The organism is Glycomyces endophyticus (genome assembly GCF_039531525.1).
Lineage (GTDB): Bacteria > Actinomycetota > Actinomycetes > Mycobacteriales > Micromonosporaceae > Glycomyces > Glycomyces endophyticus.
The window spans coordinates 169,933-220,428 of record NZ_BAAAQF010000022.1 but is presented as its reverse complement, the minus strand read 5'-3'; the positions used below and the strand labels follow the sequence as shown (position 1 = coordinate 220,428).

General features: G+C 73.6%; 59 protein-coding genes and 1 pseudogene (1 of these 60 only partly in view). 30 read left to right on the top strand and 30 right to left on the bottom strand.

Annotation, left to right across the window (positions count from 1 at the left end; translation table 11 throughout):
- Nucleotides 1–356: helix-turn-helix domain-containing protein (locus ABD419_RS21745; protein ID WP_344491079.1), on the top strand; the 356-nt coding region annotated here is incomplete at its 5' end.
- Between the two features lie 275 nt (nt 357–631).
- On the opposite strand, the gene ABD419_RS21740 is transcribed toward ABD419_RS21745, so the two are convergent.
- The gene (locus tag ABD419_RS21740; RefSeq protein ID WP_344491076.1) at nt 632–1,537 is read right to left on the bottom strand and encodes a hypothetical protein; all 906 of its coding nucleotides are present in this window, start codon (nt 1,535–1,537) and stop codon (nt 632–634) included.
- Between the two features lie 141 nt (nt 1,538–1,678).
- Between ABD419_RS21740 and ABD419_RS21735 the strand changes: the two genes are divergently transcribed.
- A complete protein-coding gene (locus ABD419_RS21735; RefSeq protein WP_344491073.1) occupies nt 1,679–2,821 on the top strand; it encodes a glycosyltransferase in 1,143 nt (380 codons plus the stop codon).
- Here ABD419_RS21735 and ABD419_RS21730 read toward each other — a convergent pair.
- Both ABD419_RS21730 and ABD419_RS21725 read right to left on the bottom strand, forming a co-directional pair.
- Complete coding sequence (locus tag ABD419_RS21730; RefSeq protein ID WP_344491070.1) at nt 2,748–3,266, bottom strand: DUF2269 domain-containing protein; 519 nt, start codon at nt 3,264–3,266, stop codon at nt 2,748–2,750. The genes ABD419_RS21735 and ABD419_RS21730 overlap by 74 nt on opposite strands.
- A gap of 83 nt (nt 3,267–3,349) precedes the next feature.
- Nucleotides 3,350–4,540 (bottom strand): cation:proton antiporter, encoded by a 1,191-nt coding sequence (locus ABD419_RS21725; protein ID WP_344491100.1) that lies wholly within the window; start codon nt 4,538–4,540, stop codon nt 3,350–3,352.
- Between the two features lie 123 nt (nt 4,541–4,663).
- Between ABD419_RS21725 and trhA the strand changes: the two genes are divergently transcribed.
- The 3 genes from trhA (at nt 4,664) to ABD419_RS21710 (ending at nt 6,288) form a co-directional block, all read left to right on the top strand.
- Nucleotides 4,664–5,320 (top strand): PAQR family membrane homeostasis protein TrhA, encoded by a 657-nt coding sequence (gene trhA, locus ABD419_RS21720; RefSeq protein WP_344491068.1) that lies wholly within the window; start codon nt 4,664–4,666, stop codon nt 5,318–5,320.
- 44 nt (nt 5,321–5,364) lie between these two features.
- Entirely contained in the window at nt 5,365–5,748 is a 384-nt protein-coding gene (locus ABD419_RS21715) for a DnaJ family domain-containing protein (protein ID WP_344491065.1), read from the top strand.
- 99 nt (nt 5,749–5,847) lie between these two features.
- Complete coding sequence (locus tag ABD419_RS21710; RefSeq protein ID WP_344491063.1) at nt 5,848–6,288, top strand: DoxX family protein; 441 nt, start codon at nt 5,848–5,850, stop codon at nt 6,286–6,288.
- Nucleotides 6,289–6,350: 62 nt separating this feature from the next.
- Here ABD419_RS21710 and ABD419_RS21705 read toward each other — a convergent pair whose 3' ends face one another.
- Nucleotides 6,351–7,100, bottom strand: a complete 750-nt coding sequence (locus tag ABD419_RS21705) for an SAM-dependent methyltransferase (protein WP_344491060.1) — start codon at nt 7,098–7,100, stop codon at nt 6,351–6,353.
- A 54-nt stretch (nt 7,101–7,154) separates the two neighbouring features.
- Here ABD419_RS21705 and ABD419_RS21700 point away from each other — a divergent pair, with 54 nt between their 5' ends.
- Nucleotides 7,155–7,454 (top strand): putative quinol monooxygenase, encoded by a 300-nt coding sequence (locus tag ABD419_RS21700; protein ID WP_344491057.1) that lies wholly within the window; start codon nt 7,155–7,157, stop codon nt 7,452–7,454.
- A 29-nt stretch (nt 7,455–7,483) separates the two neighbouring features.
- Nucleotides 7,484–8,071 carry a DinB family protein gene (locus tag ABD419_RS21695; protein ID WP_344491054.1) on the top strand — a complete coding sequence of 196 codons (588 nt, stop codon included), beginning with the start codon at nt 7,484–7,486 and terminating at the stop codon, nt 8,069–8,071.
- A 97-nt stretch (nt 8,072–8,168) separates the two neighbouring features.
- Here ABD419_RS21695 and ABD419_RS21690 read toward each other — a convergent pair whose 3' ends face one another.
- Nucleotides 8,169–8,792: a TetR/AcrR family transcriptional regulator gene (locus ABD419_RS21690; RefSeq protein WP_344491051.1), complete on the bottom strand. Its 624-nt coding sequence runs from the start codon at nt 8,790–8,792 to the stop codon at nt 8,169–8,171.
- 95 nt (nt 8,793–8,887) lie between these two features.
- On the opposite strand from ABD419_RS21690, the gene ABD419_RS21685 reads away from it, so the two are divergent.
- Nucleotides 8,888–11,062, top strand: coding sequence for an MMPL family transporter (locus tag ABD419_RS21685; RefSeq protein ID WP_344491048.1), 2,175 nt, complete (start codon nt 8,888–8,890; stop codon nt 11,060–11,062).
- A 75-nt stretch (nt 11,063–11,137) separates the two neighbouring features.
- Here the strand turns inward: ABD419_RS21685 and ABD419_RS21680 are convergent, their stop codons facing one another.
- Nucleotides 11,138–12,274, bottom strand: coding sequence for a coiled-coil domain-containing protein (locus ABD419_RS21680; RefSeq protein ID WP_344491045.1), 1,137 nt, complete (start codon nt 12,272–12,274; stop codon nt 11,138–11,140).
- 267 nt (nt 12,275–12,541) lie between these two features.
- Here ABD419_RS21680 and ABD419_RS21675 point away from each other — a divergent pair, with 267 nt between their 5' ends.
- The gene (locus ABD419_RS21675) at nt 12,542–13,486 is read left to right on the top strand and encodes an NADP-dependent oxidoreductase (RefSeq protein WP_344491042.1); all 945 of its coding nucleotides are present in this window, start codon (nt 12,542–12,544) and stop codon (nt 13,484–13,486) included.
- 89 nt (nt 13,487–13,575) lie between these two features.
- A complete protein-coding gene (locus tag ABD419_RS21670; RefSeq protein ID WP_344491039.1) occupies nt 13,576–13,992 on the top strand; it encodes a VOC family protein in 417 nt (138 codons plus the stop codon).
- 61 nt (nt 13,993–14,053) lie between these two features.
- Here the strand turns inward: ABD419_RS21670 and ABD419_RS21665 are convergent, their stop codons facing one another.
- The 5 genes from ABD419_RS21665 to ABD419_RS21645 form a co-directional block, all read right to left on the bottom strand.
- The gene (locus tag ABD419_RS21665) at nt 14,054–15,046 is read right to left on the bottom strand and encodes an ABC transporter permease (RefSeq protein ID WP_344491036.1); all 993 of its coding nucleotides are present in this window, start codon (nt 15,044–15,046) and stop codon (nt 14,054–14,056) included.
- The gene (locus tag ABD419_RS21660; protein WP_344491033.1) at nt 15,043–15,936 is read right to left on the bottom strand and encodes an ABC transporter ATP-binding protein; all 894 of its coding nucleotides are present in this window, start codon (nt 15,934–15,936) and stop codon (nt 15,043–15,045) included. The genes ABD419_RS21665 and ABD419_RS21660 overlap by 4 nt, the downstream gene beginning before the upstream one ends.
- Before the next feature lie 15 nt (nt 15,937–15,951).
- Nucleotides 15,952–16,326, bottom strand: coding sequence for a GntR family transcriptional regulator (locus tag ABD419_RS21655; RefSeq protein WP_344491030.1), 375 nt, complete (start codon nt 16,324–16,326; stop codon nt 15,952–15,954).
- A 79-nt stretch (nt 16,327–16,405) separates the two neighbouring features.
- Nucleotides 16,406–16,630 carry a hypothetical protein gene (locus ABD419_RS21650; protein WP_344491027.1) on the bottom strand — a complete coding sequence of 75 codons (225 nt, stop codon included), beginning with the start codon at nt 16,628–16,630 and terminating at the stop codon, nt 16,406–16,408.
- Nucleotides 16,627–17,232 carry a rhomboid family intramembrane serine protease gene (locus tag ABD419_RS21645; protein ID WP_344491024.1) on the bottom strand — a complete coding sequence of 202 codons (606 nt, stop codon included), beginning with the start codon at nt 17,230–17,232 and terminating at the stop codon, nt 16,627–16,629. Before ABD419_RS21645 ends, ABD419_RS21650 begins: the two co-directional genes overlap by 4 nt.
- A gap of 123 nt (nt 17,233–17,355) precedes the next feature.
- On the opposite strand from ABD419_RS21645, the gene ABD419_RS21640 reads away from it, so the two are divergent.
- The gene (locus tag ABD419_RS21640) at nt 17,356–18,012 is read left to right on the top strand and encodes an NAD(P)-dependent oxidoreductase (RefSeq protein ID WP_344491021.1); all 657 of its coding nucleotides are present in this window, start codon (nt 17,356–17,358) and stop codon (nt 18,010–18,012) included.
- On the opposite strand, the gene ABD419_RS21635 is transcribed toward ABD419_RS21640, so the two are convergent.
- Nucleotides 18,006–18,467: a MarR family transcriptional regulator gene (locus ABD419_RS21635; protein WP_344491018.1), complete on the bottom strand. Its 462-nt coding sequence runs from the start codon at nt 18,465–18,467 to the stop codon at nt 18,006–18,008. The two genes, ABD419_RS21640 and ABD419_RS21635, sit on opposite strands and share 7 nt — an antisense overlap.
- 83 nt (nt 18,468–18,550) lie before the next feature.
- Here ABD419_RS21635 and ABD419_RS21630 point away from each other — a divergent pair, with 83 nt between their 5' ends.
- Complete coding sequence (locus ABD419_RS21630; protein ID WP_344491016.1) at nt 18,551–19,093, top strand: FKBP-type peptidyl-prolyl cis-trans isomerase; 543 nt, start codon at nt 18,551–18,553, stop codon at nt 19,091–19,093.
- Nucleotides 19,094–19,147: 54 nt separating this feature from the next.
- Here the strand turns inward: ABD419_RS21630 and ABD419_RS21625 are convergent, their stop codons facing one another.
- The 3 genes from ABD419_RS21625 to ABD419_RS21615 all read right to left on the bottom strand — a co-directional run bounded on the left by ABD419_RS21625 (nt 19,148) and on the right by ABD419_RS21615 (nt 21,163).
- Entirely contained in the window at nt 19,148–19,429 is a 282-nt protein-coding gene (locus tag ABD419_RS21625; RefSeq protein ID WP_344491013.1) for a MoaD/ThiS family protein, read from the bottom strand.
- On the bottom strand, nt 19,426–20,568 hold the full coding sequence (locus tag ABD419_RS21620; RefSeq protein ID WP_344491010.1) for a WD40/YVTN/BNR-like repeat-containing protein: 1,143 nt from the start codon (nt 20,566–20,568) through the stop codon (nt 19,426–19,428). Before ABD419_RS21620 ends, ABD419_RS21625 begins: the two co-directional genes overlap by 4 nt.
- A gap of 64 nt (nt 20,569–20,632) precedes the next feature.
- Nucleotides 20,633–21,163 carry an AAA family ATPase gene (locus ABD419_RS21615; protein ID WP_344491007.1) on the bottom strand — a complete coding sequence of 177 codons (531 nt, stop codon included), beginning with the start codon at nt 21,161–21,163 and terminating at the stop codon, nt 20,633–20,635.
- 120 nt (nt 21,164–21,283) lie between these two features.
- Here ABD419_RS21615 and ABD419_RS21610 point away from each other — a divergent pair, with 120 nt between their 5' ends.
- From ABD419_RS21610 to ABD419_RS21595, 4 genes are all read left to right on the top strand, one after another.
- A complete protein-coding gene (locus ABD419_RS21610) occupies nt 21,284–21,982 on the top strand; it encodes an HNH endonuclease family protein (RefSeq protein ID WP_344491004.1) in 699 nt (232 codons plus the stop codon).
- A gap of 122 nt (nt 21,983–22,104) precedes the next feature.
- Entirely contained in the window at nt 22,105–22,836 is a 732-nt protein-coding gene (locus ABD419_RS21605) for a hypothetical protein (RefSeq protein ID WP_344491002.1), read from the top strand.
- A gap of 10 nt (nt 22,837–22,846) precedes the next feature.
- Nucleotides 22,847–23,344, top strand: coding sequence for a tetratricopeptide repeat protein (locus tag ABD419_RS21600; protein ID WP_344490999.1), 498 nt, complete (start codon nt 22,847–22,849; stop codon nt 23,342–23,344).
- Nucleotides 23,344–23,841, top strand: a complete 498-nt coding sequence (locus ABD419_RS21595) for an RBBP9/YdeN family alpha/beta hydrolase (RefSeq protein WP_344490996.1) — start codon at nt 23,344–23,346, stop codon at nt 23,839–23,841. The genes ABD419_RS21600 and ABD419_RS21595 overlap by 1 nt, the downstream gene beginning before the upstream one ends.
- On the opposite strand, the gene ABD419_RS21590 is transcribed toward ABD419_RS21595, so the two are convergent.
- The 3 genes from ABD419_RS21590 to ABD419_RS21580 are packed head-to-tail and all read right to left on the bottom strand — an operon-like array spanning nt 23,831 to nt 25,517.
- Nucleotides 23,831–24,361 (bottom strand): AAA family ATPase, encoded by a 531-nt coding sequence (locus tag ABD419_RS21590; protein ID WP_344490993.1) that lies wholly within the window; start codon nt 24,359–24,361, stop codon nt 23,831–23,833. The two genes, ABD419_RS21595 and ABD419_RS21590, sit on opposite strands and share 11 nt — an antisense overlap.
- A gap of 9 nt (nt 24,362–24,370) precedes the next feature.
- Nucleotides 24,371–25,102 (bottom strand): nucleotidyltransferase domain-containing protein, encoded by a 732-nt coding sequence (locus ABD419_RS21585; protein ID WP_344490990.1) that lies wholly within the window; start codon nt 25,100–25,102, stop codon nt 24,371–24,373.
- Between the two features lie 40 nt (nt 25,103–25,142).
- Nucleotides 25,143–25,517: a MerR family transcriptional regulator gene (locus ABD419_RS21580; protein WP_344490987.1), complete on the bottom strand. Its 375-nt coding sequence runs from the start codon at nt 25,515–25,517 to the stop codon at nt 25,143–25,145.
- Nucleotides 25,518–25,640: 123 nt separating this feature from the next.
- Here ABD419_RS21580 and ABD419_RS21575 point away from each other — a divergent pair, with 123 nt between their 5' ends.
- Nucleotides 25,641–26,600 (top strand): aldo/keto reductase, encoded by a 960-nt coding sequence (locus ABD419_RS21575; protein WP_344490984.1) that lies wholly within the window; start codon nt 25,641–25,643, stop codon nt 26,598–26,600.
- 44 nt (nt 26,601–26,644) lie between these two features.
- On the opposite strand, the gene ABD419_RS21570 is transcribed toward ABD419_RS21575, so the two are convergent.
- On the bottom strand, nt 26,645–27,064 hold the full coding sequence (locus tag ABD419_RS21570) for a secondary thiamine-phosphate synthase enzyme YjbQ (RefSeq protein WP_344490981.1): 420 nt from the start codon (nt 27,062–27,064) through the stop codon (nt 26,645–26,647).
- Nucleotides 27,065–27,181: 117 nt separating this feature from the next.
- Between ABD419_RS21570 and ABD419_RS21565 the strand changes: the two genes are divergently transcribed.
- From ABD419_RS21565 to ABD419_RS21555, 3 genes are read left to right on the top strand one after another with little or no spacing between them, the layout of a single operon-like run.
- Nucleotides 27,182–28,174, top strand: a complete 993-nt coding sequence (locus ABD419_RS21565; protein WP_344490978.1) for a tyrosine-type recombinase/integrase — start codon at nt 27,182–27,184, stop codon at nt 28,172–28,174.
- A 49-nt stretch (nt 28,175–28,223) separates the two neighbouring features.
- Nucleotides 28,224–29,735: a DNA-3-methyladenine glycosylase 2 family protein gene (locus ABD419_RS21560; protein WP_344490975.1), complete on the top strand. Its 1,512-nt coding sequence runs from the start codon at nt 28,224–28,226 to the stop codon at nt 29,733–29,735.
- Nucleotides 29,732–30,226, top strand: coding sequence for a methylated-DNA--[protein]-cysteine S-methyltransferase (locus ABD419_RS21555; protein ID WP_344490972.1), 495 nt, complete (start codon nt 29,732–29,734; stop codon nt 30,224–30,226). Before ABD419_RS21560 ends, ABD419_RS21555 begins: the two co-directional genes overlap by 4 nt.
- 80 nt (nt 30,227–30,306) lie before the next feature.
- Here the strand turns inward: ABD419_RS21555 and ABD419_RS21550 are convergent, their stop codons facing one another.
- The 5 genes from ABD419_RS21550 to ABD419_RS21530 all read right to left on the bottom strand — a co-directional run bounded on the left by ABD419_RS21550 (nt 30,307) and on the right by ABD419_RS21530 (nt 35,616).
- Complete coding sequence (locus tag ABD419_RS21550; RefSeq protein WP_344490969.1) at nt 30,307–30,750, bottom strand: hypothetical protein; 444 nt, start codon at nt 30,748–30,750, stop codon at nt 30,307–30,309.
- 56 nt (nt 30,751–30,806) lie between these two features.
- Nucleotides 30,807–31,445 (bottom strand): maleylpyruvate isomerase N-terminal domain-containing protein, encoded by a 639-nt coding sequence (locus ABD419_RS21545; protein ID WP_344490966.1) that lies wholly within the window; start codon nt 31,443–31,445, stop codon nt 30,807–30,809.
- A gap of 12 nt (nt 31,446–31,457) precedes the next feature.
- Complete coding sequence (locus tag ABD419_RS21540) at nt 31,458–32,420, bottom strand: coiled-coil domain-containing protein (protein WP_344490963.1); 963 nt, start codon at nt 32,418–32,420, stop codon at nt 31,458–31,460.
- 67 nt (nt 32,421–32,487) lie between these two features.
- Nucleotides 32,488–33,267, bottom strand: a complete 780-nt coding sequence (locus tag ABD419_RS21535) for an exodeoxyribonuclease III (protein ID WP_344490960.1) — start codon at nt 33,265–33,267, stop codon at nt 32,488–32,490.
- A gap of 75 nt (nt 33,268–33,342) precedes the next feature.
- Nucleotides 33,343–35,616 carry a hypothetical protein gene (locus tag ABD419_RS21530; RefSeq protein ID WP_344490957.1) on the bottom strand — a complete coding sequence of 758 codons (2,274 nt, stop codon included), beginning with the start codon at nt 35,614–35,616 and terminating at the stop codon, nt 33,343–33,345.
- A 102-nt stretch (nt 35,617–35,718) separates the two neighbouring features.
- Here ABD419_RS21530 and ABD419_RS21525 point away from each other — a divergent pair, with 102 nt between their 5' ends.
- From ABD419_RS21525 to ABD419_RS21500, 6 genes are all read left to right on the top strand, one after another.
- Nucleotides 35,719–36,519: an exodeoxyribonuclease III gene (locus ABD419_RS21525; protein ID WP_344490955.1), complete on the top strand. Its 801-nt coding sequence runs from the start codon at nt 35,719–35,721 to the stop codon at nt 36,517–36,519.
- A gap of 47 nt (nt 36,520–36,566) precedes the next feature.
- Complete coding sequence (locus ABD419_RS21520) at nt 36,567–39,059, top strand: DEAD/DEAH box helicase (RefSeq protein ID WP_344490952.1); 2,493 nt, start codon at nt 36,567–36,569, stop codon at nt 39,057–39,059.
- 176 nt (nt 39,060–39,235) lie between these two features.
- Entirely contained in the window at nt 39,236–40,321 is a 1,086-nt protein-coding gene (locus tag ABD419_RS21515; RefSeq protein ID WP_344490949.1) for a hypothetical protein, read from the top strand.
- A 26-nt stretch (nt 40,322–40,347) separates the two neighbouring features.
- Nucleotides 40,348–41,385: an aminoglycoside phosphotransferase gene (locus ABD419_RS21510; RefSeq protein ID WP_344490946.1), complete on the top strand. Its 1,038-nt coding sequence runs from the start codon at nt 40,348–40,350 to the stop codon at nt 41,383–41,385.
- Between the two features lie 12 nt (nt 41,386–41,397).
- Entirely contained in the window at nt 41,398–41,817 is a 420-nt protein-coding gene (arfB, locus tag ABD419_RS21505) for an alternative ribosome rescue aminoacyl-tRNA hydrolase ArfB (protein ID WP_344490943.1), read from the top strand.
- A gap of 36 nt (nt 41,818–41,853) precedes the next feature.
- Nucleotides 41,854–42,345, top strand: coding sequence for a helix-hairpin-helix domain-containing protein (locus tag ABD419_RS21500; protein ID WP_344490940.1), 492 nt, complete (start codon nt 41,854–41,856; stop codon nt 42,343–42,345).
- Here ABD419_RS21500 and ABD419_RS21495 read toward each other — a convergent pair.
- The 6 genes from ABD419_RS21495 to ABD419_RS21470 all read right to left on the bottom strand — a co-directional run bounded on the left by ABD419_RS21495 (nt 42,342) and on the right by ABD419_RS21470 (nt 46,398).
- A complete protein-coding gene (locus ABD419_RS21495; protein ID WP_344490937.1) occupies nt 42,342–43,331 on the bottom strand; it encodes an NAD(P)-dependent alcohol dehydrogenase in 990 nt (329 codons plus the stop codon). The genes ABD419_RS21500 and ABD419_RS21495 overlap by 4 nt on opposite strands.
- Nucleotides 43,332–43,405: 74 nt before the next feature.
- Nucleotides 43,406–44,362 (bottom strand): glycoside hydrolase family 43 protein, encoded by a 957-nt coding sequence (locus tag ABD419_RS21490; protein WP_344490934.1) that lies wholly within the window; start codon nt 44,360–44,362, stop codon nt 43,406–43,408.
- A 10-nt stretch (nt 44,363–44,372) separates the two neighbouring features.
- Entirely contained in the window at nt 44,373–44,984 is a 612-nt protein-coding gene (locus ABD419_RS21485; protein ID WP_344490931.1) for an IMPACT family protein, read from the bottom strand.
- Between the two features lie 27 nt (nt 44,985–45,011).
- A complete protein-coding gene (locus ABD419_RS21480; protein WP_344490928.1) occupies nt 45,012–45,659 on the bottom strand; it encodes a response regulator in 648 nt (215 codons plus the stop codon).
- A 20-nt stretch (nt 45,660–45,679) separates the two neighbouring features.
- Entirely contained in the window at nt 45,680–46,060 is a 381-nt protein-coding gene (locus ABD419_RS21475; RefSeq protein ID WP_344490926.1) for a CBU_0592 family membrane protein, read from the bottom strand.
- Between the two features lie 92 nt (nt 46,061–46,152).
- On the bottom strand, nt 46,153–46,398 hold the full coding sequence (locus tag ABD419_RS21470) for a hypothetical protein (RefSeq protein ID WP_425556154.1): 246 nt from the start codon (nt 46,396–46,398) through the stop codon (nt 46,153–46,155).
- Between the two features lie 132 nt (nt 46,399–46,530).
- On the opposite strand from ABD419_RS21470, the gene ABD419_RS21465 reads away from it, so the two are divergent.
- The 4 genes and pseudogenes from ABD419_RS21465 to ABD419_RS21450 all read left to right on the top strand — a co-directional run.
- Complete coding sequence (locus ABD419_RS21465; RefSeq protein WP_344490923.1) at nt 46,531–47,457, top strand: LysR family transcriptional regulator; 927 nt, start codon at nt 46,531–46,533, stop codon at nt 47,455–47,457.
- A gap of 93 nt (nt 47,458–47,550) precedes the next feature.
- Nucleotides 47,551–48,864, top strand: a pseudogene (locus ABD419_RS21460) (UDP-N-acetylglucosamine 1-carboxyvinyltransferase); the annotation flags it as partial.
- Nucleotides 48,865–48,919: 55 nt separating this feature from the next.
- The gene (locus ABD419_RS21455; RefSeq protein ID WP_344490920.1) at nt 48,920–49,483 is read left to right on the top strand and encodes a hypothetical protein; all 564 of its coding nucleotides are present in this window, start codon (nt 48,920–48,922) and stop codon (nt 49,481–49,483) included.
- A 193-nt stretch (nt 49,484–49,676) separates the two neighbouring features.
- On the top strand, nt 49,677–50,496 hold the 5' portion of the coding sequence (locus ABD419_RS21450) for a type I restriction endonuclease (protein WP_344490918.1). Its footprint extends 284 nt past the window's final position; 820 of the gene's 1,104 nt are visible here — the first part of the coding sequence; the start codon lies at nt 49,677–49,679; its stop codon lies beyond the right edge, outside the window.

Genomic DNA, 50,496 nt, shown 5'->3' with positions numbered 1-50,496 from the left:
CGTGGCGCCGCGCCGCGCTCCTCGCCGGGGCCCTGACCGTGCGGGCCGGGGCCGGGCACGGGCCCGACCCGGTCGCGCTGGCGGTCGCCGCCGCACTGGACGCGCCGCGGCCTCCGCGGCTGCCGGTCCTGGCCCGCGATCTCGGGTGCTCCGAGCGGCACCTGCGCCGGCGTGTGGCGGACGCGGCCGGGTACGGGCCCAAGACGCTGGAGCAGATCCTGCGCTACCGCCGCGCCGTCGACGCGGCGGGGGAGCGGCCGGTGTGGGCGCGGGTCGCGGCCGAGGCCGGGTACGCCGACCAGGCGCACCTGTCCCGCGAGGTGCGCCGCTGGTCCGGCCGGCCCCCGACCGGCTGAGCAGCGGACCCGCCGGCCCGGCACGACCGGCGCCGGTCCCGGGCATACGAGGCGCGGGACCGGCGCCGGTCGTCGAGTGTGCCGGTGAGCGGTCGCGGGTGGAATCGCCGCCGCCGGCGCGGCGGGCCGCTCGCAAGGGCCTGGTTCGCCGCGGGCCGGACACGGACTCCCCAGGCCGCCGCTCGTCAGGCCCGGCCCTCCCATGCCCGCAGCGGGCCGCTCGCAAGGGCCTGGTTCGCCGCGGGCCGGACACGGACTCCCCAGGCCGCCGCTCGTCAGGCCCGGCCCTCCCATGCCCGCAGCGTCCGCAGCGCCGCGACCGTGAACCCGGGCCGGGCCTGCTGCTCGATGCCGGGGTGCCAGCGCCGGTAGTGGATCGGCCAGCCGCCGTCCTCGGCCTGCTCGGCCGCCCGCGCGTCCAGGGCCGCCCGCATCTCCGCGCCCGTGAACCACGCCGCGCCCGGGCTGTCCGGGCGCGGCGCGAAGTCGCACGCCAGGTGGTGCTCGCCCGGTGCGTACCCCGGCGGCACCGCGGCGGCGGTGTCGGCGGGGTCCAGGAGCACCAGGCCCGCGCGCACGATCGCCCCGATGCGCTCGGCCGAGCGGTCCGCCCACATCCGGTCCGGCTCGGACTCCAGGAACGCACTCACACTGAACACCTCGTACGGGTGCGTCGCCTCCAACGCGTCGATGCGGCCGCGGCACCACGCCGTCGCGGCCTCCAGCCACGGGTGCGCGACGCCGGCGCCGCGCAGGAGCCCGACCGTGCGGGCGGTCGTCAGCAGGCCCCCCTGGTCCTGCGGCGTGGGCGCCACCCACGGCGGGCGCGGGTACGCCGCGATCGACGCCAGCAGGTCCGGCACGCCCCCGCCCGGCGCCGCGTGCCGCGCCATCCACTCGCACACCGCGACCCCCGTCGACTCGTCGAGCGCCCCGGCCTCGGCGAGGATCTCGACCGCGCCCATCGCCGACAGCGGCTGCGCGGCCGGGCCCTTCACGTCCGGTTCGATCCCGTACGCGAACCCGCCCTCCGGCGTCCGGTGCGCCAGGACCGCCGCCCGCACCGCTCCCGCACTGCCCGCGCCCGTCACCGCCTCCAGGCGCCGCTGGTCGAGTACGCCGCCGGTGCGCCACACGAACTCGGCCGCCCGGCGCTCCATGTCTTCACTGATCCGTTCCATGCCCGCCACGCTACGGCCGCCGACCCCGCCCGCGCTTGAACGAATCGGCCACGCATGGACGGCCCCGAATATCGGCTGCGGTTCAGGCCCGCGACACGTTCAATTCCCTCCACCGCCCACCTGCGCCTTTACGCTCCCCTCATGAGAGTCGCACTGGTCACCGAGTCCTTCCCGCCGCAGATCAACGGCGTCGCCCGCTCCGTCGCGCGGGCCGCGGCCCACCTCGCCTCCCGCGGCATCGAACCGGTCGTCATCGCCCCCGCCCCCGGGCCCGGGCCCCGCCCCGTCTTCGACTGGCCCGTGCACCACGTGCCCTCGGTGCGCCTGCCCGCCTACCGGCACTTCCGCGCCGGGCTCGCCACCCGTGCGCTCGACGACGCGCTCGACGCCCACCGCCCCGACGTCGTCCACCTCGCCAGCCCCTTCGGGTACACCGCGCGTGCCGCCGCCTGGGCCGAGCGCCGCGGCGTCCCCGCCGTCGCCGTCTGGCAGACCGACCTGCCCGCCTACACCCGCGCCTACCACCTCACCGCGTTCGAGCAGCTGGTGTGGAAGCGCCTCAAGTCCATCCACTCCCGCGCCGCGGTCAACCTCGCCCTCTCCGAGTGCACCGCCCGCAACCTCACCGACCAGGGCATCGGCAACGTCGCCGTCCTCCCGCACGGCGTCGACACCGCCCGCTTCCACCCCGACTTTCGCGACCGCACCCTCCACGACGCCCTCACCCCCGACGGCGAACTCCTCGTCGGCTACGTCGGCCGCCTCGCCCGCGAGAAGCAGCTCCACTGGCTCGCCGACGTCGCCGCCCTCCCCGGCGTCCGCCTCGTCATCGCCGGCGACGGCCCCCGCCGCCGCGCCCTCGAACGCCTCCTGCCCCAGGCCTCGTTCCTCGGCGCCCTCCACGGCGAAGACCTCTCCCGCCTCTACGCCTCCCTCGACCTGTTCGTCCACACCGGACCGTTCGAGACGTTCGGCCAGACCATCCAGGAAGCCCACGCCTCCGGCGTCGCCGTCCTCGCCGTCGACGCCGGCGGCGCCCCCGAACTCGTCGACCCCGGCGTCGACGGCACCCACTTCCCGCCCGCCGACCCCGCCGCGCTGGCCGCCCTCGTCGCCTCCCTCGCCGGCCGCCGCGACGTCCTGCGCCAATGGGGCCGCCGCGGTCGCCTCAAGGTCCGCGGCCGCACCTGGGAAGCCGAAGGCGACGCCCTCATCGAGCACTACGGACGGGCACTCGCGCTGGGGCCGGCGCGCGCCTCCCGCCAAGCCGTCCCCACGGCTTGACGTACGACAGGACCGTCGCCCCCAGGTAGATCGACGACGACACGATCGGACCCGCGACCACCCCCGAGTCCACCGCCTGCACCCGGTCCGGGTCCACCAGCGCGGCGAGCTCGCCCAGCCCCGGCAGGAGCGCGAACACCGTCGCCGCATACGCCCCGACCGTCAGCACGAGCTTGGTGAGCACCCACTTGTGCGAGGGCCCCCACCGCGTCCCGAACATCAGGACCAGACCGGTCGCGATCGCGACCGCCCCGATCGGCAGCGCCATGGTCGACGCCAGCGCGTCCATCGCGGTCCCGGCCGCGAACTGCTCGCCCGCGTCCGACGCGGTCAGCGCCCGCACCGCCAGCACCAGCAGGCACAGGCTCAACCCCAGCCAGGCGACCGACGAGGCGACATGGGCGACGATGAAGAACCGGTAGGCCGGTCGGCGCAGCTTTCTCATACGCTCCACCATCGCCGCCCCCGCCCGGGCCGCACATCCACGCGCGAACGTATCCGCCCCTACGCCCCCGCGCTGAGACCCGCCTAGATCGGCTCCACCGACACCGCCCGCGTGTCCCGCCGCGCCCACCGCAACCCCACCAGCGGGAACACCAGCACCGACACCATCGCCGCCCCCACCATCGCCGCGGCCACCGCCGCCGACACCAGACCCCGCTCCGCCGCCGTCGACGACGCGATCACCACGATCGGCAGCTGCGTCGCCGCGAACGCCGCCAGCGCCCCCCGCTCACCACCCGACAGCGCACCGCGCACCGCCACCCACGTCACCACGCCCCGCACCACCGCGAACGCCCCCAAGAACACCGGGATCAACGCCAACGCCACCGGCGACCCCAGCAACTCGTCCAGATCGAACGTCACCCCCGTGTACACGAAGAACACCGGCACCACCGCCCCGAACCCGATCCCGTCCAGCTTCGACTGCACCAGCTTCTCCTCACGCTCGTCCAGCGCCGACAGCAGCACCTGCATGCACACCCCCGCCGCGAACGCCCCCAACGCGATGTCCACCCCGACCTCCGCCGCCAGCAGCACCGCCGCCAGCAGCACCAGCACCGACAACCGCACCGCCAACTGCGCACTCGTGCCCAGCGTCGCCGACAACAGCCGCCCCACCCGCTCCGACCGCCGCAGCGACCCCAGCGCCGCCGCCGCGACCGCCAACCCGACCAAAGCGATCACCAGCGTCGTCTTCCCCGAATGCACCCCCTCCGAGAAGAACAGCGCCAGCAGCGCGATCGGCGCGAACTCGCCCACCGCCCCCACCGCCATCAGATGCGGCCCCACCGGACCCGCCAGCAGCCCCGAATCCCGCGCGATCGGCAGAATCGTCCCCAACGCCGTCGAACACAGCCCGATCGCCAGGATCAGCACCGCCGCACCCGCACCCGCCGCCCACAACGCCCCGGCCGCCAACCCGAACGACACCAGCCACCCCGCCGACGCCGACACGATCGGCCGCCCCCGCACCGCCCGGAAGTCCACCTCGTACCCCGCCAGGAAGAACAGCATCGCCAACCCCAACTGCGACACCGTCTCCAGCAGCACCCCCGTCTGCACCAGCCCCAGCACCTGCGGCCCGATCACCACCCCCAGCACGATCTCCACGACCACACTCGGCAACCGCACCCACCGCTCCACCCGGTCCACCAGCAGCGGCGCCGCCACCGCGGCCACCGCCAGCACCACCAGCTGCACCGACAACCCGTCCATGTCCACGACCGGCAGCCTAAGCCCCGAAACCCCCCACCACCCCCCGATCGGGGCCTAACCCCACCACCGATCGGGGGAGCAGCGACACTACCGACCGGTAACCACCGGACGTAGCCTCGAACCATGGCACTGGCACCCGCGTACACCGACCCCAAACCCCGCCTCCGCGGCTGGCTCCACCTCGCCGCCTTCCCCATCGCACTCCTCGCCGGACTCACCCTCATCGCCACCGCCCCCACCCTCCCCGGCCGCCTCACCACCGCCGTCTACGTCGCCGCCTCAGCCGCCCTCTTCGGCATCTCCGCCCTCTACCACCGCACCGACCTCTCCCAACGCGCCACCGCCGTCCTCAAACGACTCGACCACGCCAACATCTACCTCATCATCGCCGGCACCTACACACCCATCGCCGTCCTCGCCCTCCACGGCACCCCCCGCACCGCCCTCCTCACCGTCATCTGGACCGGCGCCGCACTCGGCGTCGCCTTCCGCATCCTCTGGCACGGCGCCCCCCGCTGGCTCTACACCGTCCTCTACATCGTCCTCGGCTGGTCCGCCGCCTTCGTCATCCCCCAACTCGCCACCGGCGCCGGCACCACCGCCACCACCCTCATATTCACCGGCGGCATCCTCTACACCATCGGCGGCATCGTCTACGCCGCCAAACGACCCAACCCCTCCACCCGCTGGTTCGGCTTCCACGAGGTCTTCCACGCCCTCACCATCGCCGCCTACACCGCCCAGTTCACCGCCGTCGCGCTCATCGTCCAAGCCGCCTGACCGATACCATTGCGGCACACCCCCTCCACGAAGGGAACGCCGCCATGAGCGACCGCCAGCCCAGAGGCATCGACCGCGCCATCCAGGAAGCCGAAGCCCGCGGCGACTTCACCGACCTCCCCGGCGCCGGCAAACCCCTCCCCGGCATCGGCGCCCCCCTCCACGACGACTGGTGGCTCCGCCAGCAGGCCACCCGCGAGCACATCGGCCTCGACGCCCTCCCGCCCGCCCTCCGCCTCGCCAAAGAACGCGAAGACCTCCCCGCCCGCCTCGACGCGCTGGCGGACGAGGCCGCGGTGCGGGCGGCGGTGGAGGAGCTGAACGTGCGCATCCGCAAGGCGCTGATCGGCCCGGTGGACGGGCCGCCGCTGCGGTTCGGGCTCATCGACGCCGACGAGGCGGTCGCGGCCTGGCGCTCGCGCCGGTAGCGGCGCGCACCACACCCGCTTGACAGTGTCTAGTTCTCGGCGCATCCTTAACTTGACACTGTCAAGACCGGCTCGCGCCGCCCCACCGAAGGCACGCCCATGGCACCCATCATCACGCTCACCGCCGCCACGCTCCTGGCCCGCCTCACCGGGCTCCTCGGCTTCGACGCCCTCGACGACTGGCAGCTGTGCCTGCGCATCGGCCTCGCCGCGATGTTCGCCCTCACCGGCGCGGTGCACTTTGTGCCGAAGTTCCGCGACGACATGGTTCGCATGATCCCCGAGCGCCTGCCCGCGCCCGCCCTCCTCGTCGCCGCCACCGGCGTCCTCGAGCTCGCCGGCGCCGCCGGGCTCCTCGTCCCCGCGACCGCGACCGCCGCCGCGGTCTGCCTCGCGCTCCTGCTCGTGGCCATGTTCCCGGCGAACTACTCCGCCGCCCGGCGCGGCGTCCCCCTCGCCGGCAAGCCCGCCACGCCGCTCGGCATCCGCACCGCCGAGCAGGTCCTCTTCATCGGCCTGTGCGTGCTCGCGGCCCTCTGACGGGCCCGGGCGAGGAGACGACGAAGGCCCGGACCCCCACCGGGTCCGGGCCGTGCCCACACCTATAACGCTACCGCGCGCCCCAGCGTCAGATACGCGAACCCGAGCACACCGCGGTGACCCCGCAGCCACCAGGCACGATGCGCGTCAGCGGCCGCTCGGATCTCCGCGGCCCGCGGATCGCCGGGGTGCTGCTGCAACCAGACCTCCTTGTCCGCCAGGAACTCGGACTCGAAGTCGTCCCATTCGGACTGCTCGATGGACTCGACGCGCAAGGGCCGCAACCCGACCTCCACGGCGGCGTCCACCAGGTCCGGCAGGAGCGGGAAGTCCCCGGCCCCGGTGCCCGGCCACATCGCCGCCAGCTGCGCCTCCGTCGGCACCCGCTCCCACACGCCGTCGCCGAACACCAGGCGCCCGCCCGGCTTCACCAGGGGGTACAGGGCCGCGATCGCCTCCGGGCCGGTCCCGAACGCGTGCGCCGCCCCGATGCAGATCACCAGGTCGGCCGGTTCGGTCCAGTCCGACCCCTGGTACTCCACGAACTCGACCCGGTCGGCGATCCCGCGCCGGGCCGCCCCGGCGCGGCCCCGCTCCAGCAGCTCCACGTCCGAGTCGATCCCCACCGCCCGCGCGCCGGGGACCCGCTCGGTCACCCGCTGGAGCAGCTCGCCCCACCCGCACCCGATGTCGAGGATCGTCTCCGGCGCGACCGCCGCGCACTCCTCGACCTGCCGGTCGAAGCGCCACGCGGCGATGGGGGAGTTGCAGTCCAGATGGCCGTACCGCGACGGCCCGTCATGAGAAGTCATCGCCGGGACCGTACCAGCGATCGCCGCCCCGGTCGACCGGATAACCTCACCCGCATGATCACCGTGCACGCGTACCTCTGGGCGCAGCCCGACCGCCTCGACGCCTACCGCGAGGGCCTGCGCGCGCTCCAGGCCTCCACCCTCGCCAACGACGCCGGCTGCCTCGCCTACCACTTCTGGGAGAGCGTCACCGAACCCGGCGCGTTCGTCTGCGTCGAAGCCTGGACCGACCGCGCCGCGCTCCAAGCCCACCTCGACGCGCCCCACCACCGGGCCGGCTCCGCCGCCCTCGACGCCCACCGCGCCCGCCCCGCCGACGTCCGCATCTACGAATCCGACCCCATCAACCTCTGATGTCACACCCGGATGCCACACTCGCACCCATGACCGACCTCAAGACCACCCTCCAGCGGTACCTCCAGGGCGCCCGCGAAGCCCTCCTGTGGAAGCTCGACGGCCTGGGGGAGTACGACCTCCGCCGCCCGCTCACCCCCACCGGCACCAACCTCCTCGGCCTCGTCAAGCACTCCGCCGCCACCGACGCCGAGTACTTCGGGGTCGTCTTCGACCGGCCCTTCCCCGACCCGCCCGCCTGGTTCGCCCTCGTCGAGTCCGTCCCCAACATCGAGATGTGGGCGACCGCCGACGAGACCACCGCCGACATCACCGGCCTCTACCGGCGCGTCTGGGACCACTCCAACGCCACCGTCGACGCCCTCGACATCGACGCCGCCGGCACCGTCCCCTGGTGGCCCGCCGACCGCAACACCGTCACCCTCGGCGAAATCCTCGTCCACATGACCGCCGAGACCAACCGCCACGCCGGGCACGCCGACATCGTCCGCGAGACCATCGACGGCGCCGCAGGCCTGAACGAGCGCAACTCCAACCTCCCGCCCGCCGACCAGTACGACTGGCCCGCCTACCGCGACCAGGTCGAGCAGGCCGCCCGCACCGCCGCCGGCGAGTAGGGGCGCCGACGCGGCGCACTCCCCGCGCCGAGCCGGTGCCCGGCGGCACGCCCACGTCGCCGACGAATCCGAGGGCGAGATCCCTGCCGCGGCCGGGTCAGCCGCTGCCGAGCACCGGTTCCAGGTAGGCACCCAGGGCCCGTTTCACCTCGGCCGCGACCTTCGGCAGGGCCTCCTCGCTCGCGCCGATGACCATCGGCAGCAGGCCCCTGAACATGTGGATCGCGACCTCGACCGCCAGCCGCCGCTCGTCGTCCGGCAGGTCGGGGACCCGCGCCGCGAACAGCCCGTCGAGGCGGTCGAACATCAGCCGCTGCGCGGGGCGCTTGGCCGCCGCCAGCTCCTCGGTCACGCCCGGATCCGCCAGCAGCGCATGGAATCCCGGGTTCGCCCGGTCGAACGCGATGATGGGGTCCACCACGCGGTCGAGCAGCGCGGGCAGCGGCAGCCCGGCCGCGTCTGGCCCCGACGCGGCCCCCTGCGCCTCCTGCAGCCGCGCGACGTAGCGGGCCATGAGGGCCTCGGCGATCTCCTGCTTGTTCGTGAAGAACTGGTACAGCGTGCCCGGCGACGCCCCCGCGCGCGCCGCGATCGCGTTGGTGCTCGCCCTCGTGAAGCCCTGCTCGGCGAAGACCGCCGCGGCCGCGTCCAGCAGTTCGGCCATGCGCTTCTCACCCCGGGCCTGCCGCTTCCTGGCGGGCTTGGCCGTGTCCTCGGTCACCGGACTCCCTTCCACCTTGCTAATACGAGTCATCGCTCGTATTTTTAATGCGAGCGCTCACTCGTATTCTCAGTCTACGCCGGTCGGGAGACCCCATGACCTCCACCGCTCCGCCGCGCGAGGCCACGCCGATGCACCGCCTCGGCCGCCTCGCCTCCAACCGCAGCGGCACCATCCTCGTCACCGCCCTGCTCCTCCTCATCGCCGCGGGCCTCATCGGCTCCGGCACCATGAACGCCCTCGTCCTCTCCCGCTTCGAAGCCCCCGGCTCCGAAGCGATCACCGCCGGCGAGACCCTCGACCGCGAATTCGGCGCCGGCTCCGCCAACCTCCTCCTCCTGGTCACCGCCGCCGACGGCGACGTCGACTCCGCCGCCAGCACCGCCGCGGGAGCCGCCCTCGCCGCCGAACTCGCCGAGACCGACCACGTGCGCACCGTCCAGTCCTACTGGGACGCACGCTCGCCCACCCTGCGCAGCGAGGACGGCACCCAGGCCCTCGTGGCCGCCTACCTCCCCGGCGACGCCACCGTCGTCCGCGAGGAGATCCTCCCGCAGCTGAAAGCGGACTTCACCCGCACCGGCACCCACATCGACGTCGCGGTCGGCGGCTCCGACGAGCTCTTCCGCGAAGCCGCCCAACTCGCCCGCGAGGACTTCCTGCTCGCCGAGGCCATCGTCATCCCCGGCCTGCTCGTCCTCCTCATCGCCCTCTACCGGCGACCGGTCGCCGCGCTCCTCACCATCGGAGTCGGGCTCTTCGCGCTCGCCCTCTCCCTGGCCGCCATGCGCGCCGTCGCCGCCGCCACCGAGGTCTCCACGTTCGCCGCGAACCTCATCCTCGTGATGAGCATCGGCCTCGCCGTCGACTACTGCCTGTTCATCGTCAGCCGCTTCCGCGAGGAGTCGGCACGGCACGACCGCGCCGAAGCGCTCGCCCGCACGGTCGCCAGCGCCGGCCGCACCGTCGTCTACTCCGCCGTCACCGTCGCCGCGAGCCTCTCGGTGCTGCTGCTCATGCCCTTCCCGTTCCTGCGCTCCTTCGGATACGCCGGGATCGTGGTGCCCCTCGCCGCGGTCATCGGCGCCGTCCTGGTCCTCCCCGCCGCCCTCGCCCGCTGGGGCGACCGCGTCCTGCGCCCCCGCCCCGCCCGGCCCCTGGAGACCGGCCGGTGGTTCCGCCTGGCGACGGCGGTCATGCGCCGCCCCGTCCTGTGGGGCGCGGCCGCGCTCGTCCTGGTCGGCGTCCTCGCCTCCCCGCTCGCCGGCGTCCGCTTCGGCGTCCCCGACGAGCGGGTGCTCCCCGAGGACGCGCCCAGCCGCATCGTCTCCGACCAGATCTCCGCCGGCTTCGCCGCCGAGGAGAGCGACGCGCTGCTCCTCCACCTCGACGGCGCCGACGAGGCCGCGCTCGCCGCCTACGCCGCCGACCTCTCCGCAGTGGACGGCATCGCCCAGGTCGACTCGGCCGCCGGCCGCTTCGTCGACGGGCTCGCCGTCGCAGGCGGGGACAGGGGCCGCTTCGCCTGGAGCGGCGACGCGACCTGGCTCTCGGCCGTGCCCACCGTCGAGGCCATGCGCGCCGACCCCTACGCCATGGTCGGCCAGGTGCGGGCACTCGAAGCGCCCTTCGACGTCGCCGTCTCGGGCTACCCCGCCGACCTCGCCGACTTCCGCGACGCCCTGCTCGACCGGCTCCCGCTCGTCCTCGGCCTCATCGTCCTGGTCACCTTCACGATCCTCTTCCTCATGACCGGCAGCCTCATCGCACCGGTCAAGGCCACCGTCCTCAACGCGCTGTCGCTGTCGGTCATGTTCGGGGCGCTCGTGTGGGTCTTCCAGGACGGCCACCTGTCCGGCCTCATCGGGTTCACCCCGCAGGGCTCGTTCGAACCGAGCATCCCGATCCTCATGTTCTGCATCGCCTACGGCCTGTCGATGGACTACGAGGTGTTCATGCTCTCGCGCATCAAGGAGGAGCACGACCGCACCGGCGACCGCACCGCCTCGATCGCCGTGGGACTCCAGCGCTCGGCGCCGCTCGTCACCGCCGCGGCCCTGGTCCTGGCCTTCACGTTCGCGGTCTACGCGACCGGCGACGTGGTCTTCCTCCAGATGCTCGGCGTCGGCATGGCACTCGCGGTCGTCGTGGACGCCACGGTGATCCGCGGTGTCCTGCTGCCCGCGCTCATGCGCCTGACCGGCCGCGCCAACTGGTGGGCGCCCGCACCTCTGCGGCGACTCCACGACCGCATCGGCCTCCGCGACTAGGACACGCAGCACGGGGCCCGGCGAACACCGGGCCCCGAACCAGACAAACCACCCACGCACCGACGCGGGGGAGTACTACTCCGTCACGCGCTCCCCACCCGACCGCGCCTCACTCGAACGCGCCCCGTCCGACCGTGCCCCGTTCCGCGCCTCCGCCGCGACCGCCCGCTCGCGCCACGACCCCGCCTCACCACGCGACTCCGCCAGCGCCGCCTCGGCCGCCTCCAGCCGCGACGCCAGCACCCGCTGATCCGCCACCGCACCCGCGAACTCGCCCTGCAACCGCGACAGCGCCTCCGACCGCTCCACCGCCGCCGCCGACGCGTGCTCCGCGTCCCGGCGCGCCACCGCCAGCTCCGCGAGCAGCGACTCCACCCGCGACCGCTCACCGTCGCGCTCCACCATCACCGCCGACACCCGCGCCTCGGCCCGCTCCAGCGCCGCCTCACCGGCCCGCAGCGCCTCCGCCGCCTCCGCGGCCACCGCATCCGCCCGCGTCCGCGCCGACTCCGCCTCGCCACGCGCCTGCACCGCCACCAGCTCGGCCTCCTCACGGGCCGCCACCGCCGCGTCCCGCTCCACGACCGCGCCCGCGGCCGCCGTCCGCGCCACCGCCGCCTCCTCGACAGCCGCATCGCGATCCGCCACCGCCGCCGCGGCCTCGGCCAGTGCCCGGCCCGCCTCCTCGCGGGCGGCCTCGGCCTCCCGCACCGCCGACACCCGCGCCGCCACGGCCTCCTTCGCCCGCGCCTCACCCGCGGCCGCCACCGCCGACACCCGCTCGACCTCCGCCAGCGCGCCCGCGACCTCCTCGCGCAGCGCACCCGCCCGGGCCGCGACCTCGTCGCGCTCGGCCCGCGCCGCCGCCACCGCACCGGCCGCGTCCGACCGCACCTCCGCGATCCGCGCCTCGACCTCCGCCGGGTCCGTCTCCGCCCGCAGCGCCTCCGCCAGCGGGGCCAGCGCCGACGACATCGACTGCTCGATCTGCTCGTACAGCTCCTCGGCCCGCGCCAGCGCGCCCTCCAGTCCCGGCGTCGACCGGCGCAGCTCGCGCTGGCGCTTGGCCTGGGAGGCGCAGTCGCCGTCGGCGCAGTACAGGCGCGGGCGGCCGCGGCCGGGCTGCTGCGGGATCGGCGTCCCGCACCGCTTGCACAGCGTCACGAGCTTCGGGTTGGTCTGGGCGGTGGCATCTGTTTTCGTCATGCCCACATCCTAACATTATTTATTTCCGGTATTGATATTTAAATAATAGAAAAACAGGCGTGTCTCCCCCGGATGCATAACTCACGAGAAGTGCCGTTCCCGCAAGTTATGAATGTGGCGGCCCTGTGACGACCTACTGGATCCCGGCGGCCCGTTCGTCGGGTCGGTGGCCCTTTCGGCGCGATCGGCCCGCCGAGGCCGGTTCGGGCCCGCAGGGGTGATCTAGACTCGCGAAGATCCTGAAGCAGATTCCGTGGAGATGGAGCGACCCCTGTGAACGAGACGATGCGTGCGGTGACCCAGTCGGTGCTGGGCGGGACCGAGGTCCTGCGGCTCGAGGACGTGGCGCGGCCCGAGCCGTTCTACGGCGAGGTGCTGGTGCGGGTGCACGCCGCGAGCCTGAACCCGGTCGACCCGGCGGCGCGCGAGATCGGCCTGTACATCGGCGAGCCGCCGTTCACGCTCGGCTGGGACGTCTCGGGCACCGTGGCGGCCGTCGGCATCGGCGTCACGAGGTTCAAGGTCGGCGACGAGGTGTTCGGCATGCCGCGGTTCCCGCACCGCGCCGGCGCGCACGCCGAGTACCTGACGGCCCCGGCCCGCGACCTCGCCTTGAAGCCGGCGTCGCTGTCGCACGTCGAGGCCGCGGCGCTGCCGCTGACGGGCCTGACCGCCTGGCAGGCGCTCGTCTCCCGCGCGAGGCTCGAAAAGGGACAGAAGGTGCTCATCCACGCCGCGGCGGGCGGGATCGGGCATCTCGCGGTGCAGATCGCGAAGACGCTGGGCGCGTACGTGATCGGGACCGCGAGTGCGGGGAACCGGGAGTTCGTGCTGGGTCTGGGCGCCGATGAGGTCGTCGACTACCGGGGTGAGGACTTCACCGAGCTGGTGAGCGATGCGGACGTGGTGTTCTCGACGCTCGGCGGCGACGTGGCGGCCCGGTCGGTGTCGGTGCTGCGCGACGGCGGGACGCTGCTGCAGATGCACTACTCGACGCGGGACGCCGTGTTCCCCGATGCGGTCGCGCGCGGGATCGACACGCGGTTCCAGCTGGTGGAGCCGGATGCGCAGGCCCTGGAGGCGCTGGCGGACCTGGTGGAGGCGGGGCGGTTGCGGGTGCACGTGGCGCGGGAGTTCGCGCTGGAGGAGTTCGCTGCGGCGCATGCGCTGATGGAGGCGGGCGGGTTCGCGGGGAAGCTGGTGTTCCGGCTGGTCTGAGCGGCTGCTCCCCCGGGGTTCGGGATTCGGCTGTCGGTGGGGGTGCGCGCTGCGACGATGGCGGTAGATCGGGCGGAAGGAGTCCTCTGATGGGTTCGATCCTCAATCCGTACGTGTCGTTCGACGGGAACGCGCGCGAGGCGATGGAGTTCTACCAGTCGGTGCTGGGCGGTGAGTTGCACGTGACGACGTTCGGCGAGTCGGGGGTGCCGGACGCGCCTGCCGAGCAGGTGATGCACGCGCAGCTGACGTCGTCGGCGGGGTTCACGGTGATGGCGTCGGACACGCCGCCGGGGATGCCGTACGTGCCGGGGCAGAACATCGCGATCAGCCTGTCGGGCGACGACGGGGACGCGCTGCGCGGGTACTTCGCGGGGCTGTCGGAGGGCGGGTCGGTGAACATCCCGCTGGAGCGGCAGATGTGGGGCGACGAGTTCGGGGCCCTGGTGGACCGGTTCGGGATCGGGTGGATGGTGAACATCGCCGGGAGCGGCTCCCCCGGGTAGATCGGCGTGGAGGACGGTGGGCGGGACTGCGGTCCCGCCCACCGTTGCTTGCGGGAATCGTTCAGTTGACGCCGCGCGGGAGGCGCCAGTAGGCGAGGGCGAGGAGGACGGCGGCGAGCGCGAGGGCGCCGGCGAGTTCGATCCACTGGAACGTCCAGTAGCGGTCGGCGGGGTGGTAGGTGACGTCGAAGTGGGCGCCGAACTGGGACATGCACTCCCCCGGCGGGCCGCCGGGGTCGCAGTCGGCGATGGTGTCGCTGGTGATGGGGTCGCCGGAGGCGTCGGTGACGTCCATGTAGTCGGAGACGACCCAGGCGCCGGGGAGGCGCAGGCCCTGGAGGGTGGCGCCGTCCTCGCCGACGTTGAAGGAGTCGATGTCGCCGGCGGCCTCGGCTTCGGCGAGCGTCATGTCCTCGGTGACCGGTTCCTGGTAGTGGGGGCGCAGGAGGGTCGCGGCGGCGAGCTGGACGGCGAGGAACGCGATCATGGTGGCGGTGACGGCGACGAGGGTGCGGCGGGCGAGCAGGCCGGCGGTGAGGCCGATCGCGAAGGCGAGGACGGCGTAGCCGAGGGGTGCGAGGTTGCGCGCGGAGAACACCAGCGCGGTGAAGCGGTCGTCGACCAGGTCGTCGTAGGGTGCCGCGGCCCAGGTGAGGAGGCCGGCGAGGGCGGCGGTGAAGACGAGGGCGGCGCCGCCGACGACGGCGGTCTTGGCGGTGAGCCAGCGGCGGCGGGTGACCGACTGGGTCCAGGCGAGGCGGTGGGTGCCGGTCTCGATCTCGCGGGCGATGAGGGGCGCGCCCCAGAGCGCGCCGACGAAGCCGGGGGCGGCCATGACGAGGAGTCCGGCGAGGAGGATCTTGGTGCCGTACTCGTTGGTCAGGAGGGTGCGGTAGGCGGCGTCGGTGCATTCGGTGGTGCAGCCGGTGACGGCGGCGTCGTAGAAGGAGCGCAGGTCGGCGCCGAGCCACAGGAGGAACCCGCCGATGAGGGCGAGCGCGGTGGCGGCGGCGATGGCGGGGGTGCGGAACTGCCGCCAGGTCAGCCAGATCATGAGCGGGTCTCCTGGAGGATCGGGGTGCCGAGTCCTTCGGCGCGGTGGAGGTAGGTGAGGACCATGTCCTCGAGGCCGATGGTCTCGGCGCCGGGGAGGTCGAGGGGTCGGCCGGTGGTGTTGTGGACGATGAGGGTGGATTGGCGCGGGGTGTGGTCGGCGGCGATGGGTTCGACGCCGGCGGGGAGGGTGTCGAGGGTGCCGCGGGGGCCGACGACGCGGTAGTGGTCGGCGGTGAGGTCGTCGATGTCGCCGGCGACCTGGACGCGGGATTCGGCGAGGATGACGAGGTGGTCACAGACGCGTTCGACGTCGGCGATGAGGTGGGAGGAGAGGACGACGGCGACGTCGAGGTCGGCGACGAACTCCATGAGGGACTGGAGGAAGGCGCGGCGGGCGAGGGGGTCGAGGGCGGCGACGGGTTCGTCGAAGATGAGCAGGTCGGGGCGTTTGGCGGCGGCGAGGGTGAGGGCGAGTTGGGCTTTCTGGCCGCCGGAGAGGCGTCCGGCCTTCTTCGCGGGGTCGAGGCCGATCTGGCGGATGCGGTCGGCGGCGGTGCGGCGGTCCCAGCGGGGGTTGAGCTTCTCCCCCAGGGTGAGGTGGTCGGCGACGGTGAGCTGGGTGTAGACGGGGGTGTCCTGGGCGACGAAGCCGACACGGGCGAGTTGCGCGGCGTCGGCGGCGGGGCGGTTGCCGAGGACTTCGATGGTGCCGCTGGTGGGGCGGATGAGCCCGGCGGCGAGGGCGAGGAGGGTGGACTTGCCGGCGCCGTTGGGGCCGACGAGGCCGACGATGCGGCCGGCGGGGAGGTCGAGGGTGGCGTCGGTGAGGGCGGGGTGGGAGCCGTAGCGCTTGGTGAGGGCGGTGGTGGTGATGACTGGGGTGTCCATGGTCCCTGCTTTCGGTCAGGTCTGTCTGATCGTGGTGGCGAAGAGGGCTTCGATGGCGTCGTCGTCGAGTCCGGCGGTGCGGGCGCGGGTGATCCAGCGGTGGAGGTCGGTCTTGAGTTCGGCGTGGGCGTCGAGGTCGCCGGCGGCGAGGGTGGCGGTGACGAAGGTGCCGCGGCCGGGTTTGGGGGCGACGAGGCCGCGGCGTTCGAGTTCGCGGTAGGCCTTGAGGACGGTGTTGGGGTTGATGGCGATCTTGGCGACGACCTGCTTGACCGTGGGCAGCTGGTCCCCCACGGTGAGCATGCCGAGTCGCAGGGCCTGCTGCACCTGGTGGACGAGCTGCATGTACGGGGCCACGCCGGAGCGCGGTTCGAGGTGGAAGTCGATCACAACTCACTCTATTTCACTAGGATGTTAGCACTATAGTGCTAGGAGGGTGGCACTGTCAAACCGCGGCGGGTCCCTGCGGCTATCTGCCCTGGTTGCGGGGGTGGTTGCGGGCGGCGCGCTCGTTGCCGAACTTGTACGCGCCGGTCCAGCGGGCCATGACGAGCTGGGGGTCGCCGACGTCGGCCTCGGCGAGGAACCGGGCGGCGCGGCCCCCGCGGAGGGTGGCCGCGGCGCGGCCGCGGTGGGTGATGACGACGGTCCCGTCGCCGCGCTCGCGGTAGTCGAACCCGGAGGGGGCGCTCACGCGGCGGCCTTCGCGCGGCGGGAGCGGGCGACGGCGATGGCCGCGGCGATGCCGCCGAGGAACCCGAACAGGTGCGCCTGCCAGGACACGTACGGGCTGGTGGGCAGGACGCCCCAGATGAGGGACCCGTAGACGAGGAAGACGAGCAGGGCGATGAGGAAGTCGCCGAGGCGGCGCATGACGATGCCGCGCGCCAGCAGGTAGCCGAAGAGGCCGAACACGACGCCGGAGGCGCCGACGGTGACCGAGTGCGCCGGGGAGATCAGCCACACGCCGAGTCCGGAGACCACGAGCGCGGTGCCGAGCGCGGCCCACATCCCGCGCCAGTCGCGCAGGGCGCAGACGACGCCCATGACGACGAGGGGGACGGTGTTGGCGGCGAGGTGCGCGGCGTCGGCGTGGAGGAACGGGGCGGCGGCGATCCCGGGCAGGAGGCCGTCGAGGGTGCGCGGGGTGATCCCCCACATCGTCAGGCGCGCGGGGAGGACGAGGTCGACGGCCAGGACGGCCCACAGGAGCGCGGCGAGGGCGCCCCAGGTGGCGAGGGCGCGGCGGAGGGGGTGCACGGGCCGGGGGCCCGCGGGCTGGACCGGGAGGGTCAATGCGGCTCCTCGCATGGAGTTCGGGTGGTGTGTGAAGCGTAGTCGGGGCCCGCACGCCGCGCCGAATCGATACGGAATCCGGATAGTATGGAACTCGTATCATCTGTCGTGAGGAGACCCCCGATGAAACTCGTCCTGGCCGCCGCCACCGGCGCGACCGGCCGCCTCGTCCTGGACCTGGCGCTCGCCGCCGGACACGACGTCACCGCCCTCGTCCGCTCCCCCGCCAAGCTTCCCGCGGGCGTCCCCAGCGTGCGCACCGACTTCGCGCACCCCGACCCCGCGGCCCTCGCGGACGCGACCGCCGGGGCCGACGCCGTCGTCTCGGCCCTCGGCGCGACCGGGAAGGGCGATGCGGGCGTCGCCCGGACCGGCACCGCCGCCCTCGTCGAGGCCATGCGCGCGAACGGGACCCGGCGCCTGGTCGTGCTCTCGGCCGCGCCCATCGGGACCGTCCCCACCCCGCAGCGCCCCGACAAGCCCCGCACCGACCCCGGCGACGGGCTCCTGCTGCGCCTGGCGACGCCGATCGTGAAGCGGGCGCTGGCCGACCACTACCGGGACCTGGCGCTCATGGAGGACGTCGTGCTCGACTCGGGTCTGGACTGGACGGTCGTGAGGCCGCCGCGGCTGACCGACGGGCCCGCGAAGGGCGCCTGGCGCACCGCCGCGGGCCGCAACCCGCGCAACGGGTGGACGATCTCGCGCGCGGACCTGGCCGCGGCGATGCTCGACGCCGCCGAGACCGGTGTGGGCGGGGTCGTGGGCGTGGCCTACTGACGGCCGGCGAGGCCGTCGGTCGCGGCGCGCCCGGCGGCCGCGATCCGGTCGACGAACGCGGCGATCACGGCGAGCTGCTCGGGGGTGAAGTCCGCGCACACCTCGGCGATCGCGGTGCGCAGCGGCTCGTAGAGGGCCCGGACCTCGGTGGCGCGGCCGGGGTCGGCCGTCAGGTGCACCGCGCGCCGGTCGGTCGGGACCCGGTCCCGCCGGATCCATCCGGCGGTCTCCAGGCGGTCGAGGACGCCGGTGACGGTGGCCGGGTGCAGGTCGGCGGCGCGGGCCAGCGCGGAGGGGGTGAGGGGGCCGGTGCGGGCGATGAGGTCGAGGCATTCGAGGTCGACGTCTTGGAGGCGGAGGCGGTCGGAGACCTGGCGGTTGAGGAGGCGGAGTTGGACGGTGAGGGCGCGCAGGAGTTCGGTGACGTGTTCGGTGTCGGTGGGCGCGGGCTGCATGGTGCCGTTCTCCTGCTGGTCGGGTCGGGGGTTCAGGATAGGCGAGGGGGCGGGTCGGGGGGTCTGGGTGGTAGGTTCGCGCGGTGGTGCTTAGGCTGTTGAGGTTTGTCGTGCCGGTGGCGGCCGCGGGTGCGGTGCTGCTGGCGGGTTGCGGTGCCGCTGAGGGCGGCTCGGAGGAAGGGGATTTGGACGTGGTGCAGATCAGTGACGGCGTCGAGGTGTCGGTGTCGGAGGACACGGGTTCGCGTCCGGTGGTGTCGGTGCCGTCGGATGCGGCGGCGCCGGGTGGGCTGTTCGTTCACGACGTGGTCGAGGGTTCGGGTGCGGAGGCGGTGGCCGGGGATGCGGTCGCGGTGCAGTACGCGGGGTTCAACTGGTCGAACGGCAAGGAGTTCGATGCGTCGTGGAACCGGGGGGCGCAGCCGTTCACGGTGTCGCCGTTGGGTTCGGCTCCGGTGATTCAGGGGTGGAACGACGGTCTGGCGGGGGCGCAGGTCGGTGACCGGCGTCTGATCGTGATCCCGCCGGAGCTGGGGTACGGTGCGGCGGGTGCGGGCGGTGTGATCGGTCCGAACGAGACGCTGGTGTTCGTGGTCGACGTGGTGTCGATCAACGGCAAGTCGTAGCGCAGTGGATGTGGAAGGGGCCGCCCGGTGGGCGGCCCCTTTTCTTGTGCGGTGTCAGCCTCCGGCGATGGAGGGGAGGATCTGGATGTCCTTGCCGGCGAGGGGGGTGTGGAGTCCTTGGAGGCGGCGGGACTCGTCGTCGCCGATGTAGACGTTGACGAAGCGGCGTAGTCGGCCGGATTCGTCGCGGAGGCGGCGGGCGAGTCGGGGGTGGGTGGTGTGGACGGCGTCGAGGAGGTCGGCGAGGGTGGCGTGCTCGTCGAGGTCGACGGTGAGGTGGCGGGCGCCGCCGCACTCGGAGGCGAGTGCGGCGGGGATCTTGACGTCGATGATCACGGGGTCACCATGGCGCGGACGCAGAGGACGTCGGGGAGGTGGGCGGTGACCTGGTGCCATTGTCCGTCGTCGGCGGCGGCGTAGACGTCGCCGCAGCGGGTGCCGAAGTACCAGCCGGGGTCGTCGGGGTCGCCGTCGGTGCAGGCGCCGTCGCGCATGACGGTGCCGTAGTAGTCCTCGTCGGGGAGGCCTTGGGACCAGGAGTGCCAGGTGTCGCCGCCGTCGGTGGTGCGCCAGGCGGCGATGCGGGCGCCGGGCGGGGTGCGGTCCATGGATTCGCCGACGGGCCAGGCGGTGACGGTGCCGGGTCGGGTGGGGTGGGCGACCATGGCGAATCCGAAGTTGGAGGGGAGGGTGGCGGAGATGTTGGTCCAGCCGCCGTCGGGTCCGGTGGCGCGGTAGGCGGGGCCGTGGCTCTGGGCGAAGAGGGTGCCGACGGCGTCGCGGGTGACCTTGTGGATGCACTGGCCGGATTCGGGGGCTTCGTCGGGGCCGTAGTCGACGGTGATGCCCTTGGTGATGCCGGTCCAGGTGGCGCCGTCGTCGTCGGTGCGGTAGATGCCGCCGGAGGAGATGGCGACGGTGAGTTTCTCGGGTTCGCCGGGGTGGGGGACGATGGTGTGGACGGCGGGGCCGCCGGCGCCGGAGGCCCAGGTGGTGTGCTGGGGGTGGTCCCAGAGGGCCTGGTTGAAGGTGAAGGTCTGGCCGCCGTCGTCGGAGGTCCAGAGGCTGGTGGGTTCGACGCCGGCCCAGACGCGGTCGCCGGGGCCGAAGGCGAGTTGCCAGATGCGTTTGACGGTGTTGGTCTCGGGGCTGTCGGGTTGGTCGACGCCGGCGGTGTCGGAGAAGTCGAGGGGCCGGTACGGGAGGTCCTGGGGGAAGGACATGGGGGCGTTCTCGGGTTCGTGCCAGGTGGCGGCGGCGTCGTCGGAGCGCCAGATGGAGGGGCCGAAGAAGGTGGAGGCGCCGATGAGGATGCGGCCGGTGGCGGGGTCGCAGGCGGCGGCGTATATCTCGGCGACGGCGGTGAAGCCGTCCTTGTCGAGTTTGGCGGGTCCGTCGACGGTCCAGTGGACGCGGTCGTCGCTGGTGGCGGTGAACAGGCCCTTGCGGGTGCCGATGAGGACGAGGTAGGCCATGGCGGGCTCCTTTGCCGTGCGGTGTGGCGCTTCGTTCCCATGGTCGCGCCTGGGTGTGACGTTTTCAGGCGGTTCGGCGGTTTCGGAGGTCGTCGGCGATGCGGGTGGCGGTCTGGTCGGGGGTGAGGCGGGTGTTGTCGACGACGGTGGTGGTGTCGGCGAGCCAGTCGCGGAGGGCGGTCTCGTAGGGGTCGCGGTGGTCGTGGCGCCATTGCCGGGCGGTGGGTTCGGCGGTGTCGTGGTCGACGCGGTGGGTGAAGGCGGTGCGGTCGGTGTGGAGGGTGTAGGCGTGGACGGGGATGCGGTGTGCGGCGAAGCCGTCCATGAGTTCGGTCCAGTAGTCGTGTTCGAGGACGGTCTGGGGGACGACGAGGGTGCCGCCGGCGTGGTCGAGGATCTGCCGGGCGGTCTCGACGGTGAGGCCGCGCCAGGGCGGGAGTTCTTTGAAGTCGTGGTGGGGCAGGTCGCCGATGACGCCGCGCAGGAGGTATCCGATCTGCTCGGGGTCGAAGAGGCGCGCGGGGAGCGCGGTCTGGAGGAGGCGGGCGGTGGTGGTCTTGCCGGAGCCGAAGGTGCCGTTGAGCCAGACGATCATTCGGGGGAATCTAGCAGAGGTGATCGTGTTCGGGTGGGCCTGATCGTGTTACGTTGCGGACGGATGGGGCACCCCGGCCGTGTCCACCTCCCGGTTCTCACTCCTGTAAGGACGAATGTGATGCGTGCCTCCCGTCTTGCCCTGTTCCTGTCCCCCGCGGTGCTGCTGGCCGCCGCCGGCTGCTCCGAGCTGTCGGACGCGATCGACGAGCTGCCTTCGGGCGGTGAGTCGGCGGCGCCGGCGGAGTTCTCCGACACCGCCCCGTTCCAGGTCGAGGTGGATCCGGCTGTGTTGACGGCCGACATCGAGGGCCTGGCGGTCGCCGAGGAGGAGAACGAGGGGTACGACCGGTCCCTGTTCCCGCACTGGAAGGACGACGACGGGAACGGGTGCGACGCCCGCGACGACGTCCTGGTCGCGCAGGAGCGGTCGGGGGCGTTGACGGAGGCCGACTGCGACGCGGCGATGACCGGTGAGTGGGTGTCGATGTACGACGGGGTGACCGTCACCGAGTCCGGTGACGTCGACATCGACCATTTCGTGCCGTTGAAGGAGGCGTGGGGGTCGGGGGCGTTGAACTGGACGACCGAGGACCGGCAGTCGTACGCGAACTGGCTGGGGAACTCCTGGCACCTGATCGCGGTGACGGCGTCGTCGAACCGGTCGAAGTCCGATCAGGACCCGGCGGAGTGGATGCCCGAGGACGAGGGCGTGTGGTGCGCGTACGTGTGGGCGTGGGTCGAGGTGAAGAAGGAGTGGTCGCTGACTGTGGACGAGGCGGAGCGGACGGCGCTGCTGGACTACGCCGCGGCGTGTTAGCCGGGGGGTGGGTCGTGTCGGGCCGGGGCGGTTCGCCCCGGCCCGGTCGCTGTGCGCGAACGGGTCTCGGCGGTGCGATCATGGGTGCTGTTCGTATGCGGTTCGTCGTGTCAGGAGTTGTCATGTCGTTTGCGGCGGTGGTCCGTCCGGTGATCGACCGGTTGCACGTGTCGGTGCGGCACGGGGCGTACGCGGAGGTCCGGGAGCTGTACGCGTCGCGGGGGCTGCGGCCGGGGGTGGAGATCGACGCGTTCTACGCGCTGCTGGACCATCCGGTGGACGAGGCGGCGCTGGCGGCGCGGATGGTGTACTTCGGGTTCGATCCGGACGCGGAGGAGGCCCGGGGCCTGGTGGCGCGGTCGCAGGGCTGCTGGTCGCTGACGGCCGCGGGCCGCGAGGTGGTGGTGGAGGTCGACCGGGTGTTCACCGCCGCGGCGGAGCGCCTGTGGGGGTACCGGCCGATCGCGACGATGCCGGGGGCCGCGGGCATGGAGGTCGCGGTGGCGCTGCTGGGGCGGCTGCTGGAGGCGGGGCAGGCGAGCGGCGGCCCGGTGTTCCGGGCCATGACGCCGGTGTGGGAGCCGGTGGGCGCGTCGGCGGCGCAGCGGCTGGTGTCGCGGCTGGAGGCGCTGCGCCACCACCGGGCGGACGCGCACCGGGCGGCGTGGGGCGCGGCGGGGCTGACCGTCGACGAGATGAAGGCGCTGCAGCCGGGGCCGGTGCGCGAGGCGGTGGAGGCCGAGACGAACCGGCTCGACGCGCCGGTGTACGAGGCCCTCGACGCGCAGGAGCGGTTGACGCTGCTGGGGGTCCTGGGAGCGCTCGGGGACGGGCTGCGGCAGCCGCGCGAGTAGGGTTCGCGTCATGGTTGACGCGAAGTGGGAAGCGCGGTGCGCGGCACTGTGGGAGCGGCTCGACACGATGGGCCGCGAGGAGTTCGCGGCCGCGATGCGCGCGCTGGCGGCGGAGTGCGACGACGAGGCGGTCGGCTGGTTCGAGGTCGGGGGCGCGCTCGACTCGACCGGGTTCACCGAGGAGGCCGTCGGCTGCTACGAGCGGGCGGTCGCGGCGGGCCTGTCGGGCGTGCGCCGGCGCCGGGTGTCGATCCAGATGGCGTCGTCGCTGCGCGAGACCGGACGGCCCGAGGAGGCTTTGGCGATGATCGCCGAGGAGCGCGGGCGCGGTTCGGACGCGTACGACGGGGCGCTGGCGATGTGCGAGGCGCTGACGCTGGCGAAGCTGGGCCGCGACCGGGAGGGCCTGTCGGTGGCGCTGGAGGCGCTGGCCCCGCATCTGCCCCGGTACCAGCGGTCGACGGTGAACTACGCGCGGGGCCTGGTCGGCCTCGGTCCGGTCGGCTGATGCGGTTCCTGGCGGTGCCGGGGCGGGGCGTGCCGCTGCCGGGCCACTGGCAGCGGGAGTGGGCGGCCCGCCCGGGGTGGGCGTGGGCGCCGGAGCCGCCCGGTCCCCCGGTCGTGTTCGCCGAGCGGGTGGCCGCGCTGCAGGCGGCGGTCGCGGCGTCGTTGGAGCCGGTGGTCCTGGTGGCCCATTCGGCGGGGTGCGTGACGGTGGCGACGTGGGCGCTCGCCCACGGGCCGGGGCCGGTGCGCGCGGCGCTGCTGGTGACGCCGCCGTTCCTGCGGGAGGAGCCGGTGCCGATGGCGCCGCTGCCGTTCCGGTCGCTGGTGGTCGCCTCCAGCGACGACCCGTACTGCACGCCGGAGGGGGCGGCGGCGTACGCGCGGGCGTGGGGCGCGGAGCGGTTCGACGCCGGTGCGGTGGGGCATCTGGACGCCAAGACCGGGTTCGGGCCGTGGCCGGAGGGCGAGCGGCTGGTCGCGGCCCTGGCTACGGGGTGAGGGCCAGGGCGAGCGCGGCCCGCTCGGCCTCGCCGGCGGGCGGGAGCCGGTGGAGGCGGAAGCCGTACTCGGTGTAGGCGTCGAGGTGGATCCGCTCAAATTCGCGGGCCTGGTCGAGGCTGATGCGGCGCACGGGCGTCGGGGTGATCCGGTCGAGGAGGTCGACGAAGAGGACGTCGGGCCGGTACAGGCCGGCGGTGCGGGCGAGCTCGGCGGCGAGGACGGGCCCGACGGGGTGGCCGAGGAAGCGGGCCAGGGCCAGGGTGCAGACCGGGGAGCGGTCGAAGTACTGGACGGGGCCGGGCAGGTGGTCGGCGGCGGCCTGGCGGTCGCGCTGGAGGGCGGCGACGCGCTCGCAGAACCCGGGCTGCGTCCAGGGGCTGCGGTCGCCTGCGGCCTGCGCGGCGGTGATGAGGTCGGTGGCGGCCTCGGCGACGACGGTGTGCCCGGCGGCCGCGAGGCGGGCGGCGACGGTGGTCTTGCCGGCGCCGGGCGCGCCGGTGAGGATGTAGCGGCGCATCCGGGGTCCTTACAGGTCGGCGGCGGCGGTGACGACGGTCCGGTCGGTGCCGGCGAGGTGGGGTGCGAGCCGGGAGGCGGCCCGGCGGTACAGGGCGCAGGCGGTGCGGGCGGCGGCCTCGGGCCCGGCGGGGGCGAGTCCGGCGGCGGTGTCCCAGTCCGCGGCCCAGCCGGGCCCTTCGGCGGCGGCGAGGGCGTCCCAGAGGTCGTTCTCGGAGCCGTAGAGGAGCCGGTTCGCGGCGGCCATGGGGACGGCCAGCGCGAGGGTGAGGATGAGGCGGTTGGCGGCGGCGGCGCGGGCCCGGCCCTGGGCGAGCATCCCGTGGACTTTGTGGACCTCTTCGGCGAGGCCGACGAGTTCGCCTGCGGCCCACCGGTCGGGGTCCTCGACGCGGTCCCACGTCCATGCGTCGGCTCGGGCCTTGAGGTCGCGGAGGACGCCGTCGGGGTCGTGGAGGAGGCGGGCGGTGCGCCAGGCGGGGACGGCGGCTCCGGCGTCGCGGGGCCGGGTCAGGGCCGCGGCGAGGTCGTCGGGGGCGGCGCGGGTGAGGGTGACCATGCGGCCTTCGACGTGGAGGACGCGGGTGCCGGGGCCGGTGGCGGCGGCGGCGATGAGGTCGATGTCGGAGTGGGGGTGGTCGGTGCCGGTGGCGACGGAGCCGACGAGGGCGACGGCGAGCGCGTCGGGTTCGGCCCCGGCGACCGCGGCGGCGATGGCGAGGGCGTGGTCGCGGTGGTGCATCCGGGGAGTATGCCCGGCGGCGGGGTGCGCGTCGAGCCGTTTACGCGACGGACTTGTAGTACGCGATCTTGCCGAGGAGGTAGTCGCGTTTGGCGACGAGGTCGTCCATGCGGGCGTCGACGGCGGTCTTGTGGGTCTCCAGGAGGGCGATGCGCTCGGCGATGGTGTGGTCGCCGTCGCGGACGAGGGTCGCGAAGCGGTGCATCTGCTCGACGGGCATGCCGGTGTCGCGCAGGCATTTGAGGACGCCGAGCCATTCGAGGTGCTCGTCGGTAAAGCGGCGCTGGCCGGTGGTGGTGCGGGCGATGTCGCCGATGAGGCCGATGCGCTCGTAGTAGCGGAGGGTGTCCATGGTGAAGCCGGAGCGGCGGGCGCATTCGCCGATGGTGTACGTGTCGACGGAGGTGGTGTTCACGCCTGCCGAGGATAGTCGCCGCCGCGGCGGCGGCGGCGGGTGGGCCGTGGCCTGCGGGTTTGCGTTGGAGTCCACTCCAGGTCCTAGCGTCGTCGGCGTAGGCATCGACGAGAGGGGACCGCTGTGGAGCGGATCGCATTGGGGCCGGACGCCATCGGGGTGTCGCGGCTGTGCCTGGGGGCGATGGCCCTGGGCACGCAGCAGGACGAGGCGCTGAGCTTCGCGATCCTGGACCGGTTCGTGGAGCTGGGCGGCAATTTCATCGACACCGCCAACTGCTACATGTTCTGGGAAGGGGACGGCACCGGGGACCAGTCGGAGCTGCTGCTGGGCCGCTGGTTCGCGGCGCGGGGCAACCGCGACGAGGTGGTGCTGGCGACGAAGGCCGGGCGCCGGCCGGTGTTCTTCGGCGGGGGCATGGACCATTCCGAGCCGCTCTCGCGGGAGCGGATCGGGGCGGCGCTGGAGGAGTCGCTGCAGCGGCTGGGGACCGACCGGGTGGACCTGTTCTGGTCCCACCGCGACGACCGGGACACGCCGCTTGCGGAGACCGTCGCGGGCTTCGGCGACGCCGTCGCTTCGGGGAGGGCCCGCATGGTCGGGGCGTCGAACCACACCGCGTGGCGCGTCCAGCAGGCCCGCGGGGTCGCCGAGGCGGCCGGCGCCGCGGCGTACACGGCGATGCAGAACCGGTACTCGTACCTGAAGCCGCGCCCGGACGCGCGCCTGCCCGAGGGCGGGCACGTGCACGCGGCGCCGACGGACCTGGACTTCATCGCGAGCACGCCGGGCACGGCGATGCTCGCGTACTCCTCGCTCCTGTCGGGCGCGTACGTGAAGAAGCCCCTCGGGGAGCACTACGCGCACCCGGGGACCGACGCGCGGCTGCGGGTCCTCGACGAGGTCGCCGCCGAGACGGAGGCGACGCGCAACCAGGTGGTCCTGGCGTGGCTGGCCGGCCATGACGCGCCGCTGATCCCGCTGGTCGGGGTGTCGTCGGTCGCGCAGCTGGAGGAGGCGGCCGCCGGGGTGGCGCTCAAGCTCGACGCCGGGCAGCGCGAGCGCCTGAACGCCGCGGCCTAGCGCCGTCCGGGCCCGTCCGCTCGCAGGTCGGGCGGGCCCGGGTGTCAGCCGAGGAAGGAGAGCCGGACGGTCCGGTCGGGGTTGTCGCGGTTGGTGTCCACCAGGAGCACCGACTGCCACGTGCCCAGGGCGAGCCGTCCGGCCACCACCGGGAGCGTCGCGTGCGGGGCGACCAGGCCGGGCAGGACGTGGTCGCGGCCGTGCCCGATCGACCCGTGCTGGTGGCGCCACCGGTCGGTGCGCGGCAGGAGGTCCCCGAGGGCGTCCAGGAGGTCCTCGTCGGACCCGGCGCCGGTCTCGATCACCGCGATCCCGGCGGTCGCGTGGGGCACGAACACGTTCAGCAGGCCCTCGCGGGCGCCGATGGAGGACAGGAAGCCCTCGCACTCGCCGGTGAGGTTGCGGACCGACTCGCGCCGTCCGGTGTGGACCTCGAGGGTCGTGGTGTGGAACGCCGAGCTCATGGGCCGATCCTCCCACGCCGCAACGCCACCGATCCGGTGAGCCGGGCCTTACCGGACAGTGAGCGCTTGCCGCCGGGCCCGGCCCGGACGTCGGCCCCGTCGATTAGGGTGGGGTCCATGGCAGGCAGCGGCACGGCAGGGAACGCGTTGACCGGGATCGACTGGAGCGACCGCACGGTCGCCGTCTCCCCGAACGCGGACCCGTACCGCGCCTACCTCGACTCCCTCGGCTCGGCCGAGTCGCGCCGCACCATGCGCGGGTGCCTCGACCGCATCGCGCAGCTCCTCTCCGGCGACCCCGCCACCACCGGCGAGGGCCAGCCCTGGCACCTGCTGCGCTACGAGCACACCTCCCGGCTGCGCGCGGCCATGATCGACGCCGGCTGGTCCGGCGCCTACGTCAACAAGCACCTCGCGGCCCTGCGCCGCGTCCTCAAGGAGGCGTGGCGCCTCGACCTCATCGCCGCCGACGACTACCAGCGCGCCTGCGACCTCCAACCGGTCAAGGCCACGCGGCTGCCGGTCGGCCAGCAGGTCGACGGCGAGGCCCTCGGCGCCGCCCTGTACGCCTGCGACGCCGACCCCGGCCCCGCCGGCGCCCGCGACGCCGCCGTCCTGGCGACCCTGTACTCCACCGGGTGCCGCCGCTCCGAGATCGCCTCCATGCGCCTGGTCGACTACGACCGGGCCGAGCGCGCCATCCGCATCGTCGGCAAGGGCAACAAGGAGCGCGCCGTCTACGTCACCGAAGCGGCCCAGGCCCGCATCGAGCGGTGGATGGCCGTGCGCGGCAACACCCCCGGGGCCCTGTTCTGCCCCATCAACAAGGCCGGGACGCTCCGGCGCACCGGCAGCCAGCTGTCGGGCATGACCGGGCAGGCCATCGCCGACCTCCTCACCAAGCGCCTGGTCGAGGCCGGCCAGCGCCGCCACACCCCCCACGACTTCCGCCGCACGTTCATCGGCGAGCTCCTCGACGCCGGCGTCGACCTGGCCATCACCCAGTCCCTCGTCGGCCACGCCTCCCCCGCCACGACCGCCCGCTACGACCGGCGCCCGGCCCGGCGCTCACGCGAGGCGGTCGACCGGCTCCAGCTCCCCGAATCGTGATGTCGGTTTCTGGCTAGCCGTTGCCGCCCCCGGCGGGCAAGCTGGACGCATGGCGGATCTTCAGATACTCGGCAACGAGGAGCAGCTCCAGGCCGCGGTCGCCGGACGCGACGCGCGCTTCGACGGCTGGGTGTTCCTGGCCGTCACCTCCACGCGCATCTACTGCCGGCCCTCGTGCCCGGCGGTGAAGCCCAAGCGCGAGCACCAGCGGTTCTACGCGTCCGCCGCGGCTGCGCAGGACGCGGGGTACCGCGCGTGCAAGCGGTGCCGGCCCGACGCGTCCCCCGGGTCCCCCGCGTGGGACTGGCGCTCGGACGTGTGCGCGCGGGCGATGCGCCTCATCGGCGAGGGCGTGGTCGACCGCGAGGGCGCCGCCGGGCTCGCCCGCCGCCTCGGCTACTCCCTGCGCCAGCTCGAGCGGCTCCTGATCGCCGAGGTCGGCGCCGGGCCCGCCGCGTTGGCCCGCGCCCAGCGCGCCCAGGTCGCCCGCACCCTCATCGAGGGCACCGACCTGCCGATGGGCCAGGTCGCGTTCGCCGCCGGGTTCGCGTCCATCCGGGCGTTCAACCGCGTCGTCGCCGACGTGTTCGCGTGCTCCCCCACCGAGCTGCGCGCCAAGACCAGGACGCGCCCGGCGGGGGGCGGGGCGATCAGCCTGCGCCTGGCCTACCGGGAGCCGTTCGAGCCCTCGAACCTGTTCGGGCACCTCGCGGCCGCGGCCGCGCCGGGCGTCGAGGAGTGGCGCGAGGGCGCCTACCGGCGGACCCTGCGTCTGCCCGGCGGTCCCGGCGTCGCCGCGCTGCGGCCCGGGCCGGGGTACGTCGAGGCGCGGCTGCGCGTCGCCGACCTGCGGGACGTGACCGCCGCGGTCGCCCGCTGCCGGCGCATGCTCGACCTCGACGCCGACCCCGTCGCCCCTATGGAGGCCCTCGCCGGCGACGAGGCGCTCGCGCCGCTGGTCGCCAAGACCCCGGGCCGGCGGGTGCCGCGCAAGGCCGACGCGCCCGAGTACGCGATCCGCGCCGTCATCGGCCAGCAGGTGTCGACCGCGTCGGCCGCGACGATCGCCTCGCGCCTGGCCGACCGGTACGGCGAGGCGGTCGACGACCCCGAGGGCGGTCTGACGCGCCTGTTCCCCGACCCGGCCGCGCTCGCCGAGGCCGACCCCGCGGACCTGCCGATGCCGGCGTCGCGCCGGCGGACCGTGCTCGCGCTGGCGTCGGCGCTGGCCGAGGGCCGGGTGGAGCTGGGGCCGGGCGCGGACTGGGCGGCGTCGCGCGAGCAGCTCGCGGCCGTCCCGGGGGTGGGGCCGTGGACGGTGGAGATGATCGCGATGCGCGCGCTGGGCGACCCGGACGCGTTCCCGGTGAAGGACCTCGGCGTGGTCAAGGGCGCCCAGGCCCTGGGGCTGGGGGCGGGGCGGGCCCTGGAGGCGCGGTCGCAGGCGTGGCGGCCGTGGCGGGCGTACGCCGTGCAGTACCTGTGGGCGGGCAGCGAGCACCCCACGAACCGGATTCCCGACGACGATGCGACTGGATCACGAGAGAAGGCGAGCGCATGATGCGCACCGATGCGAGGCATGTGACGTTCGAGTCCCCGCTGGGGCTGATGGCGGTGTCGGCGGTCGAGGAGGGCCTCACGTACGTCCACATGGGCGTGGAGGAGATCAAGGACGCGTGGGGGCCCGAGGCGTCCACGCCGGTCCTGGACGCGGCCGAGGAGCAGCTGCTGGCGTACTTCGCGGGCGAGCTGAAGGACTTCGACCTGCCGCTGGCCGCGGCGGGCACGGGGTTCCAGCACCGGGTGTGGTCGGAGCTGGTGCGGATCCCCTACGGGGAGACGTGGTCGTACCTGGACGTGGCGCGGCGCCTGGGCGACCCGAAGGCGGTGCGGGCGGTGGGGCTGGCGAACGGGCGCAACCCGATCGCGATCGTGGTGCCGTGCCACCGGGTGATCGGCTCGAACGGGAAGCTCACGGGCTACGCGGGCGGCCTGTGGCGCAAGGAGTGGCTGCTGGGATTGGAGCGGGGCGAGCCGGCGCTGTTCGCGTAGGACCGGCGGGTCCCGGGTCCGCTCGAGGGGGCCGTGTGCGCCGAGGCGGCGTGCGCGGCCCCTTGCGGTGCGTGCCGGTTCTAGAGGAGGGTGACGGTGAGGGTGACTTCGACGGCGTCGTCGGTGACGACGATCGTCGCGGAGTAGCAGACCTCGTCGGTGCATCCGGCCGGGATGACGCCCGAGGCGGTCCCGGCCGGTGTCACGCCCGCGACGAGGGGCGCGTCCATGCCGTTCGCGTCGATGAACTCGCCGAACGCGTCGGCGGGGACGCGGAGCGTCGCCTCGGCGCGGTCGCCGGGCGTCGGCGGCTGGGTCTGGGTCAGGTCGGCGTCGATCACGTCGGTGCCCTCGGGCAGGTCGATGTGGACGGCCTGCTCGACGGCGTCGGCGGTCGGCTGGGGGCCGCCCTCGATCGCCCACGCCACGCCCCACACCGCGGCGATGAGCCCGGCGAGGACGACCAGCAGCCACGCGGCGGCGGCGAGGGCGCGGCGGGCGGTCGGCGTCGGCGGGGAGACCATGGCCGCGACCCTACCCCGTCCCGGCGCGTGCACGCCTCATATACGGGGCGTCGGTGTCACAGGCCGCTGATGGTCTTGGGGGCCCGCTCGGTCCGGGCCAGGGCCCGCACGAGCGCGGCCTGGCCGTGCCGCTCGGCGGCCAGGTGCGCCAGGAGCGCGGTCGCGGCCGCGAACGCGTCGGGGTCGAACTCGGGCGTGTCCAGGCCGGTGGAGTACGCGAGGTCGTCGGCGTGGACGACGAGCTCCAGGAGCCGGGTGGTCAGGAAGTCGTCCAGGCGCATCGCGTACGGCCAGCGCGTGTTCCCGGTGAGGTGTGCGGCGGCCAGTGCGGGGAGGTCGGTCGCGAGGCGCTGGAGGGCGCTGGAGGCGTCGGTGAGGACGGCGGCGTGGCCGGTGGCGGCGGCCTGCTCGCCGCCGTCGCGGATCGCGGTGTTGTAGTCGTTGTCGATGTCGGCGCCGACCCAGGCGGCCCGCCGGTAGTGCTCGTGGAGGGTGACGGGGTCCTTGCCGGCGGGGTCGGCGTCGAGGGCGGCGGTGACGGAGGTGATCTGCTGGGCGAGGTGGGCGGCGAGGCCGCCGACGGTGAACCCTTCGAGGGCGGAGGGCTCGGTCCAGTGGTCGGCGACCTGCTCGGTGTCGAGGAGGGCGAGCGCGGTGGCGGCGGCGGCGAGGTACTGGAGCCTGGTGTCGGACATGGTGTTCCTCCGCTACTGCATGGAGACGTGGACGTGGTTGGTGTGGTCGCCCGCGGGTGTGCCGTCCTGCCCGGAGTAGGAGCGCCATCCGGAGCCGGCCGACCAGAACTGGCGGTACCAGATGACGTATTCGACGCCGAGCGCGTCGGCGTTGTTGACGTACCAGGCGGCGAGCTCGTCGCCGTAGGTCTTGTCGTCGCCGGAGGCGTCGGAGTTCTGGAACCCGGAGGCGTCGGCGGCCCAGTCGCAGGCGCGGCCCAGGGGGTGCTCGCCGGAGCCGCCGGAGCGGTAGCAGGACACGTAGTGGTCGAACCCGGCCTCTTTGGTCTCGTTGTACATGTGGAGGGTGCGGGGGGTGAGGCACCCGGAGGTGGTGGGGTCGTCCTCGGTGCAGCCGCCGTCGCCGCCGTCGTATCCGCCGGCGCCGGGGGCGCCGCCGTCGGAGCCGGGCCCGGCCGCTTCTTCGGCGCGCAGCTCCTCGAGCTGCTCTTCGAGGTCTTCCTGGGCCTGTTCGGCGTCGTCGAGGGCCTGCGCGGCCTCGGCGACGGTGTCGGCGTGGGCGGCCTGCTCGGCTTCGAGCCGGGTGAGGAGGTCGCCGGCCTCGGTGAGGAGGGCGGCGCGCTCGTCGCCGAGGAACCCGGTGAACGTCATGGCGTCGATGAGGTCCTGGGCGTCCTGGGAGGAGAGGATGGCGTTGGTCTGCTGGAGGTCGCCTTCGGTGTGGAGGTAGAGCGCGTAGTCGTCGAGCGCGGTCTGGAGTTCGGCGAAGCGGGCCTGGGTGTCGGCGATCTGGACGGCGAGCTCGGCGGTGCGGGCGTCGGCGTCGTCGACGGCGGCCTGGGCGTCGTTGACGGCGGCGATGGCCGCGGCGAGGTCGGCCTCGAGGGTCTCCTCGTCGGGTTCGGCGGCGGCCGGGGCCGGCACGAGCGCGATGAGCGCGATGAGCAGGAGCGCGGAGAGGATCTTATGTCGCACGGGTGGAGGTCAGCCCTTCCGGCGGGTCGGGCGCGGCTCGTGGTCGGTGGGGTGGCCGCGCGTGGGTCTACAGGTCGAGGTCGATCACGAGGGGGGCGTGGTCGGAGGCGCCTTTGCCTTTGCGTTCGTTGCGGTCGACGTAGGCGTCGGTGACGGCGCTCGCGAACGCGGGGTTGGCGAGAGCGAGGTCGATGCGCAGGCCGCGGTTCTTGGGGAAGTCGAGGTTGCGGTAGTCCCAGAACGTGAACGGCCGGTCGTGTTTGAGGGCGCGGGGGAAGACGTCGGCGAGGCCCGCGGCCTTGACGGCGGTGAGGGCGTCGCGTTCGTCGGTGGTGACGTGGGTGGTGCCGGTCCACTCCTCGACGTCCCAGACGTCGTCGTCGGTGGGGCAGATGTTGTAGTCGCCCATGGCGGCGAACGGGAGGGCCCCGGCGGCGTCGGCCGCGGCGTCGGCGGCGAGGGCCTGGAGGAACGCGAGCTTGTACGGGAAGTGCGGGTCGGCGGTGTCGCGGCCGTTGGGAATGTAGAGGGTCTGGACGCGGACGGGCCCGCAGGTCGCGGTGAGGGCGCGCGGTTCGGTCTCGCCGGCGAACGCCGGCTGCGCGGCGATGCCCTGGCGGACGTCGGCGATGCCGACGCGGGAGAGGATCGCGACGCCGTTCCAGCGGCCGGTGCCCCACGCGGCGACCTCGTACCCGGCCCGCTCGAACGCGTCGGCGGGGACGTCGGCGGTCGCGCATTTGAGCTCTTGGAGGCAGACGACGTCGGGTTCGGCCGAGGCCAGCCAGGCCAGGACCCGCTCGAGCCGTGCTTTGAGCGAGTTGATGTTCCAGGTGGCCACGCGCATGCGCCTCACCCTACCCGGCTGCGGTGCGTGACCGGGCGGACCGGGGGTGCGCGGTGTCGCGCGGGGCGCCTCCGGTCAGGTCGCGGCGGGGGTCCTGGCCGCGGGTTCGGGCGCGGGGACGGGTGCGGCGGGGCGGGGGCCGACGGCGGCGGCCAGGAGCCCGAACCCGAGGGCGGCGGTGAACCCGGGGATGGCCATCCCGGAGTCGTTGACCAGGCCGCCGATGACGGCGACGGCGGTGAGGCCGACGACGGCGGCGGCGACGGGGTCGGTGCGGATGGGGGCGCGCCGGCGCCAGATGAGGACGGCGGCGATGAGCGCGGCGAACGAGATGAACGCCATGGACTCGTCGACGGTGCCCAGGGCCGCGCGGGCCTTGCGGACGAGGATGAGCTGCGCGGACCCGTCGAGGACGGACCCGACGAACCGGCCCAGGTGCGTCTGGTCCTCCTCGGGGCGCAGGTAGTCGAGGATGCCGCCGACGGCGAACACGGTGAACGCGATCCCGCCGGCGAGCGCGAGCGACCCGATGGACAGGCGCCGGCCCCACAGTTTCAGGCAGCACAGGATGCCCGCGGCGACGAGGGTGAGCGTGCCGCCCATGTCGCGGCCGAGCATGGGCGCGCCGACGATGACGACCGCGCACACGCCGAGCGCGAGCGGCCCCCACACGCGGGCGCGGCCCCGCCAGGGGATGAAGCACACCAGCAGCAGCACGGCGGCGGCGAACACGCTGAACGCGTAGTTCCCCAGGCCCGTGAACCGGGCGCCCGCCTGCGCGGTGTACCCCATGGGGGTGTGGAGGGGCCAGGTCGCGCCGGAGATCTGGTCGACGGCGATGAGTCCGGCGCACACGCCGGCGATGAGGAGGACGGGCCGGGCGCCGGTGCGCGTCCACGGCAGGGACGCGGCGGCGGTGAGGACGACCATGCCGGCGACGATGAGCGCCCAGAACGCGAGCTTGGGGTGGTCGGCGCGCCACCACGGGGGGATGCCCGCGGCGACGCCGGCGACCGGGACGGTCGAGAACGCGATGCAGATCGTGCGGGAGGTGCGCCGGAGCCGGTCGGAGCCGGCGACGAAGTGCGCGGCGACGAACATGACGGCGACGCCGACGAACGACAGCGTCCAGTAGAAGTTCGGGGACACGTCGGCGACGGCGGCCGCGGCGGCGGTCTCGTCGGTGCCTTTGGCGACCGCGGCGGCCGCGGTGTGGCCGGCGTCGGGGCGGACGGTCACGGGCGCGCCCGCGACGGTCGCGGGGATGTCGGCGCCCACGACCGCGAGCGCGGTCGCGGTCAGGTCGGTCAGCTGCACGTACCCGTCGCGGCCGGTCGTGGAGGAGGTGAGCTCGCCGGGGGCGATGCCGGGCCCGGTGTAGAGGACGGGGTGGAGCGAGGAGGGCGCGGCGGCGTCGCTGACGCCGGCGACGATGAGCCGCCAGTCCTCGGGGAGGGCCTCGCGGACCTGGGCGACGGCGGCGTCCGCTTGGCGGGCGGCGGCGGTGCGGACGGGGTCGGTCTCCGGTTCGATCTCCCCGGCGTCCTCGGCGCCGCTGGTCTCCTCGGTGCCGACCTCGGTGTCGTCCTCGCCGAGCTGGTCGTAGTCGGTGGTGGTGTCGGGCGCGTTGTCGGCGGTGTCGCCGACGACGACGCCGGGGTCGACGATGACGACGTCGCACGCGGCCATGGCGTCGGCGAGGGACTCCAGGCCCGGCGCCCAGTAGGCGATGCGGCCCTCGGTGTCGGCCGCGGCGAGCGCGGCGCCGTCGCCGACGGCGGCGACGCACGACCCCGGGTTCGCCTCGGGGACGGGCTCGCCGTCGGCCTCGGCCTCGGCGGCGGCGGCCTCCTGCGCGAGGGCGGCCTGGGCGAGCGCGTCGGCGAGCGACCCGAGCCGGGCCCCGTAGTTGAACGCGCTGTTGGCCTCGACGAACGCGTCCCACCCTTCGACGGTCCACCCGTCGCCGGTGTCGGCGGGCGCGGGCAGGCTCGACTGGGCCGAGCACTGGGCGTCGCGGGGGGCGACGCCGCCGGCGCGCTCCCCGGCGCCGAGGCTGACCCATCCGGCCTCGGGGCACGTCCACGACCCGAGGGTGCGCACGCTCATCGCCGCCGACGCGCCCTCGTCGGCCAGGTCCCACAGGTTCGGCGTGTCGGCCTCGTCGATGTCGGACCACTTGAGGCCGGGGACGCCGACGATGACGACGCCGGCGGCCTCGGGTTCGGCCGCGGCGTGGACGGGCTGCGGCAGGGCCAGCATCGCGGCCGCCGCGGCCAGGCCGGCCACGGCCCACCGCACCCGTGAACCGCCTCTGGGCACTCGCCGCCGACCCGCCACCTGTGTCATGCCCCGTAGTCTATGGGGTCCTCGCGTCCGGTCCGGGTCCGTCCCGGCCCGCGGCCCGCGCCGTTCCCCGGGGGCGTCGGTGGGCCGCGTTAGGGTGGGCGCATGCGCACCATCGTCACCGCCAACGTCAACGGAGTCCGGGCCGCCGCCAAGAAGGGCCTGGTGGACTGGCTCGCCAAGGTCGAAGCGGACGTGGTGCTCCTCCAGGAGGTCCGCGCCGACGACACGCAGATCCCCGCCGACGTCGCGGCCGCCGGCGGCTGGCACTGGCTGCTGGCGCCGTCGCTGACGGCGAAAGGCCGCGCGGGCGTGGCGGTCCTCACCCGCGACAAACCGGAGGCGACCCGGATCGGCTTCGGGTCCAAGGAGTTCGACGGCGCCGGCCGGTACGCCGAGGTCGACCTGCCGGGCCTGACCGTCGCCTCCCTGTACCTGCCCTCCGGTGAGGCCGACACGCCCCGCCAGGAGGAGAAGGAGCGGTTCATGGCCGTCTTCGCCGACTACCTCGTCACCGCCGCGAAGACGGCCCGGGACGGCGGCCGGGAGTACCTGGTGTGCGGGGACTGGAACATCGCGCACGCCGAGGCCGACCTGAAGAACTGGCGCGCGAACCGCAAGTCGGCGGGGTTCCTCCCGCAGGAGCGCGCGTGGCTGACCGACGTGTACGGGCCCCGCGGGTTCGTCGACGTCGTCCGGGCCATGCACCCGGGCGCGGAGGGCCCCTACTCGTGGTGGTCGTACCGGGGCCGCGCGTTCGACAACGACACCGGGTGGCGCATCGACCTGCACGTGGCGACCCCGGGCCTGGCCGCGAAGGCCACGAAGGCGTGGGTCGACCGCGCCGCCTCCCACGACCTGCGCTGGTCCGACCACGCTCCGGTCGCGGTCGCCTACGACCACTGAGGGGCCGCCTCGCCGCCGGGGCGGGGGTGCGGGCACCATTGGTACGCGTGAGCCTCATCGACTACCTGCCCGGGACCGACCGACCGGAACCCGACGACGTGTACGCCGCCTTCGCCCAGTGGGCCGAGGACTCCGGGATCGTCCTGTACGAGCACCAGGAGGAGGCCCTCCTGGCGATCTGCACCGGGCAGAACGTCATCGTCGCGACCCCCACCGGGTCGGGGAAGTCGCTCATCGCCGCCGCCGCGCACTTCAACGCGCTGGCGAACCAGCGGACGTCGTTCTACACCGCGCCGATCAAGGCCCTGGTGTCGGAGAAGTTCTTCGAGCTGTGCGACCAGTTCGGGCACGAGAACGTGGGGATGCTCACCGGCGACGCCGCGGTGAACCCGGACGCGCCGCTGATCTGCTGCACCGCGGAGATCCTCGCGAACCTGGCGCTGCGCGAGGGCGCGGCCCTGGACTGCGACTCGGTGGTCGCCGACGAGTTCCACTTCTACGCCGAACCCGACCGCGGCTGGGCGTGGCAGGTGCCGCTGCTGGAGCTGCACCGCGCCCAGTTCACGCTCATGTCCGCGACCCTGGGCGACACGGCGTTCTTCGAGGAGGACCTGACGCGGCGCACCGGCCGCGAGACGGCTCTGGTCGCCTCCGCGACCCGCCCGGTCCCGCTGCACTACGAGTACCGCAAGACCCCCCTGCACGAGACGGTCGAGCTCCTCGTCCGCGGTGAGCAGGCCCCGGCGTACATCGTGCACTTCACGCAGGCGGCCGCCCTGGAGACCGCGCAGGCCCTGGCGTCCCTGCCGCTGGTGGAGAAGGAGCAGAAGGCCGCGATCGCGGCGGCCCTGGGCGGGTTCCGGTTCACCACGAAGTTCGGGCAGACGCTCGCGCGCCTGGTCCGGTCGGGGATCGGCGTGCACCACGCGGGGATGCTCCCGAAGTACCGGCGCCTGGTCGAGCGCCTCGCCCAGCAGGGCCTGCTGAAGGTCATCTGCGGCACCGACACCCTCGGCGTCGGCATCAACGTGCCGATCCGCACCGTCGTGTTCACCGGGTTGGCGAAGTACGACGGGCGCCGCACCCGGCGCCTGCGCGCCCGTGAGTTCCACCAGATCGCCGGCCGGGCCGGCCGGGCCGGGTTCGACACCGAGGGGTTCGTGGTCTGCCAGGCCCCCGAGCACGTCATCGAGAACGAGAAGGCGCAGCAGAAGTTCGGCCTCGACCCGAAGAAGCGCAAGAAGATGGCGAAGAAGAAGCCTCCCGAGGGGTTCGTCGGCTGGTCCGAGGAGACGTTCCAGGGCCTGTCGGAGGCCGCCCCCGAGCCGCTGGTGTCGCGCATGCGCATGACCCACGCGATGCTCATCAACCTCCTGGGCCGCGGCGGCGACACGTTCAACCACGTCAGGACCCTCATCGAGGACTCCCACGCGGACCGGGCGACCCAGTTGCGGATGGCGCGCACCGCTGTGACGATCGCGCGGACGCTGCGCGACGCCGGGATCATCGTCATCGACGGCGGCGCCGTGAAGCTCACCGTGGACCTGCCCGACCACTTCGCGCTCAACCAGCCGCTCGCCCCGTTCGCGCTGGCCGCCCTCGAACTGCTCGACCCCGACGCCGACGACTACCCGATGGACGTCGTCTCCGTCGTCGAGTCGACCCTGGAGGGCCCCGGGCAGATCCTCGCCGCGCAGCGGAACAAGGCCAAGGGCGAGGCCGTCAACGCGATGAAGGCCGAGGGCCTGGACTACTACGACCGCATGAACCAGCTCGAGGACGCCGAGGTCGACTACCCCAAGCCCCTCGCCGACCTCCTCGACGACGCGTTCGACGCCTACCGGCGCTCCCACCCGTGGGCCGCGGACTACAGCCTGGAACCGAAGTCGATCCTCCGCGAGATCTGGGAGGGCCGCATGAGCTTCGGCGAGTACATCGCCCTCTACTCGCTGCCGCGCGCCGAGGGCCTGCTCCTGCGCTACCTGTCCTCGGCGTACAAGGCGCTCGTGCAGACCCTCCCCGAGGACACCGGCGGGCCCGAGGTCGACGACCTGACCGCGTGGCTGGGCGAGACGATCCGCCAGACCGACTCCTCGCTCATCAACGAGTGGGAGCAGCTGACCAACCCCGCCGACGACGACGGCGACCTCGACACCGGCCGGCCGGCCCGGGCGTTCACCGACAACGAGCGGGCGTTCACCATCGCGGTCCGCAACGCCGCGTTCCGCCATGTCGAACTCGCCGCCGCCGACCGCCCCGACGCGCTCGCGGCCCTGGACTCGGGCTGGCCGAAGTCCCGCTGGGACACGGCCCTGGAGGCGTACTTCGCCGCCCACGACGACATCGGCACCGCCGGGGACGCCCGCGGCGCCGCGTTCCTCGACATCGCCAAGGACGGCCGCACCTGGACCGTCCGCCAGACGATCGACGACCCCGCCGGCGACCGCGACTGGGCCATGGTCTTCACCGTCGACCTCGACGCCTCCGACGAGACCGGCACCGTGGCCCTGGCGGTGCAGGACTTCTCCGACCGGCTGTAGTACCGAGCCGGAACCCGGCGGGGACCGGGTCGGCCTCGCCGCAGACGGGGCCGGCCCGGTCCCCGACCGCGCCCGGCGTCTGCGGCGTGCGCCCGGACGGCCCGGCCGTGCCCCGGGGACGGCGGCGCCGGTTCCGCTGCACCCCAAGGCCGCGCGCACCTCGATAGCATCAGCGCATGCCCCCGCTCCTGACCGCGGACCGGTTCACCCTGCGCGAGCGGTGGACCGCGGTCCTCGCCGCCGCCGCGCTCGCGCTGGCCGGCGTGTACGGCACCGGCCTGTGGGAGGCCGCCCGCGCCCTCGCGAGCGCGTCGGCCGACCGCCACGACTGGAGCGGCGCCGACCTCGCCGCCGCACCCGCCGCCGCCGACGCGGGCGCCCTCGCAGGCGGCATCGACGGACCGACCGCCAGCGCGCACCTCACCGCCCCCGGCCTGTCCCTGGACCTCGTGTGGGAGACCTACCTCGAGGTGACCGCGGTCCGCGCCGAGACGTACGAGGATGTTCACGGCACCGGGATCCGGGTCGCGGTCGCCGCCACGACCGCGACCGAGGGCGGCCCGCACTGCCTCAACGCCCGCGCCGCCACCGCCGCCGGGCCGACACTGCTCCAGGCGTGCGTCCGCGGCGACCGGCACGAGCCGCCCGACACGGCGGTGCTCCCCGGCGACGGCGAGGACGGTCCCTGGCGGCCCGACGACGTGTTCATCACCCAGACCGCGAACCTCGACCCCGCCGGCTTCGAACCGCTGATCGACTACTTCGGCCTCGGCTTCGACACCGGGAACCCCTACGACAGCCGCCTGTGGGGACCGAACGCCTGGTGGCCCCAGCACCAGCCGCCGCCCGAATGCGCGACCGACCCCGGCCTCGTGCAGCGCCTGCACGACCTGCACCTGACCGACCGGTACGCCGACCCGGCCGCACACGCCTGGACGTTCGAGACCGTCCCGACCGCGGCCCCGGCGTTCCCGGTCGAGGACCGCCTGGTCCTGCCCGCCTGCCTGCCCGTGGGCACCGACCACGGCACCGGCACGGTGGCGTTCGAACCGTTCACCGACCCCGGCCCGGTGCCGCTGGCCCGGTGGGCCGAGTTCAACGCCGCCGGCGCCGACCCGCAGCCGCTGCGCACCGTCGTCGCGTTCGACGCGCGCACCTGCGACACCGCCGCCGCCGCATGCTCGAGCGACACCGCCGGCTCCGGGCCCGCGCTCAACACCGGTGCGGTCAGCGACTGGCTGCCCGGCCTCCTCGACCCGTGACCGGACCGCCTGGCACAATCCTCGGCGTGCTCGACGACCCCCGCCACTCCCCCATCGGGACCCCCGCCCGCGCGACCGCGCTGACGCACAACACCGGGAACCAGGCCACCGGCGGCATCTGGGCCGTCACCGGCCCCGGCGGCAGCGCGATCCTCAAACACCTGACGCCCGCCGGCGACGGCCGGGGCGACTGGTCCGCCTCCCCCGACCCGCGGCACTGGAACTACTGGCGCCGCGAACCCCTCGCCTACACCACCGGGTTCGCCGCCGCCTACGGCCGCGACCACGGCATCGGGGCACCGGACCTGCTCGCGGCCGGGGAACGCCCCGACGGCAGCGTCGAACTGTGGCTCGAACACGTCACCGGCACCCCCGGCACCGGCCTCGGCCCCGACGACCTCGCCGAGTTCGCCTACCGCCTCGGCGCCGTCCAAGGCCGGCCCGCCCCCGACCTGCCGTGGCACTCCCACCGGTTCCTGCGCTCCTACGCCGGCCGCCGCGACCTCGGCCCCGTCGACTGGGACCACCCGGCCGCCGCCGCCCACTGGCCCGCCGACCTCCGCGAAGGCCTGCGCACGATCTGGAACCGCCGCGCCGACCTGTTCGCCCGCACCGAGGCCGCACCCCAGACCGCCTGCCACCTCGACGTGTGGCCCATGAACCTCTACCGGCGCCCCGGCGGCGAGTTCGTGCTCCTGGACTGGGCGTTCACCGGCCGCGGCGCCATCGGCGAAGACCTCGCCAACCTCATCCCCGACACGTTCTTCGACGGCCACCAGGACGTCGACCGCCTCGCCGACACCGAGACCGCCCTCACCGGCGCCTACCTCCGCGGACTCGCCGAGGCCGGCCACCGCGACGAGGCGGGCGTGCGAAAAGCCGTCGCGGCCGCCGGCGCCGCCAAGTACTGTTGGCTCGCTCCGGTGATGCTCCAGGGCCTCACCGCCGGACGCCCGATCGGCAGCAGCGACTACGACACCGCCGCGGACGAGGCCGTCCTGGAGCGGCGCCGACCGATCTTCGCGATGCTCGTCCGCTGGGCCCGCACCGCACTCGAAGCCTGAAAGCACACGCGCATGCCCGTCACCGTCACCGCCCAGTACGCGATCCCCGACGCCGAGCTGCGCTGGCGGTTCTCCCGCTCCTCGGGCCCCGGCGGGCAGGGCGTCAACACCACCGACTCGCGCGTCGAACTCGTCTTCGACCTCGCCGCCACCGCCGTCTTCCCGCCCGCGCTGCGCGAACGCGCCCTCGCGCGCCTCGCCTCCCGCCTGGTCGACGGCACCGTCGTCATCGCCGCCTCGGAGTTCCGCTCCCAGCTGCGCAACCGCGAGGCCGCCGCCGAACGCCTCGGCGAGGTCCTGCGCCGCGCCATCGCCGCCCCGCCTCCGGCCCGCCGCCCCACCAAGCCGTCCAAAGGCCAGCAGCGCCGCCGCCTCGACGACAAGAAGCGCCGCGGCAACCTCAAACGCGGCCGCCGCGACACCGGCGACTGAACGCAGGGGTCGCACCCGTATGCGAGGGTGAACGCCATGACCACTGCCGCACACCTGCGCACGACCGCGCTCACCCACCCCGGGGCCACCGCCGACGGCACGGCCTACGCCGTCGCCGGGACCGTGTTCGCCGCCCTCGACGGCGACGGCCGCGCCGTCCTGCGCCTGCCCGCCGCCGAGGCCGCGTCGATGGCCGCCCAGGAGCCCGCGGCCCAGGCCACCGGTGAAGGCGTGCGCGTCGACCTCGCCGGGATCGGCGGACAGGCCCTCAACCACTGGGTGCGCCGCGCCTGGATCGCCGCCGCCCCGCCGGATCTGGCCGCCCGCGCCACCGCGGCCGCGGCGGCGGCCGCCGGGGAGGTCGGCGACCTGCCCAAGGCCATCGGGCGCCCCGCGACGCGGGCGCTCGCCGAGGCCGGGGTCACGACGCTCGCGCAGGCCGCGGCGATGTCGGACGCCGAACTGGCGGCGCTGCACGGGGTGGGGCCGAAGGCGGTGCGGATCCTGCGCGAGGCCGCCGGCGGCTAGTCGCCCATGGTGATGACGACGTTGCCGCGGGCCCGGTGGGAGTACATGCGCGCCACCGCCGCCGGGGTCTCCTCCAGGGGGTAGACGCGGTCGACCACGGGGGTGACGGCGCCGGAGGTGACGAGGTCGCCGACCTCGGCGAGGCGCTCGGGCGTGAAGCCCCCGTCCACGGAGGCGACCCGCGTGCGTGTGAGGACCCCGCGCAGGTTCGCGCCGGCCATGGTGGCGAGCCCGGCGAGGAGCCCCACGGAGTTCCCGATGCTGTTGGGCAGGTACACCCCGCCCGGGGCGAGCGCGCGGAACGCGCGCCGGGGCGGGTGGTTGAGGACGTTGTCGAGGATCGCGTCGTACCGGTCGGCGCCGGCCGTGAAGTCCGCCGCCGTGTAGTCGACCACCGCGTCCGCGCCCAGGCCCCGCACCAGGTCGAGGTTCCCCGGCCCGCACACGGCGGTCACATGCGCGCCGCGGTGCTTGGCGATCTGGACCGCGAACGTGCCCACGCCCCCGGAGGCGCCGTTGACGAGCAGGCGCGTCCCCGGCCCGGCCGCGGCGGCGTCGACGACGGCCGCCCGCGCCGTCAGCCCCGACATGACCGACGCGGCCGCGTCGGTGAACGACAGGCCCGCCGGCATGCGGACGAGCCGGTCGGCGCCGGTGGTCGTGTACTCCGCGAACGTCCCCGCGGTGGCGAACCCCGAGCCCCACTTCGTGCCGAACACCGCGTCCCCGACCCCGAACCCGGTCACCCCCTCGCCGAGGGCCGCGACCGTCCCGGCGACGTCGGTGCCCCGCACCGCGCCCTTCGCGCGCGCCGCCAGGCGCAGCGCGTACGGGACGCCGGCGACGGCGATCCAGTCCGGCGTGTTGACGCTGGTCGCGCGCAGCCGGACGAGGACCTCGCCGGGCCCCGGCTCCGGCCGGTCGATGTCGGTGACGCGGAGGACCTGCTCGGGCGGGCCGAACCGGTCCTGGACGACGGCTCTCATGGGGCCTCCTCAGGGGGTGGACCCCCACCGTAGTCCCCAAGGGACCGCCCGCGCCTCGGCCGACCGGCCGAGCGTCACGGCGTCTCCGGCAGCGGCGACCCGAAGTCCGGCGTGCCGTCCGCACGCCACCCGAACGGCTGCACCCGGCAGTGCCGGTCGGGGTTGTCCAGCGGGTCGCCCACGATCTCCTCATAGGCGCGGGCGTGGAACACCAGCAGGTCGCGCCCGTCCTCGTCGACGGTGAACGCGTTGTGCCCGGGCCCGAAGATCCCCGCGGCCGCGTCCGTCCCGAACACCGGCACCGGGCTCTTCGACCACGACGCGGCGTCGAGGAGGTCCGCGCCGGCGTCCGCGCTCAGCAGCCCCACGCAGTACTCCGCGCCGGTGCCCGACGCCGAGTACGTGATGAACACCCTCCCGCCCCGCACCAGCGCGTACGGGCCCTCGTTGACGGCGAACCGGACCGTCTCCCAGTCCAGCTCCGGCCGCGACAGCTCCACCGGGTCGCCCTTGAGCGTCCACGGATTCTCCAGTTCGGCCAGGTACAGGCTCGTGTTCGACCCCGCCAGGCCCGGGTCGTGCTGCGCCCAGCACAGGTACTGCCGGCCCAGGTGCGCGAACGTGGTCGCGTCCAGGGAGAACGAGTCCACGGGCGTGGCGATCCGGCCCTTCTCGGTCCACTCGCCCGTCAGCGGGTCCTCGTCCAGGCACTCCAGGACGTACATGCGGATCCTCCACACGTCGCCGGTGTCCGTGTCGGCCTCCCCGGCCGCGAAGTACACGTACCAGCCGTCCCCGACCCGGTGCAGCTCCGGCGCCCAGATGTGCGAGCCCATCGCGCCCTCGGGGTGCCGGACCCAGATCGTCGTCTCTGCCGCCTCGCGCAGGCCCGCCAGGGTGTCCGCGCCGCGCAGCACGATCCGGTCGTACGCCGGGACCGTGCCGGTGAAGAAGTAGCGGTCCCCGTGCCGCAGGATCTGCGGGTCGGCGCGCTCGCGGATGAACGGGTTCGGATATTTGTTATCGGTCACAACACGGATCCTACAACTCCACCCGCACCGAACCCGCAGGCTCCACCTCAGCCGCACCCGCCGACAGCCCCGCCACCCACGCCGCCAGCACCTCCGCATCCGCACACGCCACATCGAACGTCACCACATCAGAGAACACCACCGACGCCAACCGCACGTCCTCACGCAACCGCAGCAACCCCTCCAGACTCCCCGCCACCCCGTAACCCACCCGCACCAGCAACCGCGGCCACACCGCCAACTCCACCGTCCCCGCCGCCTCCACCCCAGCCGACACCGCACCCCCGTACGCGCGCACCAACCCGCCCGCACCCAACTTCACCCCACCGAAATACCGCGTCACCACCGCCAGCACATCAGTCAACCCCCGACCCCGCAACACCTCCAGCATCGGCGCACCCGCCGTCCCCGCCGGCTCCCCGTCATCACTCGACCGCGCCACCCGACCCCCGTCAAGCACGAACGCCGTGCAGTGATGCGACGCCTCCCACCACTCCCGCCGCACCCCCGCCACCCGCTCCCGCACCTCCGCCTCCGAACCCACCCGGAACAGCGAACACACGAACCGCGACCGCGACACCACCGACTCCGTCACCGACGACGCCACCGCCAGACCACGCATCACCCACACCCCCGCACCGACACCACCTCAACCCACGACGCCGTGCTCCCACGCCCACGCCGCGATCTCCACCCGGTTCCGCGCCGACAACTTCGCCCGCACCGACTCCAAATGCGTCTTCACCGTCGACACCGACACGAACAACGACCCCGCGATCTCCGCATTCGTCCGCCCCCGCGCCACCAACTCCACCACGTCCAACTCACGCTCGGTCAACACCCGCACCGCATCAGGACCGTCCTGCACCGGCTCACTCAACCGCTCCAACAACCGCACCGTCACCGACGGCGACACCAGCGACTCACCGCTCGCCGCCGCCCGCACCGCCTCCACCAGCAACGTCGGACCCGAATCCTTCAACAAGAACCCCGTCGCCCCCGACCGCAACGCACCGTACACATACTCGTCCGTATCGAACGTCGTCACCACCACCACCCGCGGCCCCCCACCGTTCGCCCCCGCCAACAGCGTCCGCGTCGCCTCCAGACCGTCCAACCGCGGCATCCGAATGTCGAACAGACACACATCCGGCCGCAACCGCCGCGCCTCCGCCACCGCCACCACCCCGTCAGGAGCGTCCGCCACCACCTCCATATCGGGCTGCGCATCGATGATGGCCCGGAACCCGGCCCGGACCATCTCCTGATCGTCTGCGATGAGCACTCGGATAACCACGCCCCGAGCCTAACCGGCCCCTACGCCGCAGCACCCGCCAGTTCCGGCTCCCGCACCAGCACCGGCTCCGCCACCGGCTCCGCGACCCGCACCGCCACCGGACGCGCCGACACCGCCGACACCTCCGCCTCCCGCTCCAGCACCGCCTGCCGCCGCGAACCGCGCTGGCGGATCACGAACGTCGTGGTCACCAGGACCAGCCAGGTCCCCTCCAGCAGGATCAGGCCCCAGTCGTGCCCGATGATCGCCGCCGTCAGCAGGATCGAGCAGGCCGAGATCACCAGCCCCAGCGACGCCGGCTTCGTCGCGTGGATGCGGTGGGTCTGCAGCAGCAGGAAGTTGGTGATGTACAGGAGCGCGCCGATGACCTGGAGCATGATCCGGACGTCGAAGTCGTGCATGGGAGAACCTTTTCGGAAGTGAAGGCAGGCAGGAAGGAACCCGCGCCCGGACGGGCGCGAGCGGAAATGCTGGGAAACGTGCGAGAAGAGCGCTACAGGGCCGCGGCCGGACGGCCGCTCGGTCTGCTCCGCGCGCACACGGTGAGCGCGTCCCCGCGCTGGACCCGCATCTGCAGCGAACCGCAGATGCACCGCGTCCACACCGTGGCGGCCACCGCGCCCGGGTGCCGGGACACGGTCGTCACCGGATCGTCGTCGGGCCAACCGCAGTACGGGCAGCAGGGCATGACCGTGTCCTCCTCACAGGCATCGGGGATCTCGTCGAATCGAGCGCTCACCCGCCGGCACCGACGCCGGCATCACGCTCACGATCGAGGTTAAGGTCCCATTCGTCCGGGCTACAACACTTGGGCGACGATGGTTTGCGAAACTCATCGTGAAGCGACGACTAAAGGGATTGGGGCCACACGGTGATCGACCTCCGCCGCCTGCACGTCCTGCGGGCCATCGCCCACCACGGGACCGTCTCCGGCGCGGCCAAGGCGCTGCACATGTCCACCTCCGCCGCGTCCCAGCAGATCAGGCTGCTCTCCAAGGACCTCGGCGTCCCCCTCCTCGAACCCGTCGGCCGCGGCGTCCGCCTCTCCTCCGCCGCCCAGATCCTCATCGCCCACATCGACGCCATCGAGGCCATGTGGCGCCTCGCCGAGGCCGAGCTCCAGGCCACCGAGGGCGAGCCCTCCGGGCTGCTGCGCCTGTGCGGCTTCCCCACCGCCATCGCGACCCTCCTCGCCCCCCTCGTCGACGCCGCCCGCGACCGCCACCCCAAACTCGAACTGCGCCTGCGCGAAGCCGAGGCCAGCGAGAGCTTCGACCTGCTCTTCGCCGGCGAGGCCGACCTCGCACTGGTGGAGGCCACCCCCGACAACCCGCCGCCCGAGGACATCCGCTTCGACTCCCAGACCGTGTTCAACGACCCGTTCGACCTGGTCGTGCCCGCCGACCACTGGGTGGCCGGGGCCGGCAAGGCCGACCTGCGCGACCTCGAGCGCGAGCCGTGGATCATCGGCGTGCCCGGCTCGATCCACCGCCGCCACGTGCTGACGGCCTGCTCGAACGCCGGGTTCCGGCCCACCGTCACCGGCGAGGCCCGCGAATGGCCCGTCATCGCGATCATGGTCGACCACCGGATGGGCGTGGCCCTCATCCCGCGCCTGGTCGAACTGCCGCACCACCTGGACCTGGTACGCGTCCCCATCGGCGGCCCGTACACGCCGTACCGGCACTTCCGGGCCGTGACGCTGCGCGGCGGGGCCCGCCGGCCGTCGGTCGCCGCGGTCATGGAGCTGCTCGACGAGCGCATCCGCGCCGCCGAGGGCATCAACCCGGTCGCCTGACCCTTCGAACACGAATGCCCCTATTCGGACACTCGTCTCCGTTACGCTGACCGCATGTTCGACTACGGGAACGCCGCTGGCACCGGCGGCGCGGGCGGCGACGCCCCCAGGCACCTGCGCGTCACCGGCGGCACCACGCTCTCGGGCTCGATCGACGTGAAGACCTCCAAGAACGCCTGCGTCGCCCTGCTGTGCGCGAGCCTCCTCAACCGCGGCACCACCACCCTGCGCAAGGTCGCCCGCATCGAGGAGGTCAACCGCATCCTGCGGGTGCTCGCGTCGATGGGCGTCCACTACGAGTGGATCGGCCAGGACCTGCGCCTGACCCCGCCCGAGCGCCTCGACCTGACCCGCGTCGACGCCGACGCCGCCCGCCGCACCCGCTCGATCATCATGTTCCTCGGCCCGCTCCTGCACGACTACCCCGAGTTCGAGCTGCCGTTCGCCGGCGGCTGCGAGCTCGGCGACCGCACCGTCGAGCCCCACATGGTGGCCCTGCGCCGCTTCGGCCTGTCGGTGGAGACCTCCGCCGGGGCCTACCGGGCCACCGTCAAGGACCGGGTCGACCCGCCCGGCACGATCGTGCTGACCGAGCGCGGGGACACCGTCACCGAGAACGCGATCATGGCCGCCGCCAGGTTCCCGGCCGTCACCGTCATCCGCAACGCCTCCTGCAACTACATGGTCCAGGACCTGTGCTTCTTCCTGGAGCACCTCGGCATCCGCGTCGAGGGCGCCGGAACCACCACGATCACCGTCCACGGCCGCGAGGACCTCGACGCCGACGTCGACTACGCGCCCTCGGAGGACCCCATCGAGGCGTGGAGCCTCATCTCCGCCGCGATCGTCACCGAATCGGAGATCACCGTCCGCCGCGTCCCCATCGAGTTCACCGAGATCGAGCTCGCCATCACCGAGGAGATGGGCCTGGAGTACGCGCGCGGCCCCGAATACCTCGCCGAGAACGGCCGCACCCGCCTCGCCGACCTCACCGTGCACCCCTCGCGGCTGCGCGCGCCCCTGGACAAGATCCACCCGATGCCCTTCCCCGGGCTCAACATCGACAACCTGCCGTTCTTCGCGCTCATCGCCTCCTGCGCGGAGGGCTCGACGATGATCCACGACTGGGTGTACGAGAACCGCGCGATCTACCTGACCGAGCTCAACCGCCTCGGCGCGCGCATCCGCCTCCTCGACCCGCACCGCATCTACGTGGACGGGCCCGTCCTGTGGTCGGGGGCCGAGGTCACCTGCCCGCCGGCCCTGCGGCCCGCCGTCGTGCTCCTGCTGGGGATGCTCCGCGCCCGCGGCACCTCGGAGCTGCGGCACATCAACGTCATCCACCGCGGCTACGAGCACCTCGCCGAGCGCCTCCAGCTCCTCGGCGCCGAGATCGAGTCGTTCTAGGACGCGACTGCCCGGACCGGTGCGGCCCGTGCGACGGTATGTGACACTTCAACGCATGACCATGCCGCCCGACGTGCCGCCCCAGACGTACGCACTCCTCAGCCTCGTCCAGGCGCACCTGCGGCACCTCGACCGGACCGACGGCGAGTACCTGCCGGTCCCCCAGTGGGAGGCCGCGGTCGAGTCCGCGAAGACCGTCGCCGCCGTCAAGGCCCCCGGTGTCGCCGCCACCGCCGAGGACGTCCCGATGATCGTCGGCACCGGCTCCCCCGACCGCGCCCGCCGCCTGTACACGAGCATGCCCGTCGACGACGGCGTCGCCGCCCTCGCCGACGAGTCCGAAGTGGCGCTGTTCTCCTACAACCGGCGCGGCCGCCTCCAGGCGGCCAACCGCACCGCCCTCGCCGACCAGGCCCGCGCCTGGTACCCGCCCGCGAAGGCCATCGCCCCCATGCGCATCCTCGACGAGACCGTCTGGGAGCCCGTCGCCGCCGCCACCGGCGAGTCCGCCCGCCCCGGCGTCCTCGAGGCCGCCGCCGGCTGGCTCGTCCTCCTCACCCTCATCGCCTTCCTCGGCGGCACCGCCTACCTGGCCCTCTGGTACTTCGACATCGTCTGATCGCACAAGGCTTCGAAATTCGCGAGAAGTGCCGGAAGCGAACGGCGGCAAGGCATCTCCGGGATCCAGAATGGTCCGGTCGGTGGAGGCCGAGGGCCCGAACGGCTCTTATCCCGCCCGGCGGAGCCGCTATATGCTCTGCTACCCGAAGTAGCGCACCCATCACCGCCATGCTTTTGCAAAGGAGCGAGACATGGACTTCAACGAGCGGATCGCCGCCCTCGTCACCAAGGTCCGGAACCAGCGGGACATCATCCAGACCGAGGAGGGCGCGAAGAACGCCTTCATCATGCCCTTCATCTCGACCGTGCTCGGCTACGACGTGTTCGACCCGCACGAGGTCATACCCGAGTTCACCGCGGACGTCGGCCTCAAGAAGGGCGAGAAGATCGACTACGCGATTGTGCACCAGGGCGAGGTCCAGATCCTCATCGAATGCAAGCGCCCGCAGGACGCGCTGACGCTGGAGAACGCCTCGCAGCTCTACCGCTACTTCGCGGTCACCAACGCCAGGATCGCCGTCCTCACCAACGGTGCGGAGTACCGGTTCTTCACCGACCTCGACGCTCCCAACCGCATGGACGAGAAGCCGTTCCTCGTGCTGGACTTCGACGATCTCGACGAGACCCTCCTGCCGGAGCTGCGGAAGCTGACCAAGGAGTCCTTCGACCTCGACTCGATCATCAACGCCGCCGAGGAGCTCAAGTACATCGGCCAGATCAAGCGGACCCTCGCAGCCCTGTTCAAGGAGCCCGAACCCGAGTGGGTCAAACTCCTCACCACCCGGGTGTACGAGGGCTCGTTCACCCAGCGCGTGCGCGAGCACTTCACGCCCCTGGTCGCCAAGGCCTCGGCCCAGTTCCTCAACGACCAGGTCAACAGCCGGCTTCAGAGCGCCCTCGGGTCATCGTTCCCTGCCACCGCGGAGCCCGAACCGGCCGTCGCCGAGGAGGGCGCGGTCGAGGTTGAGACCACCGAGAAGCGCGAGTCCGGGGTGGAGACGACCCTGGAGG

Bases quoted from the DNA above. Each gene is read 5' to 3' on its own strand.
- ABD419_RS21740 (WP_344491076.1), bottom strand. From the start codon at position 1,537: ATGGAACGGATCAGTGAAGACATGGAGCGCCGGGCGGCCGAGTTCGTG.
- ABD419_RS21735 (WP_344491073.1), top strand. From the start codon at position 1,679: ATGAGAGTCGCACTGGTCACCGAGTCCTTCCCGCCGCAGATCAACGGC.
- ABD419_RS21730 (WP_344491070.1), bottom strand. From the start codon at position 3,266: ATGAGAAAGCTGCGCCGACCGGCCTACCGGTTCTTCATCGTCGCCCAT.
- ABD419_RS21725 (WP_344491100.1), bottom strand. From the start codon at position 4,540: ATGGACGGGTTGTCGGTGCAGCTGGTGGTGCTGGCGGTGGCCGCGGTG.
- trhA (WP_344491068.1), top strand. From the start codon at position 4,664: ATGGCACTGGCACCCGCGTACACCGACCCCAAACCCCGCCTCCGCGGC.
- ABD419_RS21715 (WP_344491065.1), top strand. From the start codon at position 5,365: ATGAGCGACCGCCAGCCCAGAGGCATCGACCGCGCCATCCAGGAAGCC.
- ABD419_RS21710 (WP_344491063.1), top strand. From the start codon at position 5,848: ATGGCACCCATCATCACGCTCACCGCCGCCACGCTCCTGGCCCGCCTC.
- ABD419_RS21705 (WP_344491060.1), bottom strand. From the start codon at position 7,100: ATGACTTCTCATGACGGGCCGTCGCGGTACGGCCATCTGGACTGCAAC.
- ABD419_RS21700 (WP_344491057.1), top strand. From the start codon at position 7,155: ATGATCACCGTGCACGCGTACCTCTGGGCGCAGCCCGACCGCCTCGAC.
- ABD419_RS21695 (WP_344491054.1), top strand. From the start codon at position 7,484: ATGACCGACCTCAAGACCACCCTCCAGCGGTACCTCCAGGGCGCCCGC.
- ABD419_RS21685 (WP_344491048.1), top strand. From the start codon at position 8,888: ATGACCTCCACCGCTCCGCCGCGCGAGGCCACGCCGATGCACCGCCTC.
- ABD419_RS21670 (WP_344491039.1), top strand. From the start codon at position 13,576: ATGGGTTCGATCCTCAATCCGTACGTGTCGTTCGACGGGAACGCGCGC.
- ABD419_RS21665 (WP_344491036.1), bottom strand. From the start codon at position 15,046: ATGATCTGGCTGACCTGGCGGCAGTTCCGCACCCCCGCCATCGCCGCC.
- ABD419_RS21660 (WP_344491033.1), bottom strand. From the start codon at position 15,936: ATGGACACCCCAGTCATCACCACCACCGCCCTCACCAAGCGCTACGGC.
- ABD419_RS21640 (WP_344491021.1), top strand. From the start codon at position 17,356: ATGAAACTCGTCCTGGCCGCCGCCACCGGCGCGACCGGCCGCCTCGTC.
- ABD419_RS21635 (WP_344491018.1), bottom strand. From the start codon at position 18,467: ATGCAGCCCGCGCCCACCGACACCGAACACGTCACCGAACTCCTGCGC.
- ABD419_RS21620 (WP_344491010.1), bottom strand. From the start codon at position 20,568: ATGGCCTACCTCGTCCTCATCGGCACCCGCAAGGGCCTGTTCACCGCC.
- ABD419_RS21615 (WP_344491007.1), bottom strand. From the start codon at position 21,163: ATGATCGTCTGGCTCAACGGCACCTTCGGCTCCGGCAAGACCACCACC.
- ABD419_RS21610 (WP_344491004.1), top strand. From the start codon at position 21,284: ATGCGTGCCTCCCGTCTTGCCCTGTTCCTGTCCCCCGCGGTGCTGCTG.
- ABD419_RS21605 (WP_344491002.1), top strand. From the start codon at position 22,105: ATGTCGTTTGCGGCGGTGGTCCGTCCGGTGATCGACCGGTTGCACGTG.
- ABD419_RS21600 (WP_344490999.1), top strand. From the start codon at position 22,847: ATGGTTGACGCGAAGTGGGAAGCGCGGTGCGCGGCACTGTGGGAGCGG.
- ABD419_RS21595 (WP_344490996.1), top strand. From the start codon at position 23,344: ATGCGGTTCCTGGCGGTGCCGGGGCGGGGCGTGCCGCTGCCGGGCCAC.
- ABD419_RS21590 (WP_344490993.1), bottom strand. From the start codon at position 24,361: ATGCGCCGCTACATCCTCACCGGCGCGCCCGGCGCCGGCAAGACCACC.
- ABD419_RS21585 (WP_344490990.1), bottom strand. From the start codon at position 25,102: ATGCACCACCGCGACCACGCCCTCGCCATCGCCGCCGCGGTCGCCGGG.
- ABD419_RS21570 (WP_344490981.1), bottom strand. From the start codon at position 27,064: ATGAGCTCGGCGTTCCACACCACGACCCTCGAGGTCCACACCGGACGG.
- ABD419_RS21565 (WP_344490978.1), top strand. From the start codon at position 27,182: ATGGCAGGCAGCGGCACGGCAGGGAACGCGTTGACCGGGATCGACTGG.
- ABD419_RS21560 (WP_344490975.1), top strand. From the start codon at position 28,224: ATGGCGGATCTTCAGATACTCGGCAACGAGGAGCAGCTCCAGGCCGCG.
- ABD419_RS21555 (WP_344490972.1), top strand. From the start codon at position 29,732: ATGATGCGCACCGATGCGAGGCATGTGACGTTCGAGTCCCCGCTGGGG.
- ABD419_RS21550 (WP_344490969.1), bottom strand. From the start codon at position 30,750: ATGGTCTCCCCGCCGACGCCGACCGCCCGCCGCGCCCTCGCCGCCGCC.
- ABD419_RS21545 (WP_344490966.1), bottom strand. From the start codon at position 31,445: ATGTCCGACACCAGGCTCCAGTACCTCGCCGCCGCCGCCACCGCGCTC.
- ABD419_RS21535 (WP_344490960.1), bottom strand. From the start codon at position 33,267: ATGCGCGTGGCCACCTGGAACATCAACTCGCTCAAAGCACGGCTCGAG.
- ABD419_RS21530 (WP_344490957.1), bottom strand. From the start codon at position 35,616: ATGACACAGGTGGCGGGTCGGCGGCGAGTGCCCAGAGGCGGTTCACGG.
- ABD419_RS21525 (WP_344490955.1), top strand. From the start codon at position 35,719: ATGCGCACCATCGTCACCGCCAACGTCAACGGAGTCCGGGCCGCCGCC.
- ABD419_RS21515 (WP_344490949.1), top strand. From the start codon at position 39,236: ATGCCCCCGCTCCTGACCGCGGACCGGTTCACCCTGCGCGAGCGGTGG.
- arfB (WP_344490943.1), top strand. From the start codon at position 41,398: ATGCCCGTCACCGTCACCGCCCAGTACGCGATCCCCGACGCCGAGCTG.
- ABD419_RS21500 (WP_344490940.1), top strand. From the start codon at position 41,854: ATGACCACTGCCGCACACCTGCGCACGACCGCGCTCACCCACCCCGGG.
- ABD419_RS21495 (WP_344490937.1), bottom strand. From the start codon at position 43,331: ATGAGAGCCGTCGTCCAGGACCGGTTCGGCCCGCCCGAGCAGGTCCTC.
- ABD419_RS21485 (WP_344490931.1), bottom strand. From the start codon at position 44,984: ATGCGTGGTCTGGCGGTGGCGTCGTCGGTGACGGAGTCGGTGGTGTCG.
- ABD419_RS21475 (WP_344490926.1), bottom strand. From the start codon at position 46,060: ATGCACGACTTCGACGTCCGGATCATGCTCCAGGTCATCGGCGCGCTC.
- ABD419_RS21455 (WP_344490920.1), top strand. From the start codon at position 48,920: ATGACCATGCCGCCCGACGTGCCGCCCCAGACGTACGCACTCCTCAGC.